The organism is Citrobacter sp. Cs237, assembly GCF_030332325.1.
Taxonomy (GTDB): domain Bacteria; phylum Pseudomonadota; class Gammaproteobacteria; order Enterobacterales; family Enterobacteriaceae; genus Citrobacter_A; species Citrobacter_A sedlakii.
The window spans coordinates 458,316-515,986 of sequence record NZ_JAOWIB010000106.1 but is presented as its reverse complement, the minus strand read 5'-3'; the positions used below and the strand labels follow the sequence as shown (position 1 = coordinate 515,986).

Sequence of the window (57,671 nt, the reverse complement as noted above, 5' to 3'; positions counted from 1 at the left end):
TCGCACTGTTGCTAAGGATGACAGCCTGGTTAGTCAGTTCCCGAACGCCGTCAAACGTCATATCGCCTGACGCCACAATGGAAGCGTCGGAAGCGTTATTCAGCGTATCAACGGAAGTTATATTGAGCGCGCCACCTGCCTGAATCACCGCGCCACCGCTGTTGGTTAATGAATCAACATTGTTGATGGCAAGCTGCGTGCCACTGACCACCACCGCGCCATTCTGGTTTGAAATGTCGGACAGATGGCTGAGTGAAAGAGCGCCTTCGGCAATCAGCTGGGAATTATCGTTTTTAAGGGATTCAATATTCGACAATTGCAGGCTATCACCGCTGTAGATTGTCCCGGTATTGACGTTATTAAGCGTATCAATCTGATCGAGCAGGAGCGTCGTCGCCTGAATTGTCGATGCGTCATTCGTCAGCGTATTAATACCGGTAAGCGTAAGATCTTCCGTGGCTAAGATAACCCCATCCTGGGTATTAGACAGCGACGCAAGATTGGTCAACGAAACGGACTTGCCCTGGATCCAACCGGCATCGTCATTCACCACTGTCGTCACATTTTCGCCATCCAGTGACAGTTTACCCGCCGCCAGAATTTCACCGCCGCTGGTGTTGGCGAGCTGCTTGCTCACCTTCAATTCCATATCGCCCGACGAACTGAGCGTACCGCCAGTATTGCTTAGCTTCGCGGTCTTCACCTGAACTTTCTGTTTAGCATTCACGGTGCCGCGGTTTTCAAGAGTGGCATCTGCATCAGAAGTCGTTAGCGCGATACTGCGGCCTTCAATGGCGCCGGTATTTTTCAGCGACTTGCCTTTCGCAGTGACGGTAACGTCATTTTTATTGCTGATGATATTGCCGCTGTTGTCGATATCACCTTCAGCACTTACATCGATGGTTGCATCGTCGCTACTGATCGTACCGCTATTGATAAGGTTTCCGCGGCTGGCAAGCTGCATTTCCCCTTGCGTGACGCCGATTACCCCTTTGTTATTGAGGGCGCTGGCATTCATCACCAGTTTTTTATCGGCAAAGATTCGGCCGCTGTTATCCAGGTCGCCAACGGTGAGCGTCTGGGTGCCAGACGCATAGATCACGCCATTATTTTTCGCCGATCCGGAAGCGATAACGATATTGCCGCTGGCGTTAACGGCACCGCTGCTTTCAAACGCGCCAGTCAGATTAACCTGCAAAGTGCCTTTTTTCGCCAGTACAGAGCCGCCGTTATTGGTCATACTGCCAGCGGTAATCTGAATATCTCCGCTGTGGCTGATAACCTGAACATCCGATACCAGTGAGCTGAACGCGACTTCCTTGCCGTCCACCAGGACGACGAAGTCACCCTTTTTCAGCGTCACAACGCCATTGCTGATGATATTGCCATTTGCATCCAGCGCCTGGAGTTTGCCATTCAGCGTATATTGTCCGGCAACGTTGATCTGGATGGCTGGTACAGAGGTCGTCGCCGTCGCGTTGGTAATCAGCGAGGCGGCATTTTGCACCAGCGAACTGGCGTCAATACGGATCTTACCCGCAGAGGAAATCACATCGTTATTGAGGGTAACGCCAGCAAGCGCATTAAACACAATGTCATTTTGCGCTTCAACGCCCATCGCGCTATTGCTGGATTTGGTGGTCGCAATATTGTTGCCGTTTAGCGTAATATTTTTATCGCTGTGCAGGCTGGCCAGCGTGATATCCCCGTCTGCGCTAATTTCTAAATCACCGCTGGAAATAATACCACCTGCGTGGCGCACACCCGCGCCAGATTCGGTGCTGATTAACTGAATTTTACCGCCGTACATGGAACCCAGCGCGCTACCATCGATAGCAACAGCAGGCCCCTGCCCATCGCCCTGGCTACGAACGGTATGGCTACGGCTGGCAAGCTCATAGTCGTTCTGTCCGGCCAAAACCTTCAGGTCTGCCTTACCGGCGATTTCGCCTTCAAGCTGGGCGCTGCGGCTGACGATATCAAAATAGCTTAAGCCTTCAGTGTTAATACCCTGCCCGGTGACGGTGATGTTTCCCTTATCGACGGCAAGTTTATAAGTACCGTCCTGATTTGCCTGTACTTTACCGGTGCTGAGGGTCAGACTATTGGCGTTAATGGTCGTCGCGCCGTTGACGCTAATACCATTTTCGTTCGCAATAATAATGTCGGCTTTTTTACCGAAAACTTCCATCGTGCCATTAATATACGAGGCCTTCGCACCTGTGACTTCGCTGATAATCGCACTGGCTTCCTGCTGCAGTTGACCATTTTTAACCGCGTAACCTCCAATTTTGGTCACGCCTTCTTGCATGCTGTTATTAAAGACAACGCCTTTCTGGTCAACGTTAAATTCAGTGAATTTATTTAATGAAACGCCCTTCGCATTAGGGTTAGCGATATTAATCAACGGCGTGCCATTCGCCGTCTGGCCCATCGTGGGACCGTTTGATTGACGATTGTCCGGTGTGGTGGCTGCTTCAACGGCAGGCGATAAAATACTCGCCAATGACAGATATAATGGGCCAAGTTTTTTATGCAAGTTGCTGGCATTCAACTTCTCAGCTTTAACATTTTGTCGATTCATAATGTGTCCCTAAATTAAAAAGTAATTTCCGTTTTGTAATAGACAACTGCATCATCTACAGTCTGTTCATCCATTGAATCTGGTTTTCTGATGGGCCAACCTGCCATAACATAGGAGGAGAAATATTTACCGCTTGCTTTGATACCTACTGACGCGCCCATCATGAACTGCCCATCACACGCATCGACACCCTCAGGACAATTATCTTTAGTGAATCCGAGATCGTAGCCCATATAAGGCGTCAACTGATAAACACCAGCCACACCCACATCAAAAGGGAATTGCAGAGTATTTGCGATCCATGCTCCGCTATCGCTCATTACATTATCGTCTTTGAAGCCCCGAACCGTATATTCATCGCCAATTGTGACTTTTGCGTCACTCACCAGCACATCTGGCGAATACTGGAAGCCACTGTTTAATTCATACGTAACCCCCAGCCTTCCCACTTTATAAAGAGGGCGAGTCCAGCTGACAATGCCGTTATATTTAATATAATTGAGGTCAAAACCCTCCAGGTCCGGATCGCCTTTCCAGGCAGAACCAAACCATGGAACCCCAGCCGTTACGCCAATATCACCATAGACCCAACCACCGCCCAGCGCGCCGACATACGTCAGGCCAGTAGCAAGCGAGGTGTATTTTTTTGAACTGACATCAATTTGCGAATGTTCAATTCCATTGTAGTTATCCCGGCGCTCAACTTTCATCCACGCACTTGTTTTACCGGTTGCACCACGCATAAGCATACGGCTTATACGCAGTGACGCGCGTTCTGAGTTTCCGTCTGACTCATAAATGTCGTACCCACCATCAATGCTTTTAGTGTATTGAGATTTATAGTAATTCGCATCAAATCCCCAGTATCCCAATGGGACACCATAGCTAAAAGACCAGGAGTCCTGTTTGTCATCCGGATTATTAAGGTTGTTCCAGGAGTAATAAGCATTAAAAATATCATTTAGCCCGGCAATATTTTTACCGGTAAAACTGCCATAGTATTGCTGCCAGCCCTCCGCCTGAGTGCCCGAGTTATTGAGACCTGCGGTGAGAGATACCGGAAATGATGGCTGATGCAGTAAATTGAGATCGGAATAGCCATTAATCACCGAGGGCTGAACATGAATATTGTCAGCATCCGATACGCGTAATAAATTTTCCACGCTCTGGTCAATATCCTGCATATTGAGCACCTTCCCTTTGGCAAAGGGATAGGCGGTAAATAAACGCGTGTGTTCACGAAATGAAGGTTCTTGACCGTTCACTTTAAAATCGTTAATCTTTCCCCACAGTACACGAAGCGTTAACGAGCCGCTTTTAATATTACCAGGTTCAATACTTATAAGGGTTGTAGCATAGCCACGAGCAATATAAAAATCCGTCAGTTCTTTGACCAACGAAAAAATTTCGGCTTTTCCCAGTTCCTTTCCCACATAGCGCTGAACGATTTCTTCTCGTTGCGGCGAGCTGTCGAACCGAGCGTCATCCAGAATGACAATTTTATCGACTTTAAATTTCCACTGTGAATCAGCTGGCAGCCCGCCTTCTTCTTCGCTACCGCGCAGCGCTCTTTGTTTTTGCAAAAGCGCTTCTGTACGTTTCGCCTCTTCAATTAAGAACTGATTACTTTGTCTTTCGAGTCTGTCCAGTTCTTGCTTATTTTGCTGACCGGGAAGCATAGCGGCATGTGCCACTTGTAAAAGTGGCACAATTAAAACCATCTGTTTTAATAAAAATCGTGAATATATCATCACATCATTCCCTGATATTTATATTTAATTAATCATTGTGTATACAACAACGCCCACAACTTTTCCGGCTGTCAGCTGCGAATCGCGCTGGATGTCGGCCGGCACATATATTTGTGCCTGATAGGTATTGGTCCGCATTGATGTGACCGGGTACTCTTTAGCTTGTCCAAGCGTTAGCGCAGTAGAGCTGTAACGGCTTTTTTCATAAAGACGTATCGCAAAATTTTTCGCGTATCCCTCGCCTGTCTCAACACCCAGTACCCCTGTGAGAGAAGCGAACTGTGGGTTAATCACTGTGTCAAACTGCAGCTTGACGTTTGCGGGTTCGGGGCAGGTCACAGTAATAGTGAACTCTTTTTTATCCCCTTGCTTCGAATTATCTTTAACAAAATCAGCCAGACTATAGGTTCCCAAATCGATATAATTTGTTGATGGATAAAGAGTGCACGAATAGGGTTTAACTTTAATCGCCGTGCCAAAATTAATTGATAAGATGGATAATTTATCGCTGGAATCTGCTGTCGGAATAACCGAGGCCTCTGCAACGCTTCCTACCGGAATATAACTCTCCCCAGCATTGAGCGTCCCCGTCTGAACAAACTCGACCAGCACCGTGCTATTTTTTATCGAACATCCGGCAGCACACGTCACCGCAGCCCCTGAGTTACCGGGTAACCAGGCGTCAGCGGCCTGAGTAGGCCACTTCATGCGGATACCGATACCCGGAATTTCCGTGACATAGACATTATCGATCTGCGAGGTAATGTAATTGCGCGTATAAGAGGAATGCCAGGTTGACTGCGTAGCGCTATTACACTTATAGCTAATATCCGGCACCGAAAAGGTTTTACTCCAGAGTACAGTACCTGCAGCTCCCTTCTCTGCAGGCTTAAGTGTAATATCATCTGTGATATTCAACATCGCCAACGGTGACGTTAATTCACAAAGCGCAGCATAAGCTTGATTACTACTGACCGAAAACAGTATGCCCGCCGCTAACATCAATAGCCCTGATAAAATCCGTTTCATTTTGTTAATTCTTCCTTTTCGCAATGAATATCGACAGCTTTAAAAGCGCTCTCTGATTCATCAGCATTATGTTCTTTTTCAGTCACGTCATAACTTGACCGGCACTGGAATGACTGCTTTTGTTTTTTCCATTTAATTAAAAGCGTATTTTTCCCTTTTTGCAGTGAAACCATAGCAAGACCATTCTGGCCCACCATGCCAATATTATCCCCCTCGCCATTGAGTATGGGCGCGCCAAAAGGAATAATCTCCCCCGTATTCAATACGAAATGGACAAAAGTTTGCTTATCCTTTTGCGCATCCATTTTTATGAGGACGGCTGCCCCGGCGGTAGGAACAATTGTACGGCGCGTATCATCGACTTCTACGTCAAAGCGAGTACCTTTAGGATCGGCGTACACTTCATTGTATCTGTAGGGTGACAGATAACTGATAATCCCATATCCATTATCTTTAATGATTGCATTCGAGTCCGGATACACATGCGATCCTTCAGCCCCTTTCGCTTCAACAATACCAATGGTATCAGCGAGCATTGGCACAAAGTTAACCCCGCCCTGGTGCACTACCATTCCGCCGTTGAAGTTCACGCCTGCCATGAAACTGTCTCTGGACTGGCTGTAGGTCACGCCGCCGGAAGCGCTTTCTCCCGTATAGGATAGGTTCATACCGAAGTTGGTTTCTGGCTGGTTTGACTGGCTGAAGTAACCGCCAAAACCGAACTGCGAACGCTCGCCGGCAGAGCCATTTAAGGAGGTTCGGAAATTCGCGTCGTCGCTGTTATAGCTAAAGTTAGCGCCGAGGCGCACGTTTCTGTCGTACTGGTTGCCGAGCGGCAGACTGACGTTTAGGTAAACCGTGTCTTCACGTTCGCCATCTTCGCTATGCGTGCGGCCAAAAGAGATACCCCAGGTCGTTCTGCCAAACTGGTTGTTATACCCAACGACAAAGTTGGACTTTTCATTCTGTCCTAACTCATCATTCCAGACGTTGCCAACAAATCCGCTCACATAAAAACTTCCCCAACCGGGAGGTAATGTCTGATTGATGTTGGCTTCAAGACGCTCGCGATAGCGTGATGGATAGTAATCCGTATCGCCCGTATCAAGGCTGCGTTTAAGGCTTATCGCATCGGACAAGGAGTAGTAATTTTTGCTCGAATAACGGTAGCCGACCAAACTGAAGTTGGTGCCGATATCCGGCAGGCTCTTCGCCAGGCTTATCCGCAGACTCATATCGCAAAATGTACCGCAATCCTGAGTCTCCGGCTGATCGTCGAAGTGAGTAAAAGACCGTGTTACATCAAGACCCAGCGCGCCGAGGCGGGTATTCACCGCTAAACCTGTCATTAATGAAGCGTAGTCGCCGTCGAAAGCGCTTTGCCCACCGAGATAACCCGTGAGGTTATTGAGCAGACCATATTGGATGGTCCCTTCCAGCAGTTGCGGATCCTCGGAAAGCCACGTGTCGCGGATCTCGCCGGCAGACACGGAGTAGCGTGAATAGCCTTCTCGCAACAACTGCGGGACGCTGGAATACGGTACGGAGAAATGCGTTTCATCGCCATTGGTTTCCTTGACGGTGACCTCCAGGTCGCCGTTGTAACCGGTGGCATACAGATCGCTAATCGCAAACTCGCCCGGTGGGACGACTTTTTCGAAAATCGTATTCCCTGCCTGCGTGATAGTAACCGTGGCGTTGCTGTTCGCAATCCCACGCACTACAGGCGCGTAATTACGCACGGAATCCGGTAACATCCGATCGTCCGTCGCCAGGCGCGCGCCCCGTAGCGCCGTAGTATCGAAAAAATCACCAGTGGTGTTGAGGTCGCCCAACACAATTGTCGACTTAATCGGCGCAATGGCGCGTTCGGCATAAGCCTGAATATGTTGTATACCAGACTCACTCGTATCACTGCCGGACATCATGCTGTCATAGGTTGTAAAACGCCACGCCCCTAAAGACAACGAGTTGTGCATGTTACCATAGAGGTAATTCGAGTTATCCTCCCCTGGTCGATAGCGCGCGCTGGTTGCGCTAAAGGTGTAGGAAGACATTAACGCAGGCACACCGTCATCCCATAATTCCGGACTGATATACCCTACCGGCGTATTTAACAGCATCGCCTGAGGAATGGTGACGTCAAGCTGTTCATCGTCCTGATTGTATTTCACGGTAGCGCCAGGAATTAACGCCGGCAGGATAATGCAGTCTGCGTTCTTCCAGTTCTCCGGCAGCTTTGAGGTATCAACGTCAAAGCGGATGATCATTTCGGGTTTCAGGCAGGCGTTGACCCCCTGTTCGTTTTGCGCCGCAACGAATGTGATCATCCATGCGTCAATTTTTGTACGATTGCTGTAGACCTCCAGCTTATAGTTGCCGGGTAGGATTTTGTCTTTGCCGTCGAACTGCGTGAGGTCAATTCCGCTATCATAAAACTTCATAAACCCACGAGAAAAATTTATGGCCTGGCCTTCACTCGCCGCCGATGCGGAAAATGAGGACAGTACCGCAACAGCAACCCAGGTCGTCATAAGTCGCTTGATTTGATGTTGTGTTATTTCTTTTTTAATAAAAGGGAACATGCAGCAACCATCCTGGCAACAATATCCTTAACGTTTAGAACGTATAAGTACGTTTGATATAAGCACCTAAATCGGTAATGTAGTTGTATTTAAATACGCCTTTCCCCTGTACAGCATTAACCTGCGGAAAGTGGTAAGTCAGTTGGCTGTAAGGGGCAAGTATCTGTCCTTCCACTTCACTCTCTTTACCCTCGGCGTTGAGCAGCCAGGCGTTCGTCATACTGACGTAATAAGGCGATCTATTCGTACCCGTAACGGCATAGCCTTTCGCGGTTTTTTGTAATTCCCATGTTAAATTATCCGCAGCTTCCATCGGGTTTCCTTTCAAACCTGCCGGACGGTAGAAGAATTTAATCAGCGTCCTGAATGCCATTTTTATCTGATTCTTGTTCGCATCTTCAGGTAATTCAGGTGGGATATCTAATACGTTCAACCAGAGCATGGTTTCACGATCTTTAGGGTATTTATTAATGGCCTCGTCGGTCTGGAAGATACGGAATACTTTCCCTTTTTGGCTGTTAATGCGGGCTACCGGCGGGTTAATAAAGAAGGGTAACTGCTCCTTCTCGGCACCGATGTTTTTCTCTGTGGTAGATAGCCACACTTGCGTTAATGTGGGCTGGGCCCCCACGTTGTTAATACGCACGCTTTGTTCTTTTTCTGCCGCATTAAGCACAACGCGCGTCGACATAATTTGAATCGTCGACATGGCCTGAAACGAGCAAGCCAGACTTAACACCGCCGCGATACCGACACTCAACTTCCTTATCATTCAACCTGCTCCTTCAGATGAATTTAATGGCGGATGTTCTCCGCCATTTGGCTAATACATGATTAATTTATTAGGGGATCACTGATATTTGATGGAATAAACCACTTCAGTACTGACCTCACCAGCGGTAGCCGCGCCGCCGGTAGCAACATACTGCGCCCAGTAGTCAAACTGCGCAGTATTACCGCTCACCGTTTTGGTGATCGCTGATTCGTTGGCCGTCGTCAGATTCAGAATCGCTTTATTAGCATCAAGCAAACCCACCTGCACTTTATTCGCGCCGCCGCTATCTGCAGCAACGGTGTTTTTCAGGTTACCGGTAGCATTGTCGATATTTGTACTTTGCGCGAGTTCAAAGAAGACGCTGGCAACCTTTCCGTTCGCACAGTTTGCGCCGCTGAGTTTAATAAAGAATGGTGTGTCCCCTGCACGCTCACCATCCGCCGCTAATGCCGTGATGCTGATGGGTGGCAGATGTACAGTAAAGTCCGGGGTCGTGGAGGTGCCGGTAGCATCGCCCCCCGTTATTGTACAGGTCGCATCGCTAATCGTCCCTTCAAAGGTAATTGTTCCATCTTCCGCAGCGGCAACATTCCCGGCACAAATGAGAACCGTCAGTAATGCACTTTTCGCAATATAATTCATACTATATCCATATATAAAATAATAGTGAAATGAGGATGCATTCTAGTTTTTTTTGCTTGTGTCAACTACATTTCGGTCCTAAATAAAATCCTAAAATGGACCAATATTTATTTTATGAATGGTTATTGGACTGTTTAAGTTTGAATACAGCTGATATATAAGGGATAATTACTTTTATTACTTGAATCAATATTTATTAAATAAATATATGGCACGTGCAGTGTCCAAATATGGAGTTGCTTTTTTTCAAGAAATTCATTGAGTAAAATAAATTTTTATGATGTTTTTTTGCGCGGGTAAGAGGAGAAAAAAGAGAAAAAAAATCCGGAAATGCGTGTCATTTCCGGATTCAGATTTTAGCGCGAATGAACTCGCGTTATGTTGCTATGCGGTCCATTTCAAGCAAGTACGCCATTATCGCAGCAGGTCTTTCGCTTTAGCCACCACGTTGTCCACGGTGAAGCCAAATTCTTCGAACAGTTGCTCAGCAGGCGCGGATTCGCCGAAGGTCGTCATGCCCACAATAGCGCCGTTGAGGCCTACGTATTTGAACCAGTAGTCAGCGATGCCGGCTTCAACCGCCACGCGTGCGGTAACGGCTTTTGGCAGTACCGTTTCACGATAGGCGGCATCCTGCTTGTCAAACGCGTCGGTAGACGGCATGGAGACCACACGCGCCTTCACGCCTTCTGCGGTCAGTTTGTCCCATGCGGCCACCGCCAGCTCAACTTCTGAACCGGTAGCGATGAAGATCAGCTCAGGTTGACCAGCACAGTCTTTCAGCACGTAACCACCGCGCGCGATGTTCGCCAGTTGCTCTTCGGTACGTTCCTGCTGAGCCAGATTCTGACGGGAAAGAATCAGTGCGGTCGGACCGTCCTGACGCTCAACGCCGTATTTCCACGCCACGGCGGATTCCACCTGGTCGCACGGGCGCCATGTGCTCATGTTCGGGGTCACGCGCAGGGAAGCCACCTGTTCAACCGGCTGGTGAGTCGGACCGTCTTCACCCAGACCGATGGAGTCGTGGGTGTAAACCATCACCTGACGCTGTTTCATCAGCGCAGCCATACGCACCGCGTTACGGGCGTATTCAACAAACATCAGGAAGGTGGAGGTATACGGCAGGAAACCACCGTGCAGAGAGATACCGTTAGCGATAGCGGTCATACCGAATTCACGCACGCCGTAATGGATGTAGTTACCGGCAGTGTCTTCGTTGATCGGCTTAGAACCAGACCACAGGGTCAGGTTAGAAGGCGCCAGGTCAGCGGAGCCGCCGAGGAATTCAGGCAGCAGAGGACCAAAGGCTTCGATCGCATTCTGAGACGCTTTACGGCTGGCGATTTTAGACGGATTCGCCTGCAGCTTCGCGATAAACTCGTTCGCTTTTGCGTCGAAGTCAGCCGGCATTTCACCTTTCATACGACGGGTGAATTCTGCCGCTTCCTGTGGGAAAGCCTTCGCGTAGGCAGCGAATTTCTCGTTCCAGGCCGACTCTTTTGCCTGGCCGGCTTCTTTCGCATCCCATTGAGCATAGATTTCAGACGGGATTTCAAACGGCGCGTATTTCCAGCCCAGTTGTTCGCGGGTCAGCGCGATTTCGGCATCGCCCAGCGGCGCACCGTGGGAGTCGTGGGTACCCGCTTTATTCGGAGAACCGAAACCAATGATGGTTTTGCACATCAGCAGGGACGGTTTGTCGGTGACAGCGCGCGCTTCTTCTACCGCACGTTTGATTGCGTCAGCGTCGTGACCGTCTACGCCGCGCACCACGTGCCAGCCGTAGGCTTCGAAACGCTTCGCGGTATCGTCAGTGAACCAGCCTTCAACGTGACCATCGATGGAGATCCCGTTGTCATCGTAGAACGCCACCAGTTTACCGAGTTTCAGGGTACCAGCCAGCGAGCAGACCTCGTGAGAGATGCCTTCCATCATACAGCCGTCGCCCATAAACGCGTAGGTGTAATGGTTAACAATGTCATGACCCGGGCGGTTAAACTGGGCGGCCAGCGTTTTTTCCGCAATCGCCATGCCCACTGCGTTAGCAATACCCTGTCCCAGCGGGCCGGTCGTGGTTTCAACACCAGCGGTGTAGCCCACTTCCGGGTGCCCCGGGGTTTTGGAATGCAGCTGACGGAAGTTCTGCAGTTCAGACATTGGCAGATCGTAGCCAGTGAGGTGCAGCAGGCTGTAAATCAGCATGGAGCCGTGGCCGTTAGACAGCACAAAGCGGTCACGGTCAGCCCAGGACGGGTTGCTCGGGTTGTGGTTCAGGAAATCACGCCACAGGACTTCGGCAATGTCAGCCATACCCATAGGGGCGCCCGGGTGACCGGATTTGGCTTTCTGTACTGCGTCCATGCTCAGCGCACGAATAGCATTAGCAAGCTCTTTACGTGAGGACATTTTGACTCCAGATCGGATGATGAAGGCCATGCCCGTAACGACTTGACGACAGCGCGTTTTGGGCTACGCCGGAAAAAAGTGCGAACAATGTAACCCAAGCCGCCTGCCATGTACATGGAGCATCCTTTTGCCGCTTCAGAAATCTCCGGATCGTGCTCGCATGTTGCGCAATCTGCTCGCCCGCTTGTTGTTCTTTTCTTTATACTTAGTCATAAGCGCCGGTTCATCTGCTCAGGCGCACTTTTAGAACAATCCTCATTTCATGCGGAAGAAAAAAACATGAAGATTCGCGCTTTACTGCTTGCTATGGGCATGGCGACGGTGTTGACCGGCTGCCAGAATATGGACTCCAACGGACTGCTTTCATCGGGCGCCGAAGCGTTTCAGGCCTACAGCCTGAGCGATGCGCAGGTGAAAGCGCTAAGCGACCAGGCTTGCGCAGAGATGGACGGGAAAGCCACTCTCGCGCCTGCCAGCAGCGAGTACGCGAAGCGCCTGAGTAAAATCGCCGCCGCGCTGGGCGATAACATCAACGGACAGGCGGTTAACTATAAGGTTTACATGGCGAAAGACGTGAACGCTTTTGCTATGGCGAACGGCTGTATCCGCGTCTACAGCGGCCTGATGGACATGATGACGGATAACGAAGTGGAAGCGGTTATCGGTCACGAAATGGGTCACGTGGCGCTCGGTCACGTGAAGAAAGGGATGCAAGTTGCGCTGGGCACCAATGCTGTACGCGCGGCGGCGGCATCCGCGGGCGGAATTGTCGGCAGTCTGTCCCAGTCACAGCTCGGGGATCTGGGTGAAAAACTGGTGAACTCGCAGTTCTCCCAGCGCCAGGAATCAGAAGCCGATGACTACTCTTACGACTTATTGCGCAAACGCGGCCTCAGTCCGGCGGGTCTGGCGACCAGTTTCGAGAAACTGGCGAAGCTGGAAGAAGGCCGTCAAAGCTCTATGTTTGACGATCACCCGGCATCGGCAGAACGTGCGCAGCATATTCGCGATCGCATGAAAGCGGACGGTATCAAGTAACGATTTTTAACCCCGGCAACGCCGGTTATGACACGGGCAGCGCGCTGCCCGCTTTCAAAATGGCGTGATTATTCGCCTTTCTTCGCCGCCTGGATATAAAGCATCTCTAATGCCAGCGTCGCGGCAGCCAGTGCGGTAATTTCCGACTGGTCATAAGCTGGCGCGACTTCCACCACGTCCATACCAACGATATTCAGATCCTTCAGGCCACGAACCAGCTTAATGGCGCGATCGGAAGTCAGACCGCCAATAACCGGCGTACCGGTTCCCGGAGCAAACGCCGGATCCAGACAGTCGATGTCAAACGTCAGGTAAACCGGCATGTCGCCGACGATCTGTTTCACCTGCGCGAGGATATCGTCCACACCGCGATCGTTGACCTGGCAGGCGTCCAGCACGGTAAAGCCGTTGTCTTTGTCAAACTCGGTACGAATACCGATCTGTACAGAATGATTCGGGTCGATCAAGCCTTCGTTCGGCGCGGTGTAGAACATGGTGCCATGGTCAAATTCACAGCCGTTTGCGTAGGTGTCGGTATGCGCATCAAAGTGCACCAGCGCCATTTTGCCGAAGTGCTTCGCGTGGGCGCGCAGCAGCGGCAGAGTCACGAAGTGGTCGCCACCGAAGGAGAGCATCCGCTTGCCGGCAGCCAGTAATTTCTCTGCGTGCGCCTGCAGCTTTTCGCTCATTTCACGGGCATCGCCGAACGCATACACCAGATCGCCGCAGTCCACCACGTTCAGGCGCTCGCGCATATCGAAGTTCCACGGGAAGCGGTTGTGCTCCCAGGCGAGGTTAGTCGAAACCTGACGAATCGCAGCCGGGCCATGACGCCCGCCTGCGCGCCCCGACGTCGCCATATCAAACGGAACGCCGGTGATCACCCAATCAGCGTCGCTGTCGTACGGCTGGAAGTTCATTGGAAGGCGTAAAAAACCAAACGCGTTAGATACCAGAGAGTTATCGTACTGATGACCTAAAGTGCTCATGACCAGACCTCTTTTAAAGTCGATACATTAAAAACAGATGAAAAAAAATCCCTTCCGCGTCGTTAAACCCGACGAGGAAGGGATTGATTCGTAAATCGCTTATTGGGACGAATTATCGCCGTTAATTCATACGGGTTCAAGTGAGTATAGCATCCTGCCGGTTGACGGATTCACCCTATCCGGCGCGGAATTGTCGGCCCGGACAGCGCAGCGCCGCCGGGCATCAACCGCTACTCGTCTTCCAGATACGTGTACCCGTAAAGACCGGCTTCAAACTCTTCAAGGAACTGCTGCTGCAGCGCATCGTCCAGTCCGGTCTGTTTCACCTGATCGCGGAAGTGGGTCAGCAGCGTTTTCGGATCTAATTGCACATATTGCAACATGTCCGCCACGGTATCCCCTTCGTCTGACAGCTCAACCTCGACGCTGCCATCAGGGAAGACAAACACGTCAACCGCTTCGGTGTCGCCAAACAGGTTATGCATGTTGCCAAGGATCTCCTGATACGCGCCGACCATAAAGAAGCCAAGCATTGGCGGGTTATCCGGATCGTATTCCGGCATCGGCATCGTGGTAGCGATACCGTCACCGTCGATATAGTGATCGATAGCGCCGTCAGAATCGCAGGTGATGTCCAGCAGTACCGCGCGGCGCTCCGGCACCTGATCCAGTCCTTCCAGCGGCAATACCGGGAACAACTGATCGATCCCCCACGCATCCGGCATCGACTGGAACAGGGAAAAGTTGACGTACATTTTGTCCGCCATCCGCTCCTGCAGTTCGTCGATGATCGGGCGATGCGCGCGGTTGCTCGGGTCGAGCTGTTTCTGCACTTCATGACACATGTTCAGATACAGCTGCTCGGCCCAGGCGCGTTCCTGAAGGCTAAAGGTTCCGGACGAATAACCCACATGAATATCGTGCAGGTCCATCTGGCTATCATGCAGCCATTCACGCAGCGAACGGCGGGTGCCTGGTTCATGCATTTCCTGCCAGGTTTCCCACATGCTTTGCAGCGCGCGCGGCGCGTCGTCCGCAGGCGGCGTTGCTTCCGTGTATTCGTTACGCTCTACGCCGATGATATTGGAAACCAGCACCGTATGGTGCGCGGTAACGGCGCGACCTGACTCGGTGATCACCGTCGGGTGCGGCAGGCCGTGCTCGTCGCAGGCATCGCCAATCGCCCAAATAATGTTGTTAGCGTATTCATTAAGGCCGTAGTTTACCGAGCAGTCAGACTGCGAGCGGGTGCCTTCATAGTCCACACCAAGACCACCACCAACGTCGAAACACTGGATGTTCACGCCCAGTTTGTGCAGCTCTACGTAGAAACGCGCCGACTCACGCACACCAGTGGCGATATCGCGAATGTTGGCCATTTGCGAACCGAGATGGAAGTGCAGCAGTTGAATACTGTCGAGACGCCCGCGTTCGCGCAGAATCTCCACCAGTTGCAGCACCTGCGCCGCCGCCAGGCCGAATTTCGACTTTTCGCCGCCGGAAGACTGCCATTTACCCGAGCCTTGCGAGGCCAGACGGGCGCGCACGCCGAGGCGCGGCACGACGTTCAGACGCTCGGCCTCTTCCAGCACGATAGCGATTTCCGTCATCTTCTCGATAACCAGATAGACCTTATGGCCCATCTTTTCGCCAATCAGCGCCAGACGGATGTATTCACGGTCTTTATAACCGTTACACACGATCACGCTACGGGTCATGCCCGCGTGCGCCAGTACCGCCATCAGCTCAGCTTTTGACCCCGCCTCCAGCCCCAGCGGTTCGCCAGAGTGGATCAAGGATTCAATGACGCGACGGTGCTGGTTTACTTTGATCGGGTAAACGAGGAAATAGTCGCCGTTATAGCCATACGATTCCCGCGCGCGTTTAAACGCGGCGTTAATGGAACGCAGACGGTGTTGCAGGATCTGCGGAAAGCAGAAGAGTGCAGGCAGGCGCTGCCCCTGCGCTTCGCGAGCCTTCACCAGTTTGGCGAGGTCGACGCGCGCTTGCGGAACGTCAGGATCCGGGCACACGCTGATGTGGCCCAGCTCGTTGACGTCATAGTAATTATTGCCCCACCAGGCAATATTGTAAGTACGCAGCATCTTGCTGGCTTCCTGGGAGCTCATTGCAACCTCCTGCATGGAGCGTAGTACACCCTGTTCGCCCGCTGACGAAGGCGAACCCATAGACATATCGTCAGACATAGCGAACCTCAACTCTTTGTATTAAGTGTAAAACAGTTGACTACTATCGCAGCGTAACACTGCGATAACAACCCATAAACGGCGCTAAGTTTCAGCACATTGTGCTGAAAGCGAGGCCGTGCGACCGGTTTCTTATTCATATCATTGTAAAACACGTAACCGAACTTAAGTATGACAAGGTTCGGCGAAACCACGAGAAACCTCCTGAGATTCAGGAGTGCCCTTGTTCAGAAATCACAAAGCGATCAACCGGCCCTGGAGTCCTGAGAAGCGCCGAGATGGGTATAACATCGGCAGGTATGCAAAACAGAGATGCAGAATGCGGGGGACATGCGCACACCAGAACGGTGCGTCAGATTCAGCAGTAAACAACGGTTCATTATTTCGTATCACCTCCACGGCCGCCCCGCAGGACAAGCCAAAAGCCAAAGCATTCGTTTTAACCCGGCTGGAAGTGGCGACACGATGAATCCATCGAGCGCTTTTTTGTGTGAGCCGCGCGCCGCGATTTATACCGATAAGCGATTTAAAAAGCAAAACATAAATGCGCAGATTGCCATCAGTGTTTGTAAAAATTTCCACACTCGTTTACAACGCAGTGAGAGATGATTCAAAAAAAACTGGAAATCGGGTGAAGAAGTAACCTAAAATAGCCGTCCAGATGTTAATCCATCCATACTGATTAACACTCAGACTGCCAGTGTCACTAACCTGCAAGCCCTGGTGGAATCTTCTACCCTGGCTTTTCCGCACAGCAGTTTGAGCTAACCAAATTCTCCTTAGGTGAAACAAAAAATGGCTAAACACCTTTTTACGTCCGAGTCCGTATCAGAAGGGCATCCTGACAAAATCGCTGACCAAATCTCTGATGCCGTGCTGGATGCGATCCTGGAACAGGATCCGAAAGCGCGCGTCGCCTGTGAAACCTACGTCAAAACCGGTATGGTTTTAGTGGGTGGTGAAATCACCACCAGCGCATGGGTCGATATCGAAGAGATCACCCGTAACACCGTGCGCGAAATTGGCTATGTGCATTCCGACATGGGCTTTGACGCCAACTCTTGTGCGGTTCTGAGCGCCATTGGCAAACAGTCGCCAGACATCAACCAGGGTGTAGACCGTGCCGATCCGCTGGAGCAAGGCGCGGGCGACCAGGGCCTGATGTTCGGCTATGCCACCAACGAAACCGACGTGCTGATGCCTGCGCCGGTCACCTACGCGCACCGTCTGGTACAACGTCAGGCTGAAGTCCGTAAAAACGGCACCCTGCCGTGGCTGCGTCCGGATGCGAAAAGCCAGGTCACCTTCCAGTACGATGACGGTAAAATTGTCGGCATCGACGCGGTCGTGCTGTCCACCCAGCATGCTGAAGATATCGAGCAGAAAACGCTGCAGGAAGCGGTGATGGAAGAGATCATCAAGCCGATTCTGCCAACCGAATGGCTGTCTTCCGCCACCAAATTCTTCATCAACCCGACCGGTCGTTTCGTTATCGGCGGCCCGATGGGCGACTGTGGTCTGACTGGCCGTAAAATCATCGTCGATACTTACGGCGGTATGGCGCGTCACGGCGGCGGCGCATTCTCCGGTAAAGATCCATCAAAAGTTGACCGTTCCGCAGCCTACGCGGCGCGTTACGTGGCGAAAAACATCGTTGCAGCGGGTCTGGCTGACCGTTGTGAAATCCAGGTGTCTTATGCCATCGGGGTGGCTGAACCGACTTCCATCATGGTGGAAACCTTCGGTACGGAAAAAGTGTCGACTGAACAGTTAACCCTGCTGGTGCGTGAATTCTTTGATCTTCGCCCTTACGGCCTGATTCAGATGCTGGATCTGCTGCACCCGATCTACAAAGAAACCGCTGCGTATGGTCACTTTGGCCGCGAGCATTTCCCGTGGGAAAAAACCGACAAAGCGCAGGTACTGCGCGACGCTGCTGGTCTGAAATAATCCCTTCTCTGCGTATCCGGCCCGCATCCTACAACGCAGGCCGGATACGCGTTGCCCTTCCGGCAAAACCTCCCTGCGTCATCTACACTTTACACGGCCTCATAACGTATTCATGAAAGCGATTACATTCGCTTTTCTCCCCCTCTGACCGCCATTTCCCTTCGCCATGATCCCGCTCGCAGAGTTGTTACATTGTTTTTCAGCTTTGTCTTAAATTCAGACAAACGCTCCCGTACTAAGGTTAGTAAAAGGTTTTAATTTCAGTAAGTTAAAACATTAATGGGATAAATGATAGTGTAACCGATTACACCAACGTGATAACAATCACATATTTTTACGGTGCACTGACCTACCCTTACCATCATCAAAACTGATAACCCAATCGGAGGGCATAATGCCTGACAATAAAAAACAGGGGCGTTCAAATAAGGCGATGACATTTTTTGTCTGCTTCCTTGCAGCCCTGGCAGGATTACTTTTTGGCCTGGATATCGGCGTTATTGCCGGCGCGTTACCGTTTATTACTGACGAGTTCCAGATTTCCGCCCACACCCAGGAGTGGGTTGTCAGCTCCATGATGTTCGGTGCGGCAGTGGGCGCCGTCGGCAGCGGCTGGCTCTCCTTCAAGCTCGGGCGTAAGAAAAGCCTGATGATTGGCGCGATCCTGTTTGTTGCTGGTTCGCTGTTTTCCGCCGCTGCGCCTAACGTCGAGGTGCTGATTCTTTCCCGCGTGCTGCTGGGGCTGGCCGTCGGCGTCGCCTCTTACACCGCCCCGCTGTATCTGTCTGAGATTGCGCCGGAGAAAATTCGCGGCAGTATGATTTCCATGTATCAGTTGATGATCACCATTGGTATTCTCGGCGCCTATCTCTCAGATACCGCCTTTAGCTACAGCGGCGCATGGCGCTGGATGCTGGGCATTATCATCATTCCGGCTATCCTGCTGCTGATCGGCGTTTTCTTCCTCCCCGACAGCCCGCGCTGGTTTGCCGCGAAACGCCGCTTCCACGACGCGGAACGGGTGCTGCTGCGCCTGCGTGACACCAGCGCCGAAGCGAAGCGCGAGCTGGACGAAATCCGTGAAAGTTTGCAGGTAAAACAAAGCGGCTGGGCGCTGTTTAAAGAGAACAGCAACTTCCGCCGCGCGGTATTCCTCGGCGTGCTGTTACAGGTGATGCAGCAGTTCACCGGGATGAACGTCATCATGTATTACGCGCCGAAAATCTTCGAACTGGCGGGTTACACGAACACCACCGAACAGATGTGGGGTACCGTTATTGTCGGTCTGACTAACGTACTGGCCACCTTTATCGCTATCGGCCTGGTTGACCGCTGGGGCCGTAAGCCGACGTTGACGCTGGGCTTCCTGGTCATGGCGGCAGGGATGGGAATTATGGGGACGATGATGCACGTTGGCATCCACTCGCCGGCAGCCCAGTACTTCGCCATCGCCATGCTGTTGATGTTTATCATCGGGTTCGCCATGAGCGCCGGTCCGCTGATCTGGGTCCTGTGTTCTGAAATTCAGCCGCTGAAAGGTCGCGATTTCGGTATCACCTGCTCTACCGCCACCAACTGGATCGCCAACATGATCGTCGGGGCAACATTCCTGACCATGCTCAACAACCTGGGCAGCGCTAACACCTTCTGGGTGTACGCCGCGCTGAACGTGCTGTTCATTCTGCTCACGCTGTGGCTGGTGCCGGAAACCAAACATGTGTCGCTGGAACACATCGAGCGTAACCTGATGAAAGGCCGCAAGCTGCGCGAAATCGGCGCGCACGACTAATCTTCCCTGCGCGTCCTCTCGTCTGAGAGGACGCCCGTTTCTCTTAACCCTTAGCTTCCCCGATAGGTCGAGTAACCGTATTGACTCAGCAGTAAGGGAACGTGGTAGTGTTCGCTGGTATTGCTGATATGAAATTCAACGGGAACTTCAGGGAAAAAACTCGCCTGCTGTTTGCTGTCGAAGTACGGTTTGGTTTTAAACGTTACGCGATAATCCCCTGGTTTTGCCGCCTGTTCAGGCCATAGCGCCTTAATTCTGCCGTCCCGATCGGTGCGGCCGCTGTTTAACTGCTGCCAGCCGTCCTGACGTTTTTGCTCAAGGATAACCTCAACATTCGCCGCAGGCTTGCCGGTTTGCTGATCGAGAATATGTACGCTCAGCAGGTTAGTGGCTGCCGCCATCGCCATGGCGGGTACAGCCATTGCGCTGAGTAACGCTACGGTCAAAATAGTTTTTTTCATGTGTCGCTCCGTATGGGGTGAGTGAGACAAATGTAGATGAACCGCCCGCTGCTAACCTGACATTCGCATTACATTTTCGTCATCTTTGGTGTTATTTTTAGCCGTGACCCGCCGCGTGTGACATAGTGAATTCCATGAAGATTTTGCTGATTGAAGATAACCAGAAAACCCGCGACTGGGTAAGCCAGGGGCTGACGGAAGCAGGCTATGTCGTCGACCAGGCCAGCGATGGCAAAATGGGACTCCGTCTCGCGCTGCATGAACCTTATAGCCTGATCGTTCTGGATATCATGCTGCCAGAACTGGACGGCTGGCAGGTGTTGAAAGCGATCAGAACCGCACAGCAAACGCCGGTCATTTGTCTGACCGCTCGCGACGCCATTGAGGACCGGGTAAAAGGGCTGGAGTCCGGCGCCAATGATTATCTGGTGAAGCCTTTTTCCTTCGCCGAACTGCTGGCGCGGGTGCGCGCGCTGTTGAGAAATCACAGTCGCGGCCAGACCCGAATAAAAATCAGCGGGCTGGAAATGGACTCCGTCAGGCAAAGCGTTTCCCGCGAAGGAAAGGCCATTGTCTTAACCCGGAAAGAGTTTCTGCTGCTCTGGCTGCTGGCGTCCAGAGCCGGAGAAATCATCCCCAGAGCGGTCATCGCCAGCGAGGTATGGGGAATCAATTTCGACAGTGAGACCAACACGGTAGACGTCGCCATCCGCCGCCTGCGGGCAAAAATCGACGATCCGTTTGAGGTGAAGCTGATCGGCACTGTCAGAGGGATGGGTTACCGCCTGTGCGCCGGAGAAAACAATGAAGCGTGAACTCTCCATGACGTTGCGCCTGACGTTGTTATTTGTGCTGGTGCTGACTCTCGCCTGCGCAGGCGTCAGCTGGACGCTGTATCGCGCGCTGAGTAAAGAGCTGACCTGGCGTGATGACATCACTCTGATTAACCGCGCGGAGCAAATCCGACAACTGCTTGTTGACGGCGCGAAAGCGGAAAATCTTCCCCTTTATTTCAACCGGATGATGGACACCCGCCAGGACATTCTGCTTATCCACTCCCCCACGTCGGAAAATATTGCCGTTAATCATACCGGGGTCAATCCAGCGGTTCTGGATGCCCTTCCGGCGCAGCAAAAACCGACGCTGGCGTCCCTCGCCAAAAGGGATATTGCCGGTACGCAACTTTCAGCGGTACGCATCATCGCGAGTAGCGACGCCCGCCCTGTCACCATTACCGTCGCAAGACTGGCATCGGAACGCCAGGACATGCTTGAGCAGTACCGGAATAACAGCCTGGCGATCGGCATTCTCGCCATCCTGGTGTGCTCAGCGCTCACCCCCTTTCTGGTCAGGCGAGGGCTAAAAGCGATAACATCGCTCAGTCAGCAGACGGCTAATATCGACAGTCGCGGGCTGAGCCAGCCGCTGGACGAAAATGCGCTCCCCGTCGAGTTGAAGCCGTTGGGCAGCGCGCTGAACGTGATGCGCCAGAAGCTCTGTGATGACTTTACGCGCCTGAATCAGTTTGCTGACGATCTGGCGCACGAGCTGCGTACCCCGGTCAATATTCTGTTGGGCCATAACCAGGTGGCGTTAAGCAAAGCGCGCACGGCAGAACAATATCAACACACGCTGGCGAGCAATATTGAGGAGCTTGAGGGACTGTCGCGTCTAACGGAAAACATCCTTTTCCTCGCCAGGGCGGAGCATCATACTATTTTGCTCGCCAAAGAAGCGGTGGCTTACTCCGCGATCATCAACAACCTTGTCGAGTTTCTTGAGTACGAAGCCGAAGAAAAGAACATCCGCTTTTTCGTATCAGGCGATGCAACGATTCAGGCGGACCGGACGTTGCTGCAAAGGGTATTAATGAACCTGCTCAGTAATGCGATCCGCTATTCGCCAGCACAGGCCACCGTGGAGATTGAGGCCAGTGGCAACCCTGACCAAACGGTTATCGAGATCCGTAATCCAGGCACCGCCGCCCTGAACGCCGATAAGCTGTTTCATCGCTTCTGGCGAGGAGACAATGCCCGTCAGTCTGCGGGTTATGGGCTGGGATTATCGCTGGTTAAAGCCATTATGACTCTGCATTCCGCCACAGTGAGCTACCGCTTTCGCGACGGAAAACATATTTTCGCCCTGCACTTTCCTGCCTGACAGGTAAGCGCTGGTTGCAGTCGCCTTTTTTAGCCATTATTCTCTGCCGTTATGAAAACAGCCCGTCTCCCCATCGCCGTCCAGCAGGCCGTTATGCGCAGCCTGCGGGAAAATCTCGCCAGGGCAAACCTGAAACTGGCGCGCAGCTATCCTGAACCTAAGCTGATTTATCAGCAGCGTGGCACCTCCGCCGGCACCGCCTGGCTGGAAAGCTACGAAATTCGCCTGAACCCGGTCTTGCTGATGGAGAACACCGACGCATTTATCAGCGAAGTGGTTCCCCACGAGCTGGCGCATTTGCTGGTCTGGAAGCACTTTGGCCGCGTGGCGCCGCACGGTAAAGAGTGGAAATGGATGATGGAAAGCGTACTTGGCGTGCCTGCACGGCGCACCCATGAGTTTGCGCTCCAGTCAGTGCGCCGCAATACCTATCCTTATCGCTGTCAGTGTCAGGAACATCAATTGACCGTCCGCCGCCATAATCGTGTGGTACGCGGTGAGGCCACCTACCGCTGCGTTCACTGCGGCGAACCCTTAGTGCCACTGAAATAATAAGAACTATCAGGAACTTTCCTGATCTGACTGATTGCATCCCAAATCATCTTTCGCTACGTTGCGGGCTCGTTTTGACACGGAGTGTGTGATGTACCGTCATTTGAGTGTTACCGCTGCGCTGCTGGCAACGGTATTTTCAGGCCCGGCCCTTGCTGCCGGAATCAACAGCTTTTCACAAGCCAAAGCCGCTGGCGTCAAGATCTACGCCGACGTACCTGGCGACTTCTACTGCGGATGTAAAATCAACTGGCAGGGGAAAAAAGGGGTCGTTGATCTCGCATCCTGCGGCTATAAAGTGCGTAAAAATGAAAACCGCGCCAGCCGAATTGAATGGGAACACGTGGTTCCTGCATGGCAGTTTGGCCACCAGCGTCAGTGCTGGCAGGACGGTGGGCGTAAAAACTGCGCCAAAGACCCGGTCTATCGCAAAATGGAAAGCGACATGCATAACCTGCAGCCCGCCGTTGGCGAGGTCAACGGCGATCGCGGCAACTTTATGTACAGCCAATGGAACGGCGGCGATGGTCAATACGGGCAGTGTGCAATGAAGGTCGACTTTAAAGCGAAGGCCGCCGAGCCGCCCGCCCGCGCTCGCGGCGCCATCGCCCGGACGTACTTTTACATGCGCGACCAGTACGATCTGACCCTATCCCGCCAGCAAACCCAACTTTTCAACGCGTGGAATAAGATGTACCCGGTCAGCGACTGGGAGTGCGAGCGCGACGAACGTATCGCGAAGGTGCAAGGCAACCACAACCCGTATGTGCAACGCGCTTGCCAGGCGCAAAAGAGCTAACCTACACTAGCGGGATTCATATTAAACCTCCCCGCGCCAACGGGCGTGGGGCAAGACGCGGACTGTTAACCATGCGTATTCCCCGCATTTATCACCCTGAACCCATTACCGCTAACACGCAGTTTTCATTGTGCGAAGATGCCGCGAATCATATCGGGCGCGTTCTGCGGATGGGGCCGGGTCAGGCGCTGCAGCTGTTTGACGGCAGCAATCAGGTTTTTGACGCCGAAATTACCCATGCCAGTAAAAAGAGCGTGGAGGTAAAGGTTCTGCGCGGAGAAACAGACGATCGCGAATCGCCGTTACATATTCACCTTGGACAGGTGATGTCGCGCGGTGAAAAAATGGAATTCACCATCCAGAAATCGATCGAGCTTGGTGTAAGCCTCATTACGCCACTTTTTTCTGAGCGCTGCGGCGTTAAACTGGATAATGAACGTCTGAACAAGAAGCTGCAGCAGTGGCAGAAAATCGCCATCGCCGCCTGCGAACAGTGTGGCCGCAACCGGGTGCCGGAAATCCGCCCGGCGATGGATCTGGAAGCCTGGTGCGCGGAACAGGAAGAAGGGTTAAAACTGAACCTTCATCCCCGCGCCAGCAACAGTATTAATACGCTGCCGCTGCCGGTTGAGCGCGTTCGTCTGCTGATTGGCCCGGAAGGCGGGCTGTCGGCAGATGAAATCGCCATGACCGCACGCTACCAGTTTACTGATATTCTGTTAGGACCTCGCGTTCTGCGTACTGAGACAACTGCGCTCACCGCCATCACCGCGCTGCAGGTGCGTTTTGGCGATCTGGGCTAACGGAGAAGAATAATGATCAAGCTCGGCATCGTGATGGACCCCATCGCAAGCATCAACATCAAGAAAGACTCCAGCTTCGCTATGCTGCTGGAAGCGCAACGTCGTGGTTACGAACTTCATTATATGGAGATGGCCGATCTTTATTTGATCAATGGTGAAGCCCGCGCGCATACGCGCACGCTGAGCGTCGAGCAGAACTACGACAAATGGTATGATTTTACCGGCGAGCAGGATCTGGCGCTGGCGGATCTCGACGTGATTCTGATGCGTAAAGATCCGCCGTTTGATACCGAATTTATTTACGCCACCTACATTCTGGAGCGCGCCGAAGAGAAAGGTACGCTGATCGTGAACAAACCGCAGAGTCTGCGCGACTGTAATGAAAAACTGTTCACCGCCTGGTTCTCTGACCTGACGCCGGAAACGCTGGTCACCCGCAACAAAGCACAGTTGAAAGCCTTCTGGCAGAAACACAGCGACATTATTCTTAAGCCGCTGGACGGCATGGGCGGCGCGTCCATTTTCCGGGTGAAAGAGGGAGATCCGAACCTCGGGGTGATTGCCGAGACCCTGACCGAGCATGGCACCCGTTACTGCATGGCGCAGAACTATCTGCCGGCGATTGTCGATGGCGATAAGCGCGTGCTGGTGGTGGATGGCGAGCCGGTGCCGTACTGCCTGGCGCGTATCCCGCAGGGCGGCGAAACCCGTGGCAACCTCGCCGCGGGCGGTCGTGGCGAACCGCGTCCATTAACCGACAGCGACTGGGAAATCGCGCGCCGCATTGGGCCAACGCTGAAAGCTAAAGGGCTGATTTTTGTCGGTCTGGACATCATTGGCGATCGCCTGACCGAGATTAACGTCACCAGCCCGACCTGTATTCGCGAGATTGAAGCGGAGTTCCCCGTCTCCATTACCGGCATGCTGATGGACGCCATCGAAGCGCGCCTTGCCAGGTAAAATCTGACGCCGGACGCGACGCCTGGGCGTCGTGTCCGGCTGACATTTTGCGTCCCTGTTCGCCAGATAAAGCGAAGCCCCATCCGGCAACGCGTTTCTGAGAGTGACAATTTAACGCTTTCCACACATACTGACCCCTGTTGATTTTTTAAACTAGGACACAGAACCTCTGACAATGAATTTACAGCATCACTTTCTTATTGCCATGCCTGCTCTCCAGGATCCGATTTTCCGCCGCTCTGTGGTCTATATTTGCGAACATAATGAAGATGGCGCAATGGGGATTATTGTTAACAAACCGCTGGAAAACTTGCAGATTGAAGGAATTCTGGAAAAGCTGAAAATCACCCCGGAACCGCGCGATCCGGCTATTCGCCTGGATAAAGCGGTGATGCTCGGCGGCCCGCTGGCGGAAGATCGCGGGTTTATCCTGCACACCCCTCCGTCGCGTTTTTCATCAAGCATTCGCATTTCCGATAACACGGTCATTACCACTTCCCGTGACGTACTGGAAACCTTAGGCACCCACGAACAACCCTCTGAAGTGCTGGTCGCGCTGGGCTACGCGTCGTGGGATAAAGGCCAACTGGAGCAAGAGTTGCTGGATAACGCCTGGCTGACCGCACCCGCCGATCTCAATATTCTGTTCAAAACGCCTATAGCCGACCGCTGGCGCGACGCTGCCAGACTGATTGGCATCGACATTCAGACCATGCCCGGCGTGGCGGGGCATGCCTGATGAGCGGAACGTTACTGGCCTTTGATTTTGGCACCAAAAGTATCGGCGTGGCGATTGGTCAACGCGTCACCGGCACCGCCCGCCCGCTTCCGGCGATAAAAGCGCAGGACGGCACGCCGGACTGGCTACTCGTCGAACGCCTGCTCAAAGAGTGGCAGCCGGATGAAATCATCGTTGGCTTGCCGCTAAACATGGACGGCACCGAGCAACCGCTCACTGCCCGCGCGCGCAAATTTGCTAACCGCATCCATGGTCGATTTGGCGTGACGGTAACGCTGCATGACGAACGCCTGAGCACCGTTGAAGCACGGTCTGGCCTGTTTGAGCAAGGCGGCTATCGCGCGCTCAACAAAGGTAAGATTGACTCCGCTTCTGCAGTCATCATTCTCGAAAGCTATTTCGAGCAGGGTTATTGAGGCGCCCTCCGCGTTGACACGCCGCTTAGCTGGCTACACTCGCCCCTGCGCCTGACGCTGCTGCCAACTCTGGGCAAAAGTCATCATTCCTGCCTGCTGTCCGGTCTGAATGACATGGGGTAGTTGGTGCGTTTTGCCCTCACGAATTAAATTTCCCGTCGCTGGGGTGTTGATCAGCAATTCAAACAGCGCAACGCGCCCTTCCTGCTTATCGGGCTCCAGCTTTTGCGACAAAACGGCGCGCAGACTGCCCGCCAGTTGGCTGCGCACCGGCTCTTTTTCCTGCGCCGGAAAGGTATCCAGCAGCCGCTCGACGGCCTGCGCCGCGCCGCGGGTATGTAGCGTCGCCAATACCAGATGCCCGGTTTCCGCCGCCGTCAGCGCCAGGCGGATGGTCTCGCTGTCCCGCAGTTCCCCGAGCAGAATAACGTCTGGGTCTTCCCGCAGCGCCGCGCGTAATCCCGCGGCAAACGATGAGCAATGCATACCGATCTCACGCTGTTGAATCAGGCAGCGTTGGCTGGCGTAAATGTACTCAATGGGATCTTCCAGCGTCAGAATATGTCCGTCGGTATGGCGGTTGAGCCAGTCCACCATTGCCGCCAGGGTGGTGGATTTACCGCTGCCCGTCGCTCCGGTCACCAGTATCAGTCCGTTCTCGCTGGCAAGCAGTTCAGGCAGTGCCGCAGGCGTCGCCAGCGCTTCCAGGGTGGCGCAACGGGAGGGCAACAAGCGCAGCGCCAGCGATATCCCCCGCTGTTGACGAAAGGCGCTGGCCCGCAAGCGTTGGTTACCCGTAAGCGTGACGGCGAAATCAAGCTGCCCTTCCTGCTGAAACACCGCCAGCTGTCGCGCATCAAGCCATTGCGCCAACAGGCTGTCCATATCCGGTATAGGGAATGGCGCCGCCTCAAGCCGTCCTCGCTTGCGCCATCGCGCCGGCCACGCATTGCTTAGGTGTAGATCCGAGACATTATGCTTTACACTAAGGGCCACAATTTCTTCCATATTCATAGATGCATCCTCGGAAAATGAACGATATCGCGCATAACCTGGCACAGGTCCGGGACAAAATCTCAGCCGCCGCATCGCGTTGCGGTCGCGCTTCAGAAGAAGTTACGTTGCTTGCAGTCAGTAAAACCAAACCTGCGAGCGCCATCGAAGAAGCCATCGCTGCCGGACAGCGTGCATTTGGCGAAAATTACGTGCAGGAAGGAGTGGAGAAAATCCGCCATTTTCAGGCGCAAGGCGTTGAAGGCCTGCAATGGCACTTTATCGGCCCGCTACAGTCCAATAAAAGCCGTCTGGTGGCAGAGCATTTTGACTGGTGCCATACCATTGACCGTCTGCGCATCGCCGCGCGTCTGAGCGAGCAACGTCCGGCTGAACTTCCTCCACTTAACGTGCTGATTCAAATCAATATTAGTGATGAGAACAGCAAGTCCGGGATTTCACTGGAGGCCCTGGATGCGCTTGCTGCGGAGGTCGCTGAATTACCCCATCTTCGCCTGCGTGGTCTGATGGCGATTCCGGCGCCAGAGTCAGATTATGTAAGGCAGTTTGAAGTCGCACGCCAAATGGCTGTAGCATTTGCCGGGCTGCAAGCGCGCTATCCTGACGTCGACACGCTGTCACTGGGCATGTCGGACGATATGGATGCCGCTATCGCCGCCGGTAGTACGATGGTCCGTATCGGCACCGCCATCTTTGGCGCCCGGGATTACACAAAAAATTAAGGAAAACTGAGGAACGCGATGAATACGTTGACCTTCCTGCTCTCAACGGTAATTGAGCTGTACACCATGGTGCTGTTGTTGCGCGTGTGGATGCAGTGGGCTCGCTGCGATTTTTACAACCCTTTCTCCCAGTTCGTGGTGAAAGTCACGCAGCCGATTATTGGCCCCTTGCGCCGCATCATTCCACCGATGGGCCCCATCGACAGCGCCTCTTTGCTGGTGGCGTTTATCCTCAGCTTTATCAAAGCGATCGTGCTGTTTAAGGTGGTGACCTTCCTGCCGATTATCTGGATTGCCGCGCTGCTGATCGTGCTGAAGACTATCGGTCTGCTGATTTTCTGGGTGCTGCTGGTGATGGCGATTATGAGTTGGGTCAGCCAGGGCCGCAGCCCGATCGAATTCGTGCTGATGCAGTTGGCCGACCCGCTGCTGCGCCCGATACGCCGCATTTTGCCCGGTATGGGCGGTATTGATTTCTCCCCGATGATCCTTGTTCTGTTGCTGTATGTGATCAACATGGGGATTGGCGAGCTGTTACAGGCCACCGGAAACATGCTGCTGCCGGGGCTGTGGATGGCGCTATGAGTGCCGTAACGCGCTGCGAAGACGGTCTGGTTTTACGGTTGTATATTCAGCCGAAAGCCAGCCGTGACAGCATTGCTGGTTTACACGGCGACGAACTGAAAGTCGCCATTACCGCTCCGCCGGTAGACGGCCAGGCGAACAGCCATCTGGTGAAGTTTCTCGGCAAGCAGTTCCGCGTGGCGAAAAGCCAGGTCATTATTGAAAAGGGCGAACTTGGCCGCCATAAACAGGTTAAAATTCTTCATCCGCAACAGATCCCGCCCGAAGTCTCGGCGTTAACAGATTAGGTATCCTATGCAAAAAGTTGTCCTCGCTACCGGCAATGCCGGTAAAGTGCGTGAGCTTGCATCGCTGCTGAGCGATTTCGGGCTTGAAGTCGTGGCGCAAACGGCACTCGGCGTCGATTCCGCCGAAGAGACCGGCCTGACTTTCATTGAAAATGCGATCCTGAAAGCGCGCCATGCGGCTCAGGTTACCGGTTTACCGGCGATTGCCGACGACTCCGGTCTGGCGGTTGACGCGCTGGGCGGCGCGCCGGGGATCTACTCCGCGCGCTACGCCGGTGAGGAAGCCACTGACCAGCAGAATCTGGAAAAGCTGTTGCACACAATGCAGGACATTCCGGACGATAAACGTCAGGCGCGTTTCCACTGTGTGCTGGTTTATCTGCGCCACGCGGACGATCCGACCCCACTGGTCTGCCACGGCAGTTGGCCGGGCGTTATCACACGCGAAGCGGCAGGTAGCGGCGGCTTTGGCTACGACCCCATCTTCTTTGTCCCTTCGGAAGGCAAAACGGCGGCTGAACTGACCCGCGAAGAAAAAATCGCGATTTCCCACCGTGGACAGGCGCTGAAGCTGTTACTGGAAGCCTTGCGTAATGGTTAAGCTACCGCCGCTGAGTCTTTATATTCACATTCCGTGGTGCGTGCAGAAATGCCCGTACTGCGACTTTAATTCGCATGCGTTAAAGGGCGAAGTGCCGCACGACGATTACGTTCAGCACCTGCTGAGCGATCTGGATGCGGACGTCGCATACGCACAGGGGCGTGAAGTAAAGACCCTTTTCATTGGCGGCGGTACGCCGAGTTTGCTTTCCGGCCCGGCGATGCAAACGCTGCTCGATGGCGTGCGAGCGCGCCTGAATCTGGCCGCCGATGCGGAAATCACCATGGAAGCGAATCCCGGAACGGTAGAGGCCGATCGCTTCGTCGACTATCAACGCGCTGGCGTTAACCGTATCTCCATCGGCGTACAGAGCTTTAGTGAGCCGAAGCTGAAACGGCTTGGGCGTATTCACGGCCCGGAAGAAGCGCTACGTGCGGCGAATCTGGCCTGCGGGCTGGGTCTGCGCAGTTTTAACCTTGATCTGATGCACGGCCTGCCGGACCAGACGCTGGAAGAGGCGCTTGGCGATCTGAAACAGGCGATTGCGCTTAATCCACCGCATCTTTCCTGGTATCAGCTGACCATTGAACCGAACACGCTGTTTGGCTCACGCCCACCGGTACTGCCGGATGACGATGCGCTGTGGGATATTTTCGAACAAGGACACCAGTTGCTGACCGCCGCCGGTTATCAGCAATACGAAACCTCTGCCTATGCCAGACCGGGCTATCAGTGCCAGCACAACCTGAACTACTGGCGCTTTGGCGATTATCTGGGGATTGGCTGCGGCGCACACGGCAAAGTCACCTTCCCGGACGGCAGGATCTTGCGCACCACGAAAACCCGTCATCCGCGCGGCTATATGCAAGGACGGTATCTGGAAAGCCAGCGTGATGTGGCGCAAGCGGACAAACCGTTCGAATTCTTTATGAACCGCTTCCGTTTGCTGGAAGCCGCGCCCCGTCGCGAATTCAGCGAATACACCGGCCTGAGCGAAACGACGATTCGCCGACAAATCGACGACGCGAAAGCGCAGGGTTATCTGACCGAAAGCGAAGAATACTGGCAGATCACCCAGCACGGTAAACTGTTTCTCAACTCTCTCCTCGAACTATTTCTTGCCGAATAAATAGCGCGCGCCTTTTTAAAGGCGCCCATTCCCCCGACCAATAAATTCGATAAAACCGAACGGTAAGTGCGGTATTTCCACATAATATTCTTCTTCATTATTTTTATTGAAATAAAAAATCCCTGTACTGCGAAAAATATATCCAACATGGCGCACAAAACAGATACAAACTCCTTTCGGCTGACGTATTAGTGATTAAGATGGCGCACAGATGTACGACAACTATGTCAATCTATCATACAGAAATTAAATTACTGACAGCAGATATAAACCACTATCTTCCCTCTGGAGCATGGAGCCTACCTTATGAAGATCAGATCGTTTTCTCGTTCATTATTATGCGCTTCCCTTCTTGCACTATTGAGCGCCGGCGCCAGCGCGGCGGAAAAAGTGACGCTAAAACTGGCGCACAATCTCGAGCGTAGCCATGTCGTCCATCAGGCGTTTGAAGAGCTGGCAAAAGAGGTGAAACAACTTTCTGACGGTAAAATGACGGTGCGTATTTACCCCAGCAGCCAAATGGGCAATGCCCGCGAAACAATGGAACTGCTACAAAATGGCGCGCTGGATATGACAAAAGGTTCCGCCAGCGATCTGGAATCTTTTGATAACGTCTACGCAATTTATAATTTGCCTTTCTTATTTAAAGATCAGAATCATTTCAATAAAGTGGTATTTGGCGAAGTCGGTAAAGAAATTATGGATTCCACTAAAGACAAAGGATTCTTTGCCCTTTCCGCCTATGTTGCCGGTACGCGTAGCTTTTACGCCAAAAAACCCATTACCCGGCCTGAAGACCTGAAAGGTTTAAAAATCCGCGTTCAGGCCAGCCCGACGACCATTAAAATGATCGAGCTGATGGGCGGTTCGCCCACGCCCATCTCCTTTGGGGAAGTTTATACCGCCATGCAACAAGGGGTGGTAGATGGCGCGGAGAACAACGTGCCTTCCTGGGTACAGACGCGTCACATTGAAATCGCCAAAGTGTTTTCTGAGGACGAGCATGCCTCTATTCCTGATTTTCTGGTGATCTCAACGAAAACCTGGGACAAGCTCACGCCTGAACAGCAGCAGATCCTGAGTACCGCAGCGAAAAACTCTGAAGCTCATCAGCAAAAACTGTGGGACAAGATCGACGCCGATACCCGCGCGCAAGCGAAAGCCATGGGCGGCGAAATCATAAAAGTCGAGAAAGCCCCGTTCCGTGCAGCGGTACAGCCCCTGTTTGATGACTTCAAGAAAGATTCCAGGCAAGCCGCGCTGCTGGAAAAATTTGAAAACGCCGCGCAATAACCACTCTTCCGGGCCAGCCGCTGGCCCGGCACACCGGGATTTTAATGATGATATTTAACCGCCTAAAACTTGCGGTAGACCGCGTCATTGCCGCATTTTCCGTCATCGTCATGATTGCGCTGGTGATCTGCGTGGTCTGGCAGGTTTTTAGCCGCTATGTGCTCAACCAGCCCAGCACGTTAACCGATGAACTGGCGCGCTTTTTAATGATTTGGGTTGGCCTGTTGGGCGCGGCCTATACGGTCGGCGCACAGCGCCACCTGTCAATTGACCTGCTGGCGATGTCGCTCGACAAACGCAAGCAGGCCCTGCTTAGTCTGCTGATCAACGTGATGATTTTCGGCTTCGCCGGATCCGTCATCGTTACCGGTGGCCTGAAGCTGATCGAGAAAACGCTGGCGACAGCGCAGGTGTCTGCGGCGATGCAGATCCCGATGGGCTACGTGTACTTTATCCTGCCGCTGTGCGGCGTGGTGATGATGTTCTATGCCCTGTGCTTTATTTATCAAAGCCTTCAAAAACTGAAAAACGGTACGCAGGGAGTCGTCTGATGGACAGTTATATCGCTCTCACCCTCTTTGGCTGCTTCTTTATTCTGGTCTTTATTGGCGTTCCGATTTCCTTTTCCATCGGCATTGCCACCGTCGCCTCGATGCTGTTGATGTTCCCGTGGGATATCGCCGTTATCACTGTTTCACAGCGACTGGCAAACGGCCTGGATAACTTTGCGCTGCTGGCCATTCCCTTCTTTATTTTCGCCGGTACGCTGATGAACAGCGGTGGCATCGCCATCCGCCTGATCAATCTGGCGCAGGTGATGGTGGGCCGGGTACCGGGATCGCTTGGCCATGTCAACGTACTGGCCAACATGATGTTTGGCTCCATTTCGGGTTCGGCGGTAGCCGCTGCCGCCGCAGTGGGCGGTACGCTTAACCCGATCCAGACAAAACAAGGTTACGATCCCACGTTTTCCACCGCGGTGAACGTCTCCTCCTGTATCACCGGACTGTTGATCCCACCTTCCAATGTGCTGATCGTCTTTTCACTTACCGCAGGCGGCGTTTCGGTGGCCTCGCTGTTTATGGCGGGTTATTTGCCGGGCATTCTGATGGGACTGGCGATCATGGTGGTCTGCGCGATCATCGCCAAACGCCGCCATTATCCGCTTTCAGAACGCCCAACCTGCGCTCAGGCCTTCAGGGCATTGATTGACGCTCTGCCCAGCCTGCTGCTGGTGATTATCGTTATGGGCGGCATTCTCGGCGGGATTTTTACCGCGACGGAAGCCTCTGCCATTGCGGTGGTGTATACCTTTATCCTGTCGGTGCTGATTTATCGTGAAGTGAAATGGCGTGACCTGCCGAAGCTGATTCTGGAGTCAGTGGTGACGACCTCGATCGTCCTGCTCCTGATCGGCTTCTCGGTCGGGATGTCATGGGCGATGACCAACGCGGACATTCCGTACATGATCAGCGACACGCTGATGGGCATTTCGGACAATCCGATCATCATTCTGCTGTTAATCAATATCGTGTTGCTGATCGTCGGTATCTTTATGGATATGACGCCCGCCGTACTGATCTTCACGCCCATCTTCCTGCCTATCGCGCAGGAGCTGGGAATGGATCCGGTTCATTTCGGTATTATGATGGTTTCCAACCTCTGTATCGGGTTGCTTACGCCACCGGTGGGAAGCGCGCTGTTTGTCGGCTGTTCCATTTCCGGCGTGAAGATTCAGCAGCTGATTCGGCCACTGCTGCCGTTTTACGCCGCGCTGCTGATCGCGCTGATGATGATCGTCTACATCCCGCAAATTTCGCTGTTCGTGCCGCAACTGCTGGGTTTAATGTAAACACGAAAAGCCGGGTGAGGCAGGACCTTCACCCGGCAAGCGCCTGATGGCGCTACGCTTCTCTGGGCTACAACGACACGTAGCCGCCCAGCGCTATTAGTACTGATTAAACATCGTCTGGATTTGCTTCGGATCTTTAGTCTGGGTTAACGCCAGTTGCAGCAGCACGCGCGCTTTCTGCGGGTTCAGCGTACCGGAAGCCACAAAACCGTACTTCGCGTCGTCGATTTCTGCATCCTGAGTGGTAGAACCGGTCGGAACGCGAGAAGAACGCACCACTACCGTACCTTTATGCGCCGCCGTCGCCAGGGTATCGAAAACCGTTTTATACAGGTTGCCGTTACCCACGCCCGCGCTCACAATCCCTTCATAACCGGCATCCACCAGCGCTTTAGCCGGCAGGTCAGAAGCGTTGGCGTAGTTATACACAATGCCTACTTTCGGCAGTTCGCTCAGCTTAGAGACGTCGAATGGCGTGGATGTCGTGTGCTTACGCGCCGGGGTGCGCTGATAGTCAATTTTACCGTTGTGAATGTAGCCCAGCGGCCCGTAGTTAACGGACTTAAAGGTGGCGACATCGGTGGTGTTAGTCTTGGTCACGTCACGCCCGTCAAGCACAGTATCGTTCATCACCACCAGCACGCCGCGGTTAGCGGAGGCTTTGTCTGCCGCCGTTACGACCGCATTATAAAGGTTGAACGGACCGTCGGCGCTCATCGACGTGGATGGACGCATCGCCCCCACCAGCACCACCGGCTTGTTGCATTTCACGGTAAGATCGAGGAAATAGGCCGTTTCTTCCATGGTGTCGGTACCGTGGGTGATCACGAAACCATCGGTGCTGTCGCATTCGTTATTGATTTTCTTCGCCAGGGTTAACCAGACCTCGTCGTTCATATCCTGCGAGCCGATATTCACCACCTGTTCGCCTTTGACGTTCGCGATCTCCTTTAACTGAGGTACTGCGTTCACCAGGTTTTCCACACCGACTTTGCCCGCTGTGTAGTTAGATTTGGTGGCGGAATCACCGCCGCCAGCAATGGTGCCACCGGTCGCTAAAATAGTGACGTTCGGTAAGGCCAGCGCCGCGCCGCTAAAGCCCATCACCAGTGCGGCAAGTGCCGTTTTCCTGAAAAACTCCATGTTATTTCTCCAGTTACGTGAATTTGCCGCATTATCCCAATGCCACAGATGAATAATGTGATTTCATCCAATTAACCAGATAAATATATTTTTCAGATTGTTAAATTTAGAGGTGGCTATCAAAACGAAGCGGAAAGGGAAGATAAAACGGCACAGAGACGATCTGTGCCATTGTTTTTTAAGAAAGAATTATTTCAGGCTGCTGACCAGCGCCTTGCGGTTGTCTTCCAGGGTAACCACACGGCTACAAACATCTTTGCCGAACTGCTGGAAGTCTTTTTCCTGATTCTTCCATTCATTCTGGATGGCGGTTTGCAAACCACCGAGGCTGCCGAGTACGCCCTGGAGCGGATTACCGCCGCCTTTGAGCACGGCTTTCGCCCCCATCTCGTTAATGCTGTCCTGCAAAATGCCGCCCATCGCCTGGTTCACCAGTTGCTGACCGTCGGCGCGCACTTGATCGATCGCTTTATAGTGGAACGTCAGACCGTCGGTACGGTGCTCAATGATCCGGTTCATTTGCTCTTTAAGCTGAGCATCAAGTTTGGTCAGGCGACCGCGCATGTTGCTGCTCTCGCCGACTTCTTTAGCGATAATGTTGTCCAGTGCGACGCGGCCTTTTTCCACGCGTGAGCGGGCGCCTTCATCAATCCACGGCAGGGTGCTGCGCAGCGCCGCCTGATAATCTTTCGCCTGTTCGCGTTGCGCCGCGCTCAGGGAGTATTGCTTGCCGTTGTACATCACATTGCCGTCCGGCGTGATGACCAGATTGCCGTTTTCGCCCTTCACTTGCACAGTTTGCGGGCTAAGAATCACATCGTCACGCGGCGTGACGCTGCACTGGTAATCTGCATGGGCGGACATCGCAGTAACAGAAAGCGCTGCCGCCAGCAGCATTTTGCGCATCATAACTTTCCCTCAAGACAAATCGGGCCGGCATTTGCCGACCCTTTGCTTTATTAGTCCCACCAAACGTCAAAAAGTTCGCTGGTGCGCACTTCTTCAAGCTTGTGATCTTCTAACCATTTACGCACGATGGTCTGGTGCTCTTCCGTGCATTTGCCGATTTCCTGCATGCAGATCAGACCTTCCCAGGCCAGATAACCGCTGCCGTCAAAGGCCAGTTTGTTCGGTTCGATCACGTCGTTGATAAAGTCATCAACGGTTTTATCAATCTGATCTTCAGAAGTGCCTTCCGGGAAACGCCATGCAACCGAAAACCCTAATTCCTGGAATTCGTCGATGTGCATTTTTTTACGCAGACGACGGCTACGGTTCTTTGCCATTATTTCACCCTCTCGAACATTAAGTCCCATACGCCGTGACCAAGACGATGGCCACGTTGTTCAAATTTGGTTACCGGGCGCGAGGCCGGGCGCGGTACGTAATCGTGACTCTCAGACAGGTTTTTATAGCCGTCAATTGAAGACATCACTTCCAGCATATGTTCCGCATAGGCTTCCCAGTCGGTCGCCATGTGGAACACGCCGCCCAGCTTCAGCTTGCTTTTCACCAGTTCAGCAAACGGCACCTGAACGATACGGCGTTTATTATGACGTGCTTTATGCCACGGGTCAGGGAAAAAGAGTTGAACCATCGATAAAGAATTGTCAGGAATCATTTTGTGCAGTACTTCAACGGCGTCGTGACACATCACGCGCAGGTTTTCGACGCCTTCTTCATGGGCGGAAGCCAGACACGCCCCCACGCCCGGCGAATGCACTTCAATACCGAGGAAGTTTTGCTCCGGGCGCGCTTTCGCCATCGCCACCAGCGAAGCCCCCATGCCGAAACCAATCTCAAGCGTCACCGGCGCTTCGCGGCCAAACAGCGTCGCGAATTCCACGGGATCTTCGCTAAACTCAACGCCCATCACCGGCCAGTAGTTTTCCAGCGCGTGTTCCTGCCCTTTGGTCAGTCGCCCCTGGCGACGCACAAAACTGCGAATCCGGCGCAGCGGGCGGCCGTTTTCATCAAATTCCGGTGAAATGACGTCGTTTTTCATAAAAGTTAAGTCTGCTTGTGATTGAGTTCTGAAAACGGGCATTATCCAAAGTTAGTTGCCGGATGCAAGTAAAGGAAGATGACACGCTGCGGAAAGTTCCGGTTTACACCCTGTTGCCGCTGTGCTGCAATCTGGCCCCCGACAATAATGATTTTGGTGACCATGCAAGCGTCTCAATTTTCAGCCCAGGTTCTGGACTGGTACGACAAATACGGGCGAAAAACCCTGCCCTGGCAAATTGACAAGACGCCTTACAAAGTATGGCTCTCGGAAGTGATGTTGCAACAAACGCAGGTTGCGACGGTTATTCCCTATTTTGAACGGTTTATGCGTCATTTCCCGACGGTGACCGATCTCGCTAACGCGCCGCTGGACGAAGTGTTGCATCTGTGGACCGGACTGGGCTACTACGCCCGCGCGCGCAACCTGCACAAAGCCGCTCAGCAGGTCGCCACGCTGCACCACGGCGTCTTTCCGGAAACGTTTGATGAGGTTGCGGCGCTGCCCGGCGTTGGCCGTTCCACCGCCGGAGCGGTACTTTCTCTGTCACTGGATAAACCTTTTCCGATTCTCGACGGCAACGTCAAACGCGTGCTGGCACGCTGCTATGCTGTTAGCGGCTGGCCGGGGAAAAAAGAGGTCGAGAAAAAACTGTGGGATCTGAGCGAAGACGTGACGCCGGTCAACGGCGTGGCCCGTTTTAACCAGGCGATGATGGATTTAGGCGCGATGGTCTGCACACGCTCAAAACCGAAATGTACGATTTGTCCGCTACAGCACGGTTGCGTGGCGGCGGCCACCGACAGTTGGTCGCGTTATCCCGGGAAAAAACCGAAACAAACGCTGCCCGAGCGTACTGGCTATTTTTTACTGATGCAGCATCAAGATGAAGTCTTACTCACCCAGCGTCCACCCAGCGGACTGTGGGGTGGGCTGTACTGCTTCCCGCAGTTTGCCAACGAAACAGAATTACGCGAGTGGCTGGCGCAACGGCAGGTTAACGCGGATACTTTGACCCAGCTTAACGCGTTTCGCCATACCTTCAGCCATTTCCACTTAGATATTGTGCCTATGTGGCTGAGCGTGTCCTCAACGGGTTCCTGCATGGATGAAGGCAGCGCGCTCTGGTATAACTTAGCGCAACCGCCGTCCGTTGGTCTGGCTGCTCCCGTGGAGCGTTTATTACAGCAGTTACGCACCGGCGCGCCGGTTTGACGCATCGGTCGATAAAGAGGATTTGTTATGAGCAGAACGATTTTTTGCACTTTCCTGCAGCGTGAAGCAGAAGGCCAGGATTTCCAGCTGTACCCGGGCGAACTGGGAAAACGCATTTATAACGAGATTTCAAAAGAAGCATGGGCGCAGTGGCAACACAAGCAGACCATGCTGATCAACGAAAAGAAACTCAACATGATGAACGTCGAGCACCGCAAACTGCTGGAGCAGGAAATGGTCAACTTCCTGTTTGAAGGCAAAGACGTGCATATCGAAGGGTATACGCCGGAAGACGGTAAATAATGCGTTGCCGGATAGCGCCGCGCTTATCCGGCCCGGACATCATGCCGTCTCCAGGACGAGTATCCTGCGGCGAAATGGCATAACGACAAACACAACACGCACTCCCGGAATGATGAAAAAATTACTCGCGCTTGCCGTTATTGCGCCGTTGCTCATCTCCTGTTCCAGCTCGACCAAAAAAGGCGATTCTTATAACGAAGCCTGGGTCAAGGATACCAACGGTTTTGACATTTTGATGGGGCAGTTTGCCCATAACATTGAAAACTTGTGGGGCTATCAGGAAGTGCTGATTGCCGGTCCGAAGGACTATGTAAAGTATACCGATCAGTATCAGACCCGCAGCCATATTAACTTCGACGCCGGTACGATTACCGTTGAAACCATTGCCGGAACAGATCCCGCCGCGCATTTGCGTCGCGCAATCATAAAAACGCTGCTGATGGGCGACGATCCGAGTTCGGTCGACCTGTACTCGGATGTGGATGACATCCAGATCTCCCGTGAGCCGTTCCTGTATGGCCAGGTACTGGATAACACAGGTCAACCGATCCGCTGGGAAGGCCGCGCCACCCAATTCGCCGATTACCTGTTACAAACGCGCCTGCAAAGCCGCAGCAATGGGATCCGCAAAATCTTCAGCGTAACGATCAATCTGGTGCCGAATCACCTGGATAAACGTGCGCACAAATACCTCGGTATGGTGCGCAAAGCGTCGCACAAATATGGCGTTGACGAGTCGCTGATTCTGGCGATTATGCAGACTGAGTCGTCATTTAACCCTTATGCAGTGAGCCGCTCCGACGCTCTGGGCCTGATGCAGGTTGTGCAGCACACCGCAGGCAAAGATGTCTTCCGCTCCCAGGGGCGTTCCGGAACGCCAAGCCGCAGCTATCTGTTTGATCCGGCAAGTAACATTGATACCGGGACGGCCTATCTGGCAATGCTCAGCAATGTTTACCTGGGCGGCATCGACAACCCGACTTCCCGACGCTATGCGGTGATCACCGCCTATAACGGCGGCGCGGGGAGCGTCCTGCGCGTCTTCTCAAACGATAAAGTTCAGGCGGCGAATATTATTAACAGTATGACGCCAGGAGATGTCTACCAGACCCTGACCACCCGCCACCCGTCGTCGGAATCGCGTCGCTACCTTTATAAAGTGAACTCCGCGCAGAAATCCTACCGTCGTCAGTAATCCCCTCTGCCCGCCCGGCAAATTTGCCGGTCGGGCAGCTCCAGAATGTTAACTTCGTCACTCTTTTGCATTGCAAAAAGATATTGTTTGCAATTATTTGTCACAGCTAACAAAAAACCAGCCGTAGTCGTTGATAGAATTACATCATATTGAAACGGCAAATGTGCCAATTGGAACATTCAATCGCCTTTTGGTGTGAGGAAATTAACATGAATCTTAAGCTGCAGCTGAAAATACTTTCTTTTCTGCAGTTCTGCCTGTGGGGTAGCTGGCTGACGACGCTCGGTTCCTATATGTTTGTCACCCTCAAATTTGACGGTGCTTCCATTGGCGCGGTGTATAGCTCGCTGGGGATCGCGGCAGTCTTTATGCCGACGCTACTGGGGATCGTTGCCGACAAATGGCTGAGCGCGAAATGGGTTTACGCCCTCTGTCATATCGTCGGGGCGGCAACGCTATTTATGGCCGCGGAAGTTACCACGCCGGGCGCGATGTTCTTTGTGATCCTGCTGAACTCGCTGGCCTATATGCCGACGCTCGGTCTGATCAACACCATTTCCTATTATCGTCTCCAGTCTGCGGGGATGGACATCGTCACCGACTTCCCGCCAATCCGCATCTGGGGCACCATCGGGTTTATCATGGCGATGTGGGGCGTGAGCTTCTCCGGCTTTGAACTGAGCCATATGCAGCTGTACATTGGCGCAGCGCTGTCGGTACTGCTGGTGCTGTTCACCCTGACGCTGCCGCATATTCCGGTTGCAAATCAACAGAAGAACCAGAGCTGGTCCTCCATGCTGGGTCTGGACGCGTTTGCGCTGTTCAAAAACAAGCGTATGGCGATCTTCTTTATCTTCTCCATGATGCTGGGCGCGGAGCTGCAAATTACCAATATGTTCGGGAATACCTTCCTGCACAGCTTCGATAACAACCCGCTGTTCTCCGGAAGCTTTATCGTGGAACACGCGTCGGTGATGATGTCGATTTCGCAGATCTCCGAAACGCTGTTCATCCTGACCATTCCGTTCTTCCTTAGCCGCTACGGCATCAAAAACGTTATGCTGATCAGTATTGTAGCGTGGATGCTGCGCTTCGGTCTGTTCGCCTACGGTGACCCGACGCCGTTCGGTACCGTGCTGCTGGTTCTGTCGATGATTGTGTACGGCTGCGCCTTCGACTTTTTCAACATCTCCGGTTCGGTGTTTGTGGAAAAAGAGGTTCGCCCGGAAATCCGCGCCAGCGCGCAGGGCATGTTCCTGATGATGACCAACGGCTTCGGTTGTATTCTCGGCGGCGTGGTAAGCGGAAAAGTGGTGGAGCATTACACCCTGAACGGCATTACCGACTGGCAAACCGTGTGGCTGATCTTCGCGGGCTACTCGCTGGTGCTGGCCTTCGCCTTCGTGGCGCTGTTTAAGTACAAGCACGTTCGCGTACCGACGGGTACGCAGTCTGTGGCGCATTAAGCCGATTGCCGGATGGCGTTCGCCATCCGGCCTGGACGCGGCGTTACTTCAACACGTAGCCATACAGCCGCTTAATGCCATCGGCGTCTTTTTCACTGTAAACTCCCTGTAATTCCGGCGAGAAGCCCGGCAGCATATTCACCCCTTCTTCCAGCGCCAGGAAATAGCGCTGTACCGCGCCGCCCCACACTTCACCCGGCACCACGCACAGCACGCCCGGCGGATACGGCAGTGCGCCTTCTGCGGCAATACGCCCTTCGGCATCGCTAATGCGTACCAACTCAACGTCGCCGCGAATAAAGGCGCTGTTGGCATCCTGTGGGTTCATTGCCACTTTCGGCAGGCTTTCCTGACGGAACATTGCCTTTTGCAACTCTTTGACGTTAAAGCTGACATACACATCGTGCATTTCCTGACACAGCTCGCGCAGCGTGTAATCGCGGTAGCGCACGGGATATTTGTTGAAGATGGTCGGCAGTACGTCCGCAAGCGGCGTGTCGTCTTCGATATGCTGTTCAAACTGGGCCAGCATCGCCACCAGGTGGGCCATTTTCTCTGCGCTTTCGGCAGGCGTCAGCAGAAACAGGATGGAGTTGAGATCGCATTTTTCCGGTACAATGCCGTTTTCCCGCAGGTAGTGGGCGAGTATCGTCGCCGGAATGCCAAAGTCGGTATAGCGTCCGGTTTCGGCATCAATGCCCGGCGTTGTGAGCAGCAGCTTACACGGATCGACAAAATACTGGTCATCGGCATAGCCTGCAAATCCGTGCCATTTGGCGCCCGGCTCAAAGCTGAAGAAACGTCGCTCGCGGGCAATCCGTTCCGTCGGATAATCCTGCCAGGCTTTGCCGTCCACCACGGGCGGGATAAACGGCTGGAGCAGTTTACAGCTGGCGAGGATGGCTTTACGCGCTTCAATTCCCAGTTCTACGCACTCCGCCCACAGTCGTCGGCCGCTCTCCCCTTCATGGATTTTGGCGTTCACATCCAGTGCGGCAAACAGTGGATAAAACGGGCTGGTGGACGCATGCAGCATAAACGCGTTGTTTAGTCGCTTATGCGGACAAAAACGCGCCTGACCACGAAGGTGGTTATCTTTTTTATGGATTTGTGAAGTCTGCGAGAACCCGGCCTGCTGCTTGTGTACCGACTGGGTGACGAAAATACCCGGATCGTTTTCATTCAGTTCCAGCAGCAGCGGTGAACCGTCCGCCATCATCGGGATAAACTGCTCGTAGCCCACCCAGGCGGAATCAAACAAAATGTAGTCGCACAGATGGCCGATGTTGTCGATCACCTGTCGGGCGTTATAGATGGTGCCGTCATAGGTGCCAAGCTGGATAATCGCCAGGCGAAACGGACGCGGCGCCCCGGCTTTGTGCGGCGCTACGCGACGAATCTGCGCACGCAGGTAGTCTTCATTAAAACAGTGATTATCGATCCCGCCGATAAAACCAAACGGATTGCGCGCCGCTTCCAGATACACCGGCGTCGCCCCGGCCTGGATCAGCGCCCCATGATGGTTTGACTTGTGGTTATTACGGTCGAACAGCACCAGATCGCCACGGGTCAGCAGCGCATTCGTTACCACTTTATTGGCCGCCGACGTGCCGTTCAGCACAAAGTAGGTTTTATCGGCGTGAAACACTTTTGCCGCAAACTTTTGCGCATGTTTTGCCGATCCTTCGTGGATCAGCAGATCGCCGAGCTTAACGTCGGCGTTACACATGTCCGCGCGGAAAACGTTCTCGCCAAAGAAGTCATAAAAATGCCGCCCGGCCGGATGCTTTTTAAAAAACGCGCCATGCTGATGACCCGGGCAGGCAAAGGTGCTGTTGCCCATTTCCACATACTGCGTCAGGGTGTCGTAAAAGGGCGGCAGGAGATTTTCTTCATACTGGCAGGCAGCGGCTTCCAGCTCAAGCCACTCCTGCGCATTGCCGCTGATGATCGCCTGCACGCCTGCTGGCGTATCGGTTTTCTCATCACTCAGGATAAATACCGGCAGATGGAATCCCGTACGCTTAAGCAGCGCCAGAATGCCGCTACGGCTGTCGGCGACAGTCAGCACGACGGCGGCCACATCGGTAAAGTCGGTGCTGTCCAGCGCGACTACGCCACGGTGAGTAGATAAACGCGAGACCAGTTCACTACTGGCGGCAATGTTCATAGATTTCATAAGCGCAAAAGCCCGTTTCGGGAGAAAAAAGTCCCGGACAAGGCGTATCGCCCTGTCCCACGAGATGTTGGGTCAAACTGGTCACCAGCTCCGACCGCCAGACATCAGTAAAAGCAGACCGTTTCTGATCTTACTGTTGTCCCGCGTGAGCATGCGCTACCCTCACCGCATGGTGAGTAAAGAAAGGGGAGTAACGAGAAGGGGCACGCATCGCACCAGACGGCGATGATGATAAAGGCGATGTGAAGACGCGACATTCATCCCATGCGGCCCCAACAGACTGGAGAAAATTCGCGCAATGATGGCACCTTTACCCGGCAGGCGCAAGATCAAATCTCTATGCACACAGGCCACGGATAAACAAGCATTAAAGGTGAGAACCAGGTCATAATAATGCACTCTGACAAAATATTTAGCAGGAGCTAACGTGGTAATCGGACCTTTCATTAACGCCAGCGCAGTGTTGCTCGGCGGCGTTATCGGTGCCCTTCTCAGCCAACGTTTACCGGAACGGATTCGTGTCTCAATGACGTCGATTTTCGGCCTGGCGTCGCTTGGCATTGGTATTTTACTGGTGGTCAAATGCGCCAATCTGCCGGTCATGGTTCTGGCAACGCTGATCGGCGCACTGATAGGCGAGTTTTGCTATCTGGAAAAAGGCATCAACAATGCGGTGGCGAAAGCGCAGGCGCTCTTTTCAAGGCCGGGGAAAAAACAACCACATGAGTCGTTTATTCAGAACTTTGTCGCCATTATCGTTCTGTTTTGCGCCAGCGGCACCGGCATTTTCGGTGCGATGCGCGAAGGGATGACTGGCGATCCCAGTATCCTGATTGCCAAATCTTTTCTCGATTTTTTTACGGCGATGATTTTCGCCTGCTCGCTCGGTATTGCCGTGTCGGCCATTTCGGCGCCAATGCTGTTAATCCAGCTGTCGCTGGCAGCCTGCGCGGCGCTGATCCTGCCGCTCACCACGCCAGCGATGATGGCAGACTTTAGTGCCGTTGGCGGATTACTGCTGGTCGCCACCGGTTTGCGCATTTGCGGCATCAAGATGTTCGCAGTGGTCAATATGCTCCCTGCTCTACTGCTGGCAATGCCGCTTTCCGCCGCCTGGACGGCATTTTTCGCCTGAGAATGCGTGCAATAACAGCAAAGTGGTGATAGATTGTGCAGTCTGCGTTGATTTGAAGAAATTTCGTTGACGAAACGAGGCGGATCGGTTTTAATGCGCCCCGTTGCCCGGATAGCTCAGTCGGTAGAGCAGGGGATTGAAAATCCCCGTGTCCTTGGTTCGATTCCGAGTCCGGGCACCAAATTCATAAGACCTCGCTGCAAAGCGAGGCTTTTCCTTTTCTGGCTACGGTAGATTTTTGGTTGTTACGATACGCTATCGACTTGCTTTCTTAAATGCCTGTTGCCGTTACGACCTCCATCACCTCAAATGGTCTCTACTTACCTGCTACAGCCTATACCATTTCTCTCTTCTCAAATTAACTATTATAATCTGGGAATTAATGAAGGATTCCCCCAACGACTATACCGGGCAGTCATATTTATATAAGGTTGCGTATATTAAGTATCACAAATCTCTGATTGCCAAACATGCAAAGGAAACAGGTCTATCCCATTTATTACTGGCTGGTGTTGCATGGGAAGAAGTCGGTGGGAACCCTGATCGGCTAAAACCATTTGCTTAACGTTCAGGCAAGCAGTTGATTATTTTATTCGACATTTTTCCCTCGTGGCTATGGATTCGATTCAGTACGAGAATACCCCGTCCTACTGATAATGTTTCAGATCGTCGCCATAATTCAACGTCTGATGTAGAGTTGATTTACTGATACCGACTCACCAAATCTTTAACCGCTGTTGCATAGGTTTTTTGTTTAAGCTGAGTAATTTGTTGCTCCGTGGTAGCTGTGCCGCTATTACTCGTCAGCAAGGGAAGAACAGCCTCTTCATAGTTGACTGGCGTCCAGGTGGACCAGCCTCCTGTCGCCACATCCACGAGCGTAAAACGCACCAGGAAACGCAGCGAAGCCGCATCCGTCAGCTTCTCATTTTTATAGTCCGACCACGTCGTCGTTTTGGTTGTGGGATCGTATTTACCGGACTGCAATATATCTTGATAAACAACGATCGCTTTCTGATGCCCCTTCGCGCCGACGTAACGCAGCGCCTGCATCCAGTTCATATTCTCACTGGCAACCACATCGCCGTTCTCATTTTTATTGCAGGAAATCACTTTTTGCCTGTCCGGAATCCCGGAAAAGGTCGCGACAGTATAATATTTCCGCATTTCTTGCTGCATCGCCGTTTCTGGCGCGCGGCTACCGGACTGTACGAGAATAACAGAGGAATTCAGCGGTACACGAAACTCATCCTCTTCCAGCGCCGCCTGGATATCCTCTTCGGACACCGCCAATGTGGTTTCGTTACCAAAAATATCCTTGTCCGTCAGCTGCTGTGCTGAAGCATTTTTATTGACGCCGCTCTCCGCCCGCAGCCCCGTTTTCTTCGCATCGATGGAGGAGCGTGGCGCACAACCCGCCAGCAGGAATGCGACCACACATAAAAATATTGCTGACCGGGTATTCATAGTGCATGCTCCCTCATCTGGATCTGAATTCGTGTATTATTTCCCTGAAAAATCCCAATAATTATATACCTACAAAAGAAGCTGGCAAAAGAGAATTATTTCTGCAGATGAAACATTTATTGCATAAATAATAAATCAAAATTTAAAACGATGATGAATATACCAGCAAGACACGATCAAGAACTATTTCTCCCGTATAGGTTTAAAAAATTGATGAAGAATCTCTTTTTAAAAATAGTCTTAACGCTCTCTGATATTCCTGCCTCTGGGGAACGCCTCTTTATCCTGGCTGTTGCGGAATAACGCCGTGCCGGCGGCGGCTTCACGCTGTAAAAAGCCCGCCCGAAGGCGGGTTTAGATTTATGTAGCGCTTACCGTATTGAGGCCTGCCGTCACATCGCAGGTCTGTAAGCGTCTATTCTTTCACGACAATCAGCGGTTCGATATCGCTCTCTTTTTTAATGACCAACGACTCGTCGCCGCGCAGGCAGGTGCCGCCGTAGTTGCCGCCAACAGTAAACGTGCAGACCTGAATGTACTTCCCGTCGACGTTTGGCAGACACCACAGTTGCTGATAAATGTTCTTCTGCTCGGCGAATTTCCCGCTGGTTTTATCCAGCAGTTCTTCCTGATGACTGACCAGATCGATATTGCTGCCGCAGCGTCCGGCAATCGGTTTCACCGCATAACCGGTTTGCGCCAGTTCGTCGTTCACTGTGAAATCGGTGTCCAGCAGATAACGATGATGCGGGAACAGTTGCCACAGAATCGGCAGGATCGCTTTGTTTCCGGGGATCACTGTCCACAGTGGTTCAAACACCAGCACCTCCGGGCGCAGCAGGACGTCTATCAGGCGGACGTCCTGATTGGTATGCCCGGTGCGGATCGGCACAGCGGCGTATTCGGTTTCACTGACTTCGCGAATCTGCTCAATCGCTGTTTCCCAGGCCCACGTTTTCCAGACGCAGTTCACCAGGCGATCGTCACCGTCAATCAGTTGCCCCGCGTCGTCCCAGCGCAACTCATCCAGCCCGCGCAGGATTTTGCTTTCAAACCCGGCCTGGCGCAGCGCCTGCTGCATAAACTGGGCGTGGTAATTTTCCTCAATGTCTTTATCCTGCATGATATGCACGAAAGGCCGCGCATGGCTGTGTTTCCACGCCCCGGCCAGTTCATTGATCAGCCCTTCTGCGGGATTATGGCCCTGTCCCGTATAGCCCTGTTCAGCCCAACGTTCAAGAATCAGCCCCGCCTCGGTATGACAGGAGGCGGAATCCGCGTTGTACTCGTAAACCTTCAGCCCGCGTTCATCCATACAAAAATCCATACGACCGGTGATCATATGATGACGGCGACGCTGCCAGGACAAACGTAAACGCGGCCAGAGAATTTTGGGGATATCGAACAGCGCCAGCAGATTGTCATCTTTCAGCACCTTGTCGGTGGCATGAAGATACATCAGATGCAGTTCGTTGGTCGCTTTAATCAGCTCCTGCTCGGCGCTCTCGGTGATGGTGAAATACTGGTACGGATCCTGATTTATCACGTGCCCGTTAGCGGCCACATACGCCTTTTGCAGCGGATCGTGTTCATCCAGCCATTTGCCGGCGAACTGGCCTTTCTCCGCCAGACGCGCGCCGCGGATCTTCAGTGAGTCATTGGCGTTCCCCGGCTGCGGCAGGCTGTGCTGCGTGTCATCAGTCTGGATCATCCACCCCAGAATCGTGGTATCGTCAAAGGTATCTTTCAGCGTGTAGTGACCCTTTTCTACCACCATCTCCAGCTCGCGCGTCCACTGCTGGCCGGGAGGGAGCGGCGTGTGGATGACGTTCTGCTCGGCGATACGGATCTTATCCTCCAGCAACTGGGTGATAATCGCCACATGACCGGTCTCGTTAAATTCACCGCCCTTTTGCCAGATTAACAGCGCCCCGGCGACCGGCGCTCGAGGCGAACCGTTAGGAAAGGCCTGCAGCGGCAGGATATTGTCGTTTACCACTTCGCGCAGAAAACGCAGTGAGAAGATCTCCCACGCCATACCGACATCGGTAAACACAACACCATAGTTAAGAAACAAAAAACGGCGGGCGAACTCTACGCACTGCCATTTATGCCCCATATACTCGTTGTCGATGTAGCTGCGAAACGCGGCGTCGTCGGCATAGTCCCGTGGGTCAAGGGAGCTGTAATCTGAAGAATAGATGGCTACACCACCGGGGGCATAGCCCAATAATGTCCCAAAGGGGGCATCCTGACTGCTCGTTCCTGTGCTCATCCAACTTACCTCAATCTGTACAGCCTGAGCGGCATCTGCTTGCCTGCCCAACAACATTCATCATCATACACCTCCACGCAGCGGCCAGACGCCCGAAGGCAAAAAATAGCAGGGCGTAAATGTGCCAATCTGTTAAATGCCTCAATGGCGACCTGCTACACTGCTTCAACACAACCCATCAGAAGGCAGGTCAACATGTCAGATAACACTTATCAGCCCGCAAACGTCTGGACGTGGGATAAATCCGGCGGCGGCGCATTCGCCAACATCAACCGTCCGATCTCCGGCCCAACCCATGACAAGACATTGCCCGTCGGTAAACACCCGTTGCAGCTCTACTCGCTGGGCACGCCGAACGGTCAGAAAGTGACGATCATGCTGGAAGAACTGCTCGCACTGGGCGTCACCGGCGCAGAGTATGACGCCTGGTTGATCCGCATCGGCGAAGGCGATCAGTTCTCCAGCGGCTTTGTTGAGGTCAACCCTAACTCGAAGATCCCGGCCCTGCGCGATCATTCGCAAAATCCGCCGGTGCGCGTGTTTGAGTCGGGATCGATCCTGCTGTATCTGGCGGAAAAATTTGGCTATTTCCTGCCGCAGGATCTGGCAAAACGCACGGAAACCCTGAACTGGCTGTTCTGGCTACAGGGCGCAGCACCGTTTCTTGGCGGCGGCTTCGGCCATTTTTATCACTATGCGCCGGTGAAGATCGAATACGCCATTAACCGTTTCACCATGGAAGCGAAACGTCTGCTGGACGTGCTGGATAAACAGTTAGCGAATCACCCCTATGTCGCGGGCGACGACTATACGATTGCCGATATGGCAATCTGGCCATGGTTCGGCAATGTGGTGCTCGGCAACGTGTACGACGCCGCGGAATTTCTCGACGCAGGCAGCTACAAGAACGTGCAGCGCTGGGCGAAAGAGATTGCCGCACGTCCGGCGGTGAAACGGGGAAGAATAGTGAACAAGACCAACGGTCCGCTGAACGAACAGCTGCATGAGCGGCACGACGCCAGCGACGTTGAAAACAAGACGGAAGATAAGCGACAGGGATAAGTTCCTGGCCGGATGACGGCGCGCAGTGCGCCTTATCCGGCCAGGAAGGTCGCGAAATGAGAGCGGTATTACGCGCTGGTCACGTCGTAATCCATACGGCGCAGCGCGTCTAATGTAGCGTTGGCCTCATGCTCATCAATTATGCTCATCGCAAAGCCAACGTGAACCAGCACCCACTGCCCAACCAGTTCCGCAGGGTTGCCTTCGCAGATCAGGGCGATATTGACATCGCGCTTGATACCACACACTTCCACCTGCGCCAGTTGATGAATATCTTCACCCACCGCCAGAACCTGACCCGGAACGCCAATACACATAATTAACCACCCAGAGGTTTATTCAACTTCAATACTCTTCACTTTTAGCGAATCGCCGGTATCCACGCGCAGACGATCGCCATGGCAGCGCGGACATTGCGCATCGTGCCGGGCGATCTCAACCAACTGACTGCAATCCCAACACCATGCCTGCGCTGGCGTGTAGTCGATGTGCAGCACACAGCCCTGCGCCACTGTCCCCTGGCAGACAATGTCAAAGCTAAAACGGACGGCGCTCTCCTCGACGCAGGAAAGCGCGCCAATCTCCAGCCACACGCCAGTGACTCGCTTAACGCCGTGCTGTTCTGCCTGCTGTTGAATGATCTCAACCGCGCTCTGGCAAAGAGACAGCTCATGCATTTTCACTACTCCGGCGGCCAAACAGCAATGCACGGCGGCTGGTTTGCGGCGCATCAGGATTACTGACCGGCAGCGACAGCAGCATCCGCGCGCAGTCGTCTGCCAGACGGACGCCCTCTTCCGCCGACATCGCATGATTCAGCGGCGACATCAACGAGCAGGAGAGATATTGCGATACGCCGTCAAGCTCGCCAACGGTAAACGTCATATCGCCATACGGCAGACGCAGCCCGAGTTTTTCGCTCACCTTGCGTACCGGCCAGAGTTGATCCGGCCCGGGGAAAATCAGCGCGCTCAGCATCCACGGCGTGATAACACATCCCGTCCACTGTCCTTCATACAGCGTAAAGTCAGAGACATACACCGGCATATCAGGATGCAAAAAAGAGAGATCGTGCATTGAACGCTGCGCGATGGCGTCAAATGCGGCCTGAACCTGCGCCTTCGGGGCGGTCTGGAACCCTGAAATCTCCTCAGGCATGCGCAACCTCCCGTGGGACGGCATCCACACCAGACTCGCGCAGCGCGGCAAGAACCTGCGCAAGCGCAGGTTCAATCATCGCTTCCACCGTCGGCGTTAAGCCAATGTGCGGCTCCAGCGACTCAGGAATGACGCCCACCAGGGTCAGCTTCTTCGGGAACTCGCCGGTAAAACGCAGGGCCGACAGAACGTCGGCCAGGCCAAGCTGGTGCGGGGAAATTTTATTGGTAAACAGCGCAGGCACTTCATCGTCCCGCAGGACCATGATCGTACCCGGCGTGTTTTTTCTGGACACAATGGCGTCCGCGATGATCAGATGATCGCGGTTCGCCATGTCACCCAGCAATTCCATTCCCGCCGTGCCGCCATCGAGGACCTCTACGAAATCCGGCAGTACGTATCGCTGCGCTAACGCTTCAACGATCCGCACTCCGATGGCTTCATCGGTCAGCAAAATATTGCCGACCCCTAAGACTAAAATCCGCATTACAGAACCTTCACAGAGACCACTTCGTTCCCGTCAGCGTCGACAACATGCACCGCGCACGCCATACAGGGGTCGAAAGAGTGAATAGTACGTACCACTTCCAGCGGTTTTTCCGGATCGGCAATCGGCGTACCCACCAGCGACTGTTCATACGGGCCGACATCGTCGTTAAAGTTACGCGGGCCTGAGTTCCACGTTGACGGTACGACCGCCTGGTAGTTGCTGATAATGCCGTCTTTGATCACCATCCAGTGAGAAAGCATCCCGCGCGGCGCTTCAAGGAAGCCGACGCCTTTGAACTCGCCAGTGGACGGAATATCCGGCTTCACAAACGTAGTGTGATCGCCTTTACCAATGTTGGCGATCAGCGCGCCGTACTGGTTCTGCAAAATACCCTGCAGTTCGCAGCAGTGAACGGTACGGCCAATAATGCGCCCCAGCGTGGAGTGCAGTTGCGCCACTTCCAGCGTTTTACCGGTCAGCTTCTGGTAGATAGCGACAATTTCATTCAGCTTCGCCTGCGTGGACTCGCGTCCCGCCGCCAGTTTAACCAGCATATTCGCCAGCGGTCCCACTTCGACGGTTTTGCCGTAGAAGGTCGGCGATTTCACCCACGAATATTTACCGTCATCCGCCCAGCCGTTGTATTCCGGGATGGTGGTGCCTTCCCACGGCGCCTGCGGCGCTTCGTCTTTATACCAGGCGTGCTTCGCGCTCTCCTGGATACCCTTGATCAGGTATTCATCGGAGTGAGAGCTGATTGGACGGTAGGTCGACAGATCGGCGTTTTCAATGTAGCCGCCAGGGAACAGGAAGCTGCCGTTTTTGCCGTCGGTCGGGAATTCCGGCGCGCTCAGGTAGTTCACCGCGCCTTTACCCCGTTCCAGCCATTCCGGATAAAACGCGGCGATCACCGCGGTATCGACCTTATAAACTTGCTCAACGAAGTCGCTCAGCTTGTCGATGAATGACTTAATGTACATCAGGCGTTCAAGGTTCAGCACGCCCAGACCGTCGAGGTTGATCGGGTTGGCTACCCCGCCCACCGCCAGGTTCTGAATGTGCGGCGTTTTACCGCCCAACAGCGCCACCACACGGTTGGCGTCACGCTGGCATTCCAGCGCCTGCAGGTAGTGCGCGACCGCGATCAGGTTCACTTCCGGCGGCAGTTTCATCGCCGGATGTCCCCAGTAGCCGTTAGCGAAAATGCCCAACTGACCGCTGGCAACCAGATCTTTGATCTTGTTCTGCACTTTCGTGAACTCTTCCGCGCTGTTCAGGTGCCAGTTGGAAACGCCTTTCAGCAGCGCTTCGGCTTTTGCCGGGTCGGCATTCAGCGCGGAGGTGATGTCCACCCAGTCCAGCGCGGACAGCTGGTAAAAGTGAACGATGTGGTCATGCGTGGTATGCGCCGCCAGAATAATGTTGCGGATATACTGCGCGTTCACCGGCACGTCGATGTTCAGCGCGCTTTCCGCCGCACGCACCGAAGAGATGGCATGTGTGGTCGTACAGACGCCGCAAATGCGCTGCACAATCATCCACGCGTCGCGCGGATCGCGGTTCTTCACGATCTCTTCCATGCCGCGCCACATGGTGCCGGACGCCCATGCTTTCGATACAACGCCATTTTCGATTTCGCAATCGATGCGTAAATGCCCCTCGATACGGGTTACCGGATCAATAGTAATTCTCTGGCTCATGCTTTGCTCGCCTCATGACGATTATGATCGTTTTGTTTTAAAGGAGGAAGTATCGGCAGTAGACGAATGAGAACGATGTAAGCGCAAATCTCAATAGCCACAAAACCAATAGAAATCAACAGTTCTTCCCAGGTTGGGAAGTAGTGGTAGCCGCCGCCTGGATTGAAGGCCACCAGCGAATAGGAGAGTCGCCAGGTCGCGCAGCCCAGCAGCGCGCTCAGCGCAGACAGGTACAACATCCGCGAATCGTTGCGCAGTTTCGCCACGCGCAGCACCACCAGCGGGAAGACCATCAGCACGACTTCAATCCAGAACATCAGGGAATAGAGGTCGCCTGCGAACGCGTACGATAACTTGTCGCGATAGATCAGCTCGCCAAAGCGCAGCACGACGAATATCGCCAGCAGTACGCTGATGGTGTTCGTCAGTTTGATAAACAAGCTCTTTTCATCCGGGCCGTTGCCTTTCAGACCCGCCTGAACCAGCGAACCTTCAAAGATAACGATTGAGAAGCCCATGATAAAGGCGGTTAGCACCGAAAACAGCGGCAGCATTTCGTAGCTTTGCCACAACGGATGCACCTTGTAGCCGGCCGAAATCATCAGCGATCCCATTGAGGACTGGTGCATGGTCGGCAGCAGCGCGCCGAGGGCGATGATAAAGAACATCACCTTGTTCAGACGCTTCAGCGACACTTTCCAGCCCAGGCGTTCGAACACCGCCGGGGCAAACTCCAGCGCCATCACGCCGATGTAGATGGTCATACAGACCGCCGTCTCAAACAGCACCGAGTTCACATTGAAGTGACCCGGAATGTAGAAGTACGGCAGGTTCCAGTAACGCCCCACGTCAATCGTGATAGACAGACCGCCCAGCGAATATCCAAACAGACTGGCCAGCAGCGCCGGACGCACCAGCGGGTGGTATTGTCCCCGGTTGAAAACATACACCGCCCATGCCAGCGCCCAGCCGCCACAGGCAAAGCCAGTGCCGATCAGCAGGTCGAAGGCGATCCAGACGCCCCATGGGAAGCCGCCGTTCAGATCGGAGACGGACCCCAATCCAAACACCAGACGCTTCACGATAAGAAGCATACAAAGGATGATTAGCGGCCCGAAAATAATGACCGGTTTACTGATAATTTTGCCGCCCAGCGGTTTAGGATCATGACTCATGATCGTCTCCTCCGTCGTGATGGTCGTTTTTAGTGTTACGACGAACCAGCACGGATAAGCCCGCCAGCGCAGCCAGGGGTAATATCATGCCTTTATACAGCGTGTGTTGAACGTGTTCGGATCGCGCGCCGGTAGAGAGGTCGTCCAGCTTCGGTAGATCCAGATTTTCGTAAGGTACCCCGGTCAGCACCAGCACCTGCGTACCGCCGCCCTCTTTTTCGCCATACAGATGCGGGTAATACTTCGGCACGGTATGCACGTAGGTGTCGCCGGTTTTCAGGGTCTGACGCGGATAGTGATACTGACTGCCCGGTTCAAGCGAAAGACGCTTTTTCGCCTCGGCCATCAGCTCTTCGCGAGTGCCGAAGATCACCGCGCCCGCCGGACACACTTCCACACAGCCTGGAAGACCGCCCTTATCGAGTCGCTCAACACCTTTCTGGTTACACAGTTCACACTTGTGTAGCGCGCCAAACGGGTTGTTGTAGTCGTACTTCGGCACGTTGTACGGACACGCGACCATGCAATAGCGGCAACCGGTACAGACGTCTTTGTTGTAATGGACGATGCCGGTTTTCGGATCTTTTTTCAGCGCGGAAACCGGGCAGACAGAGACGCAGTTAGGGTCGACGCAGTGCATACACTGTTTCTTAATGTACGCATAGCCGTTATCGACCTGGTCTTTGTTCACGCCGTCGCCGCTACGCCACACCTGAATAATGTTATTGGTGTAGGGCGACAGTTTGTCGTTGTTTGACCAGGTCTGTTCCCCTTCGGGGTTGCGCGCCGGAAAGTTGATGTCCTGACATTTGGTCACGCAGGCCTGACAGCCGACGCACAGCGTCGAGTCATACAACATACCGAGTGAACCGGGTATCGGCGGGCGGTTTTGCGCAGCCGCATGGCTGACAGACGGCGCGGCGCCTAACAGCAATGCCCCGCTGGAGGCTGCTTTAATAAAGTTACGTCTGTTCACGGTTATTCTCCCCGTGAGTCAGCGTTATCTTTCTTTTGCTGACGACCCAGTTCACGCACCGCCATCACGCTGACGCCTGCCACAAGTCCGACGACGCCGCCGAGTAAACCAATGGCGCCGGCAGAGACGTTGCCGCCTTCTTTCATATTTACGTCAGGTTTTTCAGAACGCGGTGTCTGGTTTTCCACGTGAGCAAGCTGGTGAATGCCCTTATGGAATCCCACGCCCTCTTCGTTACAGCCGTAGCAAGGATGCCCGATCGCCACCGGCCACACGCCGCCCACGTCGCAGAACTGCAGCGTGGAGCAGTTGCCCCAGGTTTCCGGTCCTTTACAGCCAAGATGGTAGAGGCACCATCCTTCACGGTGACCTTCATCGCCGAACTCTTTGGCAAAGCGACCGGCGTCGAAGTGCGGACGGCGCTCACAGTGCTCGTGGATCAGGCGGCCATAGGCGAAGGTGGGACGATTTTTCGCATCCAGCTTCGGCGGCTTACCGTAAGTGATGATGTGCGCGACCGTCGCCAGGAAGTTATGCGGGTTCGGCGGACAGCCTGGAATGTTAATCACGGTTTTGCCTGGCAGTACTTCCTGCAGACCCACCGCGCCGGTTGGGTTCACGCCCGCAGCGGCGACGCCGCCCCAGGCGGAACAGGAGCCGATAGCGATAATCGCCGCCGCGCCTTCCGCCGCTTTGCGGATATGGTCCACAATCGGCTCACCGGCAACCATGCAGTAAATACCGTTATCTTTTAAGGGGATGGAACCATCGACGACCAACACATACTGCCCTTTATACTTCTCAAGCGCGTTGTGTTTATTCTCTTCAACCTGATGGCCGAACGCGGCGGAAAGCACCTCGTGATACTCCAGAGAGATGGTCTCCAGAACAAGGTTTTCTACCGTGGGGTGGGTCGCACGAAGGAGGGATTCGGTACACCCCGTACACTCCTGAGCGCCAATCCAGATAACTGGCGGGCGCTGCGGGCGGGATACCGATTCGGCCATTTCTGCGGCGGCTTTGCTGCTGAGCCCCATGGTGGCGGCGAGTGCTGCACAAAGCTTCATGAAATCACGACGGTTAACGCCGTGAGAATTAATGAGAGTATTATCTCCAGTCATTTTATAGTTATTCCGTTGCGAAGACCTGGCTTTTATTTTGCATCAATCGCGCAAACGTTATTGCGATCGGTGCGCCATTTACCACATTTTTATTATGGTTATGTAGTCTATGATACTGCGCAGGAATACTAAAACGAAGGGAGTAGCCGGTAGTGTAATTAATAAAACCGGCCCAATACCCCTTTCGGATCAATGTTCGGTTCGAAAGTCAGCGTTATCGCTTTGCGAAAGACGGAATTTTTGCACCGAACGCTGAAGTTCTTCGGTTTGACGCTCCAGCGCGGCGGCGGCGGCAGAAACCTGTTCCACCAACGCGGCATTTTGCTGCGTGACGCCATCCATCTGCGTAATGGCGACGCCAACCTGCGAAATGCCTTTACTCTGCTCTTCTGAAGCCGAAGCGATTTGCTTCATTATGGCCTCCACTTCTGACACCCCGCGCAGAATCGCCTCCATGGTCGAACCGGTGTCTTTCACCAGTTGCGCCCCCTGATCGACACGGCGAACGGATTCGGCGATCAGCGTTTCGATCTCTTTCGCGGCATTCGCGCTGCGACTTGCCAGGTTACGCACTTCACCGGCAACCACCGCGAATCCACGCCCCTGTTCACCGGCACGCGCGGCTTCGACCGCCGCATTGAGGGCGAGAATATTGGTCTGAAAGGCAATGCTGTTAATCACGGTGGTAATTTCGGCAATCTGCTTCGAGCTGGCGGAAATGCCGTTCATGGTGTCCACCACGTCTGACACCAGCGAACCACCCTGGCTGGCGGTACGGGAGGCCGAGTCCGCAAGCTGGCTGGCCTGACGCGCGTTATCCGCGTTCAGTTTTACCGTCGCGGTTAGCTGTTCCATACTGGCGGCGGTCTCTTCCAGCGCGGCGGCCTGCTCCTCGGTACGCGATGAGAGATCGTTGTTGCCGCTGGAAATTTCGGTCGCTCCCCGCCAGATATTATCGCTGCCTGCGCGAATCGCGCTGACCGCCTCGCGTAAACTGTCCTGCATCGCTCGCAGTAGGGGCACCAACTGGCCCACACAGTTACGCCCGATATCGTCAATCGGCTGGCTGAGATCGCCCTGGGCTATCTGGCGAAACTGCTGACGGATCCGCCCCAACGGCTTCACCAGCATCGCCACAAGATAGCGGTCGGTAAAAAACAGGATCGCAATTCCCAGGATTACCGCGCTGACGATCAGCGTGCGGATCACCGCCGTTTTGCCATCGACCATAACCCGGGTTTGATCGAGCATGACCGCAGCGGCGGTATTGAATCGCTCTGCGCTTGCGCCGAAGGCGCGGCTCAATGCTGGCGTCACGTTATTCGCCTGCGCACTCCACGCGGTCAGCGTGCCCTGCTGCGCAAGTTGCATTTGCGGCGTGACGCCTTTATCGAGCAGATCCTGCCATTTAGCCAGCACATCGGCGGCAACCTGGGGATCCATCGGGCCTGGAGAAAGGGTTTTCATCTCCTGTAACTTTTTACT

The 57,671-nt window shown here is 53.6% G+C and carries 54 protein-coding genes and 1 tRNA gene (2 of these 55 cut by a window edge); 26 read left to right on the top strand and 29 right to left on the bottom strand.

Going from position 1 to position 57,671, the window contains the following annotated elements:
* From OGY07_RS15890 to tkt, 7 genes are all read right to left on the bottom strand, one after another.
* Positions 1–2,584: part of a two-partner secretion domain-containing protein coding region (locus OGY07_RS15890; RefSeq protein ID WP_286601897.1), annotated on the bottom strand (this coding region is incomplete at its 3' end). The annotated region extends 5,020 nt beyond the left edge of the window; the window shows 2,584 of its 7,604 annotated nt.
* Positions 2,585–2,598: 14 nt separating this feature from the next.
* Complete coding sequence (locus tag OGY07_RS15885; RefSeq protein WP_286601895.1) at positions 2,599–4,335, bottom strand: ShlB/FhaC/HecB family hemolysin secretion/activation protein; 1,737 nt, start codon at positions 4,333–4,335, stop codon at positions 2,599–2,601.
* A gap of 24 nt (positions 4,336–4,359) precedes the next feature.
* Positions 4,360–5,364, bottom strand: coding sequence for a fimbrial protein (locus tag OGY07_RS15880; protein ID WP_060570787.1), 1,005 nt, complete (start codon positions 5,362–5,364; stop codon positions 4,360–4,362).
* Positions 5,361–7,949 carry a fimbria/pilus outer membrane usher protein gene (locus OGY07_RS15875; protein WP_286601621.1) on the bottom strand — a complete coding sequence of 863 codons (2,589 nt, stop codon included), beginning with the start codon at positions 7,947–7,949 and terminating at the stop codon, positions 5,361–5,363. The genes OGY07_RS15880 and OGY07_RS15875 overlap by 4 nt, the downstream gene beginning before the upstream one ends.
* 34 nt (positions 7,950–7,983) lie before the next feature.
* On the bottom strand, positions 7,984–8,721 hold the full coding sequence (locus tag OGY07_RS15870) for a fimbrial biogenesis chaperone (RefSeq protein ID WP_286601620.1): 738 nt from the start codon (positions 8,719–8,721) through the stop codon (positions 7,984–7,986).
* A gap of 78 nt (positions 8,722–8,799) precedes the next feature.
* Positions 8,800–9,366, bottom strand: a complete 567-nt coding sequence (locus OGY07_RS15865; RefSeq protein ID WP_042290365.1) for a fimbrial protein — start codon at positions 9,364–9,366, stop codon at positions 8,800–8,802.
* Positions 9,367–9,780: 414 nt separating this feature from the next.
* Positions 9,781–11,775, bottom strand: a complete 1,995-nt coding sequence (tkt, locus tag OGY07_RS15860; protein WP_286601617.1) for a transketolase — start codon at positions 11,773–11,775, stop codon at positions 9,781–9,783.
* 279 nt (positions 11,776–12,054) lie between these two features.
* Here tkt and loiP point away from each other — a divergent pair, with 279 nt between their 5' ends.
* Positions 12,055–12,813, top strand: coding sequence for a metalloprotease LoiP (loiP, locus tag OGY07_RS15855; RefSeq protein WP_042290370.1), 759 nt, complete (start codon positions 12,055–12,057; stop codon positions 12,811–12,813).
* A 68-nt stretch (positions 12,814–12,881) separates the two neighbouring features.
* Here the strand turns inward: loiP and speB are convergent, their stop codons facing one another.
* From speB to yqgG, 4 genes are all read right to left on the bottom strand, one after another.
* The gene (gene speB, locus OGY07_RS15850; protein ID WP_042290372.1) at positions 12,882–13,802 is read right to left on the bottom strand and encodes an agmatinase; all 921 of its coding nucleotides are present in this window, start codon (positions 13,800–13,802) and stop codon (positions 12,882–12,884) included.
* Between the two features lie 230 nt (positions 13,803–14,032).
* Positions 14,033–16,009 carry a biosynthetic arginine decarboxylase gene (speA, locus tag OGY07_RS15845; protein ID WP_042290374.1) on the bottom strand — a complete coding sequence of 659 codons (1,977 nt, stop codon included), beginning with the start codon at positions 16,007–16,009 and terminating at the stop codon, positions 14,033–14,035.
* 8 nt (positions 16,010–16,017) lie between these two features.
* Positions 16,018–16,149, bottom strand: a complete 132-nt coding sequence (gene yqgB / locus OGY07_RS15840; RefSeq protein WP_181823288.1) for an acid stress response protein YqgB — start codon at positions 16,147–16,149, stop codon at positions 16,018–16,020.
* Between the two features lie 105 nt (positions 16,150–16,254).
* Positions 16,255–16,389, bottom strand: a complete 135-nt coding sequence (gene yqgG, locus OGY07_RS15835) for a small protein YqgG (RefSeq protein ID WP_269468262.1) — start codon at positions 16,387–16,389, stop codon at positions 16,255–16,257.
* 415 nt (positions 16,390–16,804) lie between these two features.
* On the opposite strand from yqgG, the gene metK reads away from it, so the two are divergent.
* Together metK and galP are read left to right on the top strand one after the other, a co-directional pair.
* Entirely contained in the window at positions 16,805–17,959 is a 1,155-nt protein-coding gene (gene metK, locus OGY07_RS15830; protein ID WP_286601613.1) for a methionine adenosyltransferase, read from the top strand.
* 373 nt (positions 17,960–18,332) lie between these two features.
* Positions 18,333–19,748 carry a galactose/proton symporter gene (gene galP, locus OGY07_RS15825; RefSeq protein WP_256380057.1) on the top strand — a complete coding sequence of 472 codons (1,416 nt, stop codon included), beginning with the start codon at positions 18,333–18,335 and terminating at the stop codon, positions 19,746–19,748.
* Positions 19,749–19,798: 50 nt separating this feature from the next.
* Here the strand turns inward: galP and hiuH are convergent, their stop codons facing one another.
* On the bottom strand, positions 19,799–20,209 hold the full coding sequence (gene hiuH / locus OGY07_RS15820; RefSeq protein ID WP_060570790.1) for a hydroxyisourate hydrolase: 411 nt from the start codon (positions 20,207–20,209) through the stop codon (positions 19,799–19,801).
* A gap of 134 nt (positions 20,210–20,343) precedes the next feature.
* On the opposite strand from hiuH, the gene hprR reads away from it, so the two are divergent.
* The 8 genes from hprR (at position 20,344) to ruvX (ending at position 26,638) form a co-directional block, all read left to right on the top strand.
* Positions 20,344–21,024, top strand: coding sequence for a response regulator transcription factor HprR (gene hprR, locus OGY07_RS15815; protein WP_042290384.1), 681 nt, complete (start codon positions 20,344–20,346; stop codon positions 21,022–21,024).
* Positions 21,014–22,369 (top strand): heavy metal sensor histidine kinase, encoded by a 1,356-nt coding sequence (locus OGY07_RS15810; protein WP_286601609.1) that lies wholly within the window; start codon positions 21,014–21,016, stop codon positions 22,367–22,369. Before hprR ends, OGY07_RS15810 begins: the two co-directional genes overlap by 11 nt.
* A 51-nt stretch (positions 22,370–22,420) precedes the next feature.
* Positions 22,421–22,921: a SprT family zinc-dependent metalloprotease gene (locus OGY07_RS15805; protein ID WP_269535479.1), complete on the top strand. Its 501-nt coding sequence runs from the start codon at positions 22,421–22,423 to the stop codon at positions 22,919–22,921.
* A gap of 91 nt (positions 22,922–23,012) precedes the next feature.
* Positions 23,013–23,720 carry a deoxyribonuclease I gene (gene endA, locus OGY07_RS15800; RefSeq protein ID WP_042290392.1) on the top strand — a complete coding sequence of 236 codons (708 nt, stop codon included), beginning with the start codon at positions 23,013–23,015 and terminating at the stop codon, positions 23,718–23,720.
* A 71-nt stretch (positions 23,721–23,791) separates the two neighbouring features.
* Positions 23,792–24,523: a 16S rRNA (uracil(1498)-N(3))-methyltransferase gene (gene rsmE / locus OGY07_RS15795; RefSeq protein ID WP_060570792.1), complete on the top strand. Its 732-nt coding sequence runs from the start codon at positions 23,792–23,794 to the stop codon at positions 24,521–24,523.
* A 12-nt stretch (positions 24,524–24,535) separates the two neighbouring features.
* Positions 24,536–25,483 (top strand): glutathione synthase, encoded by a 948-nt coding sequence (gene gshB / locus OGY07_RS15790; RefSeq protein ID WP_042290397.1) that lies wholly within the window; start codon positions 24,536–24,538, stop codon positions 25,481–25,483.
* 175 nt (positions 25,484–25,658) lie between these two features.
* Positions 25,659–26,222, top strand: a complete 564-nt coding sequence (locus tag OGY07_RS15785) for a YqgE/AlgH family protein (protein ID WP_286601605.1) — start codon at positions 25,659–25,661, stop codon at positions 26,220–26,222.
* Positions 26,222–26,638, top strand: coding sequence for a Holliday junction resolvase RuvX (gene ruvX, locus OGY07_RS15780; RefSeq protein ID WP_042290401.1), 417 nt, complete (start codon positions 26,222–26,224; stop codon positions 26,636–26,638). The genes OGY07_RS15785 and ruvX overlap by 1 nt, the downstream gene beginning before the upstream one ends.
* 33 nt (positions 26,639–26,671) lie before the next feature.
* On the opposite strand, the gene OGY07_RS15775 is transcribed toward ruvX, so the two are convergent.
* Positions 26,672–27,652: a type IV pilus twitching motility protein PilT gene (locus tag OGY07_RS15775; RefSeq protein ID WP_060570793.1), complete on the bottom strand. Its 981-nt coding sequence runs from the start codon at positions 27,650–27,652 to the stop codon at positions 26,672–26,674.
* Positions 27,653–27,669: 17 nt separating this feature from the next.
* Between OGY07_RS15775 and OGY07_RS15770 the strand changes: the two genes are divergently transcribed.
* The 8 genes from OGY07_RS15770 (at position 27,670) to OGY07_RS15735 (ending at position 34,121) form a co-directional block, all read left to right on the top strand.
* Positions 27,670–28,374 carry a YggS family pyridoxal phosphate-dependent enzyme gene (locus OGY07_RS15770; RefSeq protein ID WP_060570948.1) on the top strand — a complete coding sequence of 235 codons (705 nt, stop codon included), beginning with the start codon at positions 27,670–27,672 and terminating at the stop codon, positions 28,372–28,374.
* An 18-nt stretch (positions 28,375–28,392) separates the two neighbouring features.
* Positions 28,393–28,959: a YggT family protein gene (locus OGY07_RS15765; protein ID WP_042290404.1), complete on the top strand. Its 567-nt coding sequence runs from the start codon at positions 28,393–28,395 to the stop codon at positions 28,957–28,959.
* Positions 28,956–29,246, top strand: a complete 291-nt coding sequence (gene yggU, locus OGY07_RS15760) for a DUF167 family protein YggU (RefSeq protein ID WP_286601599.1) — start codon at positions 28,956–28,958, stop codon at positions 29,244–29,246. Before OGY07_RS15765 ends, yggU begins: the two co-directional genes overlap by 4 nt.
* Positions 29,247–29,253: 7 nt before the next feature.
* Entirely contained in the window at positions 29,254–29,847 is a 594-nt protein-coding gene (locus OGY07_RS15755; RefSeq protein WP_286601598.1) for an XTP/dITP diphosphatase, read from the top strand.
* Complete coding sequence (gene hemW / locus OGY07_RS15750) at positions 29,840–30,976, top strand: radical SAM family heme chaperone HemW (protein ID WP_042290412.1); 1,137 nt, start codon at positions 29,840–29,842, stop codon at positions 30,974–30,976. The genes OGY07_RS15755 and hemW overlap by 8 nt, the downstream gene beginning before the upstream one ends.
* A 306-nt stretch (positions 30,977–31,282) precedes the next feature.
* Entirely contained in the window at positions 31,283–32,269 is a 987-nt protein-coding gene (locus OGY07_RS15745; RefSeq protein ID WP_042290414.1) for a TRAP transporter substrate-binding protein, read from the top strand.
* 47 nt (positions 32,270–32,316) lie between these two features.
* Positions 32,317–32,820, top strand: a complete 504-nt coding sequence (locus tag OGY07_RS15740) for a TRAP transporter small permease (RefSeq protein WP_205612827.1) — start codon at positions 32,317–32,319, stop codon at positions 32,818–32,820.
* Complete coding sequence (locus OGY07_RS15735) at positions 32,820–34,121, top strand: TRAP transporter large permease (RefSeq protein ID WP_042290417.1); 1,302 nt, start codon at positions 32,820–32,822, stop codon at positions 34,119–34,121. The genes OGY07_RS15740 and OGY07_RS15735 overlap by 1 nt, the downstream gene beginning before the upstream one ends.
* A gap of 96 nt (positions 34,122–34,217) precedes the next feature.
* On the opposite strand, the gene ansB is transcribed toward OGY07_RS15735, so the two are convergent.
* From ansB to trmB, 4 genes are all read right to left on the bottom strand, one after another.
* Positions 34,218–35,264, bottom strand: a complete 1,047-nt coding sequence (gene ansB / locus OGY07_RS15730; RefSeq protein WP_042290419.1) for an L-asparaginase 2 — start codon at positions 35,262–35,264, stop codon at positions 34,218–34,220.
* 189 nt (positions 35,265–35,453) lie between these two features.
* A complete protein-coding gene (locus tag OGY07_RS15725) occupies positions 35,454–36,173 on the bottom strand; it encodes a YggN family protein (protein WP_042290421.1) in 720 nt (239 codons plus the stop codon).
* A gap of 50 nt (positions 36,174–36,223) precedes the next feature.
* The gene (locus OGY07_RS15720) at positions 36,224–36,550 is read right to left on the bottom strand and encodes a YggL family protein (protein WP_042290424.1); all 327 of its coding nucleotides are present in this window, start codon (positions 36,548–36,550) and stop codon (positions 36,224–36,226) included.
* Positions 36,550–37,269 carry a tRNA (guanosine(46)-N7)-methyltransferase TrmB gene (gene trmB / locus OGY07_RS15715; protein WP_042290426.1) on the bottom strand — a complete coding sequence of 240 codons (720 nt, stop codon included), beginning with the start codon at positions 37,267–37,269 and terminating at the stop codon, positions 36,550–36,552. Before trmB ends, OGY07_RS15720 begins: the two co-directional genes overlap by 1 nt.
* 162 nt (positions 37,270–37,431) lie before the next feature.
* Here trmB and mutY point away from each other — a divergent pair, with 162 nt between their 5' ends.
* The 4 genes from mutY (at position 37,432) to OGY07_RS15695 (ending at position 41,448) form a co-directional block, all read left to right on the top strand.
* On the top strand, positions 37,432–38,484 hold the full coding sequence (gene mutY / locus OGY07_RS15710; protein WP_199956975.1) for an A/G-specific adenine glycosylase: 1,053 nt from the start codon (positions 37,432–37,434) through the stop codon (positions 38,482–38,484).
* A 27-nt stretch (positions 38,485–38,511) separates the two neighbouring features.
* Positions 38,512–38,787: an oxidative damage protection protein gene (locus tag OGY07_RS15705; protein WP_060570797.1), complete on the top strand. Its 276-nt coding sequence runs from the start codon at positions 38,512–38,514 to the stop codon at positions 38,785–38,787.
* Between the two features lie 112 nt (positions 38,788–38,899).
* The gene (mltC, locus tag OGY07_RS15700; RefSeq protein WP_072015011.1) at positions 38,900–39,982 is read left to right on the top strand and encodes a membrane-bound lytic murein transglycosylase MltC; all 1,083 of its coding nucleotides are present in this window, start codon (positions 38,900–38,902) and stop codon (positions 39,980–39,982) included.
* 209 nt (positions 39,983–40,191) lie between these two features.
* The gene (locus OGY07_RS15695) at positions 40,192–41,448 is read left to right on the top strand and encodes a nucleoside permease (RefSeq protein WP_042290435.1); all 1,257 of its coding nucleotides are present in this window, start codon (positions 40,192–40,194) and stop codon (positions 41,446–41,448) included.
* Positions 41,449–41,491: 43 nt separating this feature from the next.
* On the opposite strand, the gene OGY07_RS15690 is transcribed toward OGY07_RS15695, so the two are convergent.
* Positions 41,492–43,627 (bottom strand): ornithine decarboxylase, encoded by a 2,136-nt coding sequence (locus OGY07_RS15690; RefSeq protein WP_042290436.1) that lies wholly within the window; start codon positions 43,625–43,627, stop codon positions 41,492–41,494.
* A 427-nt stretch (positions 43,628–44,054) separates the two neighbouring features.
* Here OGY07_RS15690 and OGY07_RS15685 point away from each other — a divergent pair, with 427 nt between their 5' ends.
* Positions 44,055–44,762: a DUF554 domain-containing protein gene (locus OGY07_RS15685; RefSeq protein ID WP_042290438.1), complete on the top strand. Its 708-nt coding sequence runs from the start codon at positions 44,055–44,057 to the stop codon at positions 44,760–44,762.
* A gap of 105 nt (positions 44,763–44,867) precedes the next feature.
* A tRNA-Phe gene (locus OGY07_RS15680) sits at positions 44,868–44,943 on the top strand.
* A 521-nt stretch (positions 44,944–45,464) separates the two neighbouring features.
* On the opposite strand, the gene OGY07_RS15675 is transcribed toward OGY07_RS15680, so the two are convergent.
* A complete protein-coding gene (locus tag OGY07_RS15675; protein ID WP_286601589.1) occupies positions 45,465–46,229 on the bottom strand; it encodes a lipoprotein YafT in 765 nt (254 codons plus the stop codon).
* Positions 46,230–46,644: 415 nt separating this feature from the next.
* Complete coding sequence (gene gss / locus OGY07_RS15670; RefSeq protein WP_286601587.1) at positions 46,645–48,504, bottom strand: bifunctional glutathionylspermidine amidase/synthase; 1,860 nt, start codon at positions 48,502–48,504, stop codon at positions 46,645–46,647.
* Between the two features lie 195 nt (positions 48,505–48,699).
* Here gss and yghU point away from each other — a divergent pair, with 195 nt between their 5' ends.
* Positions 48,700–49,566, top strand: coding sequence for a glutathione-dependent disulfide-bond oxidoreductase (yghU, locus tag OGY07_RS15665; protein ID WP_042289168.1), 867 nt, complete (start codon positions 48,700–48,702; stop codon positions 49,564–49,566).
* Between the two features lie 68 nt (positions 49,567–49,634).
* On the opposite strand, the gene hybG is transcribed toward yghU, so the two are convergent.
* The 9 genes from hybG to OGY07_RS15620 form a co-directional block, all read right to left on the bottom strand.
* A complete protein-coding gene (gene hybG / locus OGY07_RS15660) occupies positions 49,635–49,883 on the bottom strand; it encodes a hydrogenase maturation factor HybG (RefSeq protein ID WP_042289171.1) in 249 nt (82 codons plus the stop codon).
* Positions 49,884–49,901: 18 nt separating this feature from the next.
* Entirely contained in the window at positions 49,902–50,243 is a 342-nt protein-coding gene (gene hypA / locus OGY07_RS15655) for a hydrogenase maturation nickel metallochaperone HypA (protein ID WP_286601584.1), read from the bottom strand.
* On the bottom strand, positions 50,236–50,724 hold the full coding sequence (hybE, locus tag OGY07_RS15650; protein ID WP_181822065.1) for a hydrogenase-2 assembly chaperone: 489 nt from the start codon (positions 50,722–50,724) through the stop codon (positions 50,236–50,238). The genes hypA and hybE overlap by 8 nt, the downstream gene beginning before the upstream one ends.
* Positions 50,717–51,211 (bottom strand): HyaD/HybD family hydrogenase maturation endopeptidase, encoded by a 495-nt coding sequence (locus OGY07_RS15645; RefSeq protein WP_181822066.1) that lies wholly within the window; start codon positions 51,209–51,211, stop codon positions 50,717–50,719. Before OGY07_RS15645 ends, hybE begins: the two co-directional genes overlap by 8 nt.
* Positions 51,211–52,914: a hydrogenase 2 large subunit gene (gene hybC, locus OGY07_RS15640; protein WP_286601581.1), complete on the bottom strand. Its 1,704-nt coding sequence runs from the start codon at positions 52,912–52,914 to the stop codon at positions 51,211–51,213. Before hybC ends, OGY07_RS15645 begins: the two co-directional genes overlap by 1 nt.
* Entirely contained in the window at positions 52,911–54,089 is a 1,179-nt protein-coding gene (gene hybB, locus OGY07_RS15635) for a Ni/Fe-hydrogenase cytochrome b subunit (RefSeq protein ID WP_042289182.1), read from the bottom strand. Before hybB ends, hybC begins: the two co-directional genes overlap by 4 nt.
* Positions 54,079–55,065 (bottom strand): hydrogenase 2 operon protein HybA, encoded by a 987-nt coding sequence (hybA, locus tag OGY07_RS15630; protein ID WP_042289184.1) that lies wholly within the window; start codon positions 55,063–55,065, stop codon positions 54,079–54,081. The genes hybB and hybA overlap by 11 nt, the downstream gene beginning before the upstream one ends.
* Positions 55,066–55,067: 2 nt before the next feature.
* Entirely contained in the window at positions 55,068–56,186 is a 1,119-nt protein-coding gene (gene hybO, locus OGY07_RS15625; RefSeq protein WP_042289187.1) for a hydrogenase 2 small subunit, read from the bottom strand.
* 189 nt (positions 56,187–56,375) lie between these two features.
* Positions 56,376–57,671, bottom strand: partial view of a methyl-accepting chemotaxis protein gene (locus OGY07_RS15620; RefSeq protein ID WP_060570828.1) — the 3' portion only. 282 nt of this gene lie beyond the right edge of the window; the window shows 1,296 of its 1,578 coding nt (coding positions 283–1,578); its start codon lies beyond the right edge, outside the window; its stop codon occupies positions 56,376–56,378.

Coding starts and splice junctions, on each gene's coding strand:
- metK (WP_286601613.1), top strand. CDS start 16,805: ATGGCTAAACACCTTTTTACGTCCGAGTCCGTATCAGAAGGGCATCCT.
- OGY07_RS15725 (WP_042290421.1), bottom strand. CDS start 36,173: ATGATGCGCAAAATGCTGCTGGCGGCAGCGCTTTCTGTTACTGCGATG.
- hybC (WP_286601581.1), bottom strand. CDS start 52,914: ATGAGCCAGAGAATTACTATTGATCCGGTAACCCGTATCGAGGGGCAT.
- OGY07_RS15720 (WP_042290424.1), bottom strand. CDS start 36,550: ATGGCAAAGAACCGTAGCCGTCGTCTGCGTAAAAAAATGCACATCGAC.
- hemW (WP_042290412.1), top strand. CDS start 29,840: ATGGTTAAGCTACCGCCGCTGAGTCTTTATATTCACATTCCGTGGTGC.
- OGY07_RS15690 (WP_042290436.1), bottom strand. CDS start 43,627: ATGAAATCTATGAACATTGCCGCCAGTAGTGAACTGGTCTCGCGTTTA.
- hybG (WP_042289171.1), bottom strand. CDS start 49,883: ATGTGTATTGGCGTTCCGGGTCAGGTTCTGGCGGTGGGTGAAGATATT.
- hybE (WP_181822065.1), bottom strand. CDS start 50,724: ATGCCTGAGGAGATTTCAGGGTTCCAGACCGCCCCGAAGGCGCAGGTT.
- mutY (WP_199956975.1), top strand. CDS start 37,432: ATGCAAGCGTCTCAATTTTCAGCCCAGGTTCTGGACTGGTACGACAAA.
- trmB (WP_042290426.1), bottom strand. CDS start 37,269: ATGAAAAACGACGTCATTTCACCGGAATTTGATGAAAACGGCCGCCCG.
- OGY07_RS15875 (WP_286601621.1), bottom strand. CDS start 7,949: ATGTTCCCTTTTATTAAAAAAGAAATAACACAACATCAAATCAAGCGA.
- ansB (WP_042290419.1), bottom strand. CDS start 35,264: ATGGAGTTTTTCAGGAAAACGGCACTTGCCGCACTGGTGATGGGCTTT.
- OGY07_RS15770 (WP_060570948.1), top strand. CDS start 27,670: ATGAACGATATCGCGCATAACCTGGCACAGGTCCGGGACAAAATCTCA.
- OGY07_RS15870 (WP_286601620.1), bottom strand. CDS start 8,721: ATGATAAGGAAGTTGAGTGTCGGTATCGCGGCGGTGTTAAGTCTGGCT.
- OGY07_RS15810 (WP_286601609.1), top strand. CDS start 21,014: ATGAAGCGTGAACTCTCCATGACGTTGCGCCTGACGTTGTTATTTGTG.
- rsmE (WP_060570792.1), top strand. CDS start 23,792: ATGCGTATTCCCCGCATTTATCACCCTGAACCCATTACCGCTAACACG.
- hybO (WP_042289187.1), bottom strand. CDS start 56,186: ATGACTGGAGATAATACTCTCATTAATTCTCACGGCGTTAACCGTCGT.
- OGY07_RS15745 (WP_042290414.1), top strand. CDS start 31,283: ATGAAGATCAGATCGTTTTCTCGTTCATTATTATGCGCTTCCCTTCTT.
- OGY07_RS15695 (WP_042290435.1), top strand. CDS start 40,192: ATGAATCTTAAGCTGCAGCTGAAAATACTTTCTTTTCTGCAGTTCTGC.
- OGY07_RS15755 (WP_286601598.1), top strand. CDS start 29,254: ATGCAAAAAGTTGTCCTCGCTACCGGCAATGCCGGTAAAGTGCGTGAG.
- loiP (WP_042290370.1), top strand. CDS start 12,055: ATGAAGATTCGCGCTTTACTGCTTGCTATGGGCATGGCGACGGTGTTG.
- OGY07_RS15865 (WP_042290365.1), bottom strand. CDS start 9,366: ATGAATTATATTGCGAAAAGTGCATTACTGACGGTTCTCATTTGTGCC.
- speB (WP_042290372.1), bottom strand. CDS start 13,802: ATGAGCACTTTAGGTCATCAGTACGATAACTCTCTGGTATCTAACGCG.
- yghU (WP_042289168.1), top strand. CDS start 48,700: ATGTCAGATAACACTTATCAGCCCGCAAACGTCTGGACGTGGGATAAA.
- OGY07_RS15705 (WP_060570797.1), top strand. CDS start 38,512: ATGAGCAGAACGATTTTTTGCACTTTCCTGCAGCGTGAAGCAGAAGGC.
- OGY07_RS15885 (WP_286601895.1), bottom strand. CDS start 4,335: ATGATATATTCACGATTTTTATTAAAACAGATGGTTTTAATTGTGCCA.
- yggU (WP_286601599.1), top strand. CDS start 28,956: ATGAGTGCCGTAACGCGCTGCGAAGACGGTCTGGTTTTACGGTTGTAT.
- ruvX (WP_042290401.1), top strand. CDS start 26,222: ATGAGCGGAACGTTACTGGCCTTTGATTTTGGCACCAAAAGTATCGGC.
- OGY07_RS15645 (WP_181822066.1), bottom strand. CDS start 51,211: ATGCGGATTTTAGTCTTAGGGGTCGGCAATATTTTGCTGACCGATGAA.
- tkt (WP_286601617.1), bottom strand. CDS start 11,775: ATGTCCTCACGTAAAGAGCTTGCTAATGCTATTCGTGCGCTGAGCATG.
- yqgB (WP_181823288.1), bottom strand. CDS start 16,149: ATGAATAAGAAACCGGTCGCACGGCCTCGCTTTCAGCACAATGTGCTG.
- OGY07_RS15775 (WP_060570793.1), bottom strand. CDS start 27,652: ATGAATATGGAAGAAATTGTGGCCCTTAGTGTAAAGCATAATGTCTCG.
- OGY07_RS15785 (WP_286601605.1), top strand. CDS start 25,659: ATGAATTTACAGCATCACTTTCTTATTGCCATGCCTGCTCTCCAGGAT.
- hybB (WP_042289182.1), bottom strand. CDS start 54,089: ATGAGTCATGATCCTAAACCGCTGGGCGGCAAAATTATCAGTAAACCG.
- speA (WP_042290374.1), bottom strand. CDS start 16,009: ATGTCTGACGATATGTCTATGGGTTCGCCTTCGTCAGCGGGCGAACAG.
- OGY07_RS15735 (WP_042290417.1), top strand. CDS start 32,820: ATGGACAGTTATATCGCTCTCACCCTCTTTGGCTGCTTCTTTATTCTG.
- gss (WP_286601587.1), bottom strand. CDS start 48,504: ATGAGCACAGGAACGAGCAGTCAGGATGCCCCCTTTGGGACATTATTG.
- hypA (WP_286601584.1), bottom strand. CDS start 50,243: ATGCATGAGCTGTCTCTTTGCCAGAGCGCGGTTGAGATCATTCAACAG.
- OGY07_RS15880 (WP_060570787.1), bottom strand. CDS start 5,364: ATGAAACGGATTTTATCAGGGCTATTGATGTTAGCGGCGGGCATACTG.
- gshB (WP_042290397.1), top strand. CDS start 24,536: ATGATCAAGCTCGGCATCGTGATGGACCCCATCGCAAGCATCAACATC.
- hprR (WP_042290384.1), top strand. CDS start 20,344: ATGAAGATTTTGCTGATTGAAGATAACCAGAAAACCCGCGACTGGGTA.
- OGY07_RS15765 (WP_042290404.1), top strand. CDS start 28,393: ATGAATACGTTGACCTTCCTGCTCTCAACGGTAATTGAGCTGTACACC.
- OGY07_RS15740 (WP_205612827.1), top strand. CDS start 32,317: ATGATATTTAACCGCCTAAAACTTGCGGTAGACCGCGTCATTGCCGCA.
- OGY07_RS15675 (WP_286601589.1), bottom strand. CDS start 46,229: ATGAATACCCGGTCAGCAATATTTTTATGTGTGGTCGCATTCCTGCTG.
- endA (WP_042290392.1), top strand. CDS start 23,013: ATGTACCGTCATTTGAGTGTTACCGCTGCGCTGCTGGCAACGGTATTT.
- yqgG (WP_269468262.1), bottom strand. CDS start 16,389: ATGAACCGTTGTTTACTGCTGAATCTGACGCACCGTTCTGGTGTGCGC.
- OGY07_RS15805 (WP_269535479.1), top strand. CDS start 22,421: ATGAAAACAGCCCGTCTCCCCATCGCCGTCCAGCAGGCCGTTATGCGC.
- mltC (WP_072015011.1), top strand. CDS start 38,900: ATGAAAAAATTACTCGCGCTTGCCGTTATTGCGCCGTTGCTCATCTCC.
- hiuH (WP_060570790.1), bottom strand. CDS start 20,209: ATGAAAAAAACTATTTTGACCGTAGCGTTACTCAGCGCAATGGCTGTA.